The organism is Klebsiella sp. Q11, from assembly GCF_964241505.1.
Taxonomy (GTDB): Bacteria; Pseudomonadota; Gammaproteobacteria; order Enterobacterales; family Enterobacteriaceae; genus Klebsiella; species Klebsiella michiganensis.
In genome coordinates this window covers 255,369-313,039 of record NZ_CAXSXW010000005.1, presented here as the reverse complement: position 1 = coordinate 313,039, position 57,671 = coordinate 255,369, and the positions used below count along the sequence as shown (strand labels likewise).

Annotated in this window: 51 protein-coding genes and 3 pseudogenes (2 of these 54 cut by a window edge); 22 read left to right on the top strand and 32 right to left on the bottom strand. The window is 57.2% G+C overall.

Translation table 11 applies throughout. The features are described from left to right. Positions 1–457, top strand: partial view of a LysR substrate-binding domain-containing protein gene (locus ACESQ2_RS10490; RefSeq protein WP_373170372.1) — the 3' portion only. 476 nt of this gene lie to the left of the window's left edge; the window shows 457 of its 933 coding nt (coding positions 477–933); the start codon falls outside the window, past its left edge; it ends in the stop codon at positions 455–457. Positions 458–722: 265 nt separating this feature from the next. After that, on the top strand, positions 723–2,906 hold the full coding sequence (gene katG / locus ACESQ2_RS10485) for a catalase/peroxidase HPI (protein ID WP_014838449.1): 2,184 nt from the start codon (positions 723–725) through the stop codon (positions 2,904–2,906). 50 nt (positions 2,907–2,956) lie between these two features. Here katG and mgtU read toward each other — a convergent pair whose 3' ends face one another. The 5 genes from mgtU to ACESQ2_RS10460 all read right to left on the bottom strand — a co-directional run bounded on the left by mgtU (position 2,957) and on the right by ACESQ2_RS10460 (position 7,676). Next, a complete protein-coding gene (mgtU, locus tag ACESQ2_RS10480) occupies positions 2,957–3,043 on the bottom strand; it encodes a magnesium transporter protection protein MgtU (protein ID WP_251009858.1) in 87 nt (28 codons plus the stop codon). 13 nt (positions 3,044–3,056) lie between these two features. After that, a complete protein-coding gene (mgtR, locus tag ACESQ2_RS10475; protein ID WP_014229313.1) occupies positions 3,057–3,149 on the bottom strand; it encodes a protein MgtR in 93 nt (30 codons plus the stop codon). A gap of 18 nt (positions 3,150–3,167) precedes the next feature. Further along, positions 3,168–5,900, bottom strand: a complete 2,733-nt coding sequence (mgtA, locus tag ACESQ2_RS10470) for a magnesium-translocating P-type ATPase (RefSeq protein ID WP_025108278.1) — start codon at positions 5,898–5,900, stop codon at positions 3,168–3,170. Positions 5,901–6,055: 155 nt separating this feature from the next. Beyond that, positions 6,056–6,751: an MgtC family protein gene (locus tag ACESQ2_RS10465; protein WP_025108277.1), complete on the bottom strand. Its 696-nt coding sequence runs from the start codon at positions 6,749–6,751 to the stop codon at positions 6,056–6,058. Between the two features lie 412 nt (positions 6,752–7,163). Continuing rightward, positions 7,164–7,676, bottom strand: coding sequence for an anti-virulence regulator CigR family protein (locus ACESQ2_RS10460; protein ID WP_046878360.1), 513 nt, complete (start codon positions 7,674–7,676; stop codon positions 7,164–7,166). Between the two features lie 287 nt (positions 7,677–7,963). On the opposite strand from ACESQ2_RS10460, the gene ACESQ2_RS10455 reads away from it, so the two are divergent. Next, positions 7,964–9,373, top strand: coding sequence for an MFS transporter (locus tag ACESQ2_RS10455; protein ID WP_042945145.1), 1,410 nt, complete (start codon positions 7,964–7,966; stop codon positions 9,371–9,373). Between the two features lie 17 nt (positions 9,374–9,390). Here the strand turns inward: ACESQ2_RS10455 and ACESQ2_RS10450 are convergent, their stop codons facing one another. Next, positions 9,391–10,287: a LysR family transcriptional regulator gene (locus ACESQ2_RS10450; protein WP_046878361.1), complete on the bottom strand. Its 897-nt coding sequence runs from the start codon at positions 10,285–10,287 to the stop codon at positions 9,391–9,393. A 156-nt stretch (positions 10,288–10,443) separates the two neighbouring features. On the opposite strand from ACESQ2_RS10450, the gene ACESQ2_RS10445 reads away from it, so the two are divergent. Together ACESQ2_RS10445 and ACESQ2_RS10440 are read left to right on the top strand one after the other, a co-directional pair. After that, positions 10,444–11,244 (top strand): AraC family transcriptional regulator, encoded by an 801-nt coding sequence (locus ACESQ2_RS10445; protein ID WP_046878362.1) that lies wholly within the window; start codon positions 10,444–10,446, stop codon positions 11,242–11,244. Positions 11,245–11,329: 85 nt separating this feature from the next. After that, the gene (locus ACESQ2_RS10440) at positions 11,330–11,947 is read left to right on the top strand and encodes a LysE family translocator (protein WP_077255408.1); all 618 of its coding nucleotides are present in this window, start codon (positions 11,330–11,332) and stop codon (positions 11,945–11,947) included. 44 nt (positions 11,948–11,991) lie between these two features. On the opposite strand, the gene ACESQ2_RS10435 is transcribed toward ACESQ2_RS10440, so the two are convergent. The 7 genes from ACESQ2_RS10435 to ACESQ2_RS10405 form a co-directional block, all read right to left on the bottom strand. Beyond that, positions 11,992–14,292 (bottom strand): FdhF/YdeP family oxidoreductase, encoded by a 2,301-nt coding sequence (locus tag ACESQ2_RS10435; protein WP_373170368.1) that lies wholly within the window; start codon positions 14,290–14,292, stop codon positions 11,992–11,994. Positions 14,293–14,484: 192 nt separating this feature from the next. Beyond that, on the bottom strand, positions 14,485–15,402 hold the full coding sequence (locus ACESQ2_RS10430) for a bestrophin family protein (protein WP_014229301.1): 918 nt from the start codon (positions 15,400–15,402) through the stop codon (positions 14,485–14,487). Between the two features lie 203 nt (positions 15,403–15,605). After that, on the bottom strand, positions 15,606–16,514 hold the full coding sequence (locus ACESQ2_RS10425) for a cation diffusion facilitator family transporter (RefSeq protein WP_373170367.1): 909 nt from the start codon (positions 16,512–16,514) through the stop codon (positions 15,606–15,608). Between the two features lie 199 nt (positions 16,515–16,713). After that, on the bottom strand, positions 16,714–17,583 hold the full coding sequence (locus ACESQ2_RS10420; RefSeq protein ID WP_049070701.1) for an oxygenase MpaB family protein: 870 nt from the start codon (positions 17,581–17,583) through the stop codon (positions 16,714–16,716). Positions 17,584–17,697: 114 nt separating this feature from the next. Further along, positions 17,698–18,129: an OsmC family protein gene (locus ACESQ2_RS10415; RefSeq protein WP_004138064.1), complete on the bottom strand. Its 432-nt coding sequence runs from the start codon at positions 18,127–18,129 to the stop codon at positions 17,698–17,700. Between the two features lie 80 nt (positions 18,130–18,209). Next, a complete protein-coding gene (locus tag ACESQ2_RS10410; RefSeq protein WP_046878365.1) occupies positions 18,210–18,689 on the bottom strand; it encodes a GNAT family N-acetyltransferase in 480 nt (159 codons plus the stop codon). After that, positions 18,689–19,591: a LysR family transcriptional regulator gene (locus tag ACESQ2_RS10405; protein WP_373170365.1), complete on the bottom strand. Its 903-nt coding sequence runs from the start codon at positions 19,589–19,591 to the stop codon at positions 18,689–18,691. The genes ACESQ2_RS10410 and ACESQ2_RS10405 overlap by 1 nt, the downstream gene beginning before the upstream one ends. Positions 19,592–19,705: 114 nt before the next feature. On the opposite strand from ACESQ2_RS10405, the gene ACESQ2_RS10400 reads away from it, so the two are divergent. From ACESQ2_RS10400 to ACESQ2_RS10385, 4 genes are all read left to right on the top strand, one after another. After that, positions 19,706–20,557 carry a Vmh family MBL fold metallo-hydrolase gene (locus tag ACESQ2_RS10400; protein ID WP_032695033.1) on the top strand — a complete coding sequence of 284 codons (852 nt, stop codon included), beginning with the start codon at positions 19,706–19,708 and terminating at the stop codon, positions 20,555–20,557. A 236-nt stretch (positions 20,558–20,793) separates the two neighbouring features. Further along, the gene (sra, locus tag ACESQ2_RS10395; RefSeq protein ID WP_004101955.1) at positions 20,794–20,934 is read left to right on the top strand and encodes a stationary-phase-induced ribosome-associated protein; all 141 of its coding nucleotides are present in this window, start codon (positions 20,794–20,796) and stop codon (positions 20,932–20,934) included. A 184-nt stretch (positions 20,935–21,118) separates the two neighbouring features. Continuing rightward, a complete protein-coding gene (locus ACESQ2_RS10390; protein WP_014229295.1) occupies positions 21,119–22,816 on the top strand; it encodes an NAD-dependent malic enzyme in 1,698 nt (565 codons plus the stop codon). Between the two features lie 321 nt (positions 22,817–23,137). Then, positions 23,138–24,598 carry an ATP-binding cassette domain-containing protein gene (locus tag ACESQ2_RS10385; RefSeq protein ID WP_373170363.1) on the top strand — a complete coding sequence of 487 codons (1,461 nt, stop codon included), beginning with the start codon at positions 23,138–23,140 and terminating at the stop codon, positions 24,596–24,598. 37 nt (positions 24,599–24,635) lie between these two features. Here ACESQ2_RS10385 and ACESQ2_RS10380 read toward each other — a convergent pair. From ACESQ2_RS10380 to ACESQ2_RS10355, 6 genes and pseudogenes are all read right to left on the bottom strand, one after another. Continuing rightward, positions 24,636–25,142, bottom strand: a pseudogene (locus tag ACESQ2_RS10380) (GNAT family N-acetyltransferase); the annotation flags it as partial. Between the two features lie 77 nt (positions 25,143–25,219). Then, the gene (locus ACESQ2_RS10375) at positions 25,220–25,699 is read right to left on the bottom strand and encodes a type VI secretion system tube protein TssD (RefSeq protein WP_042934095.1); all 480 of its coding nucleotides are present in this window, start codon (positions 25,697–25,699) and stop codon (positions 25,220–25,222) included. Positions 25,700–25,753: 54 nt separating this feature from the next. Beyond that, on the bottom strand, positions 25,754–25,942 hold the full coding sequence (locus ACESQ2_RS10370; protein WP_042927132.1) for a hypothetical protein: 189 nt from the start codon (positions 25,940–25,942) through the stop codon (positions 25,754–25,756). A gap of 2 nt (positions 25,943–25,944) precedes the next feature. Then, positions 25,945–26,637 carry a hypothetical protein gene (locus ACESQ2_RS10365; protein ID WP_286114201.1) on the bottom strand — a complete coding sequence of 231 codons (693 nt, stop codon included), beginning with the start codon at positions 26,635–26,637 and terminating at the stop codon, positions 25,945–25,947. Between the two features lie 38 nt (positions 26,638–26,675). Beyond that, on the bottom strand, positions 26,676–27,131 hold the full coding sequence (locus ACESQ2_RS10360; protein ID WP_046878369.1) for a recombinase family protein: 456 nt from the start codon (positions 27,129–27,131) through the stop codon (positions 26,676–26,678). Positions 27,132–27,391: 260 nt separating this feature from the next. After that, positions 27,392–27,991 (bottom strand): inorganic diphosphatase, encoded by a 600-nt coding sequence (locus ACESQ2_RS10355; RefSeq protein WP_373170361.1) that lies wholly within the window; start codon positions 27,989–27,991, stop codon positions 27,392–27,394. A 256-nt stretch (positions 27,992–28,247) separates the two neighbouring features. On the opposite strand from ACESQ2_RS10355, the gene adhP reads away from it, so the two are divergent. Then, positions 28,248–29,258, top strand: coding sequence for an alcohol dehydrogenase AdhP (adhP, locus tag ACESQ2_RS10350; protein WP_046878370.1), 1,011 nt, complete (start codon positions 28,248–28,250; stop codon positions 29,256–29,258). A gap of 42 nt (positions 29,259–29,300) precedes the next feature. On the opposite strand, the gene ACESQ2_RS10345 is transcribed toward adhP, so the two are convergent. Further along, on the bottom strand, positions 29,301–29,870 hold the full coding sequence (locus ACESQ2_RS10345) for a hypothetical protein (protein WP_014229290.1): 570 nt from the start codon (positions 29,868–29,870) through the stop codon (positions 29,301–29,303). Positions 29,871–30,077: 207 nt separating this feature from the next. Between ACESQ2_RS10345 and ACESQ2_RS10340 the strand changes: the two genes are divergently transcribed. From ACESQ2_RS10340 to ACESQ2_RS10315, 6 genes are read left to right on the top strand one after another with little or no spacing between them, the layout of a single operon-like run. After that, positions 30,078–31,700 (top strand): TIGR04028 family ABC transporter substrate-binding protein, encoded by a 1,623-nt coding sequence (locus tag ACESQ2_RS10340; protein ID WP_049070707.1) that lies wholly within the window; start codon positions 30,078–30,080, stop codon positions 31,698–31,700. Between the two features lie 10 nt (positions 31,701–31,710). Then, complete coding sequence (locus ACESQ2_RS10335) at positions 31,711–32,655, top strand: ABC transporter permease (protein WP_038424479.1); 945 nt, start codon at positions 31,711–31,713, stop codon at positions 32,653–32,655. Beyond that, entirely contained in the window at positions 32,652–33,503 is an 852-nt protein-coding gene (locus ACESQ2_RS10330; RefSeq protein WP_014229287.1) for an ABC transporter permease, read from the top strand. Before ACESQ2_RS10335 ends, ACESQ2_RS10330 begins: the two co-directional genes overlap by 4 nt. Further along, complete coding sequence (locus ACESQ2_RS10325; protein WP_038424476.1) at positions 33,500–35,104, top strand: ABC transporter ATP-binding protein; 1,605 nt, start codon at positions 33,500–33,502, stop codon at positions 35,102–35,104. Before ACESQ2_RS10330 ends, ACESQ2_RS10325 begins: the two co-directional genes overlap by 4 nt. After that, positions 35,101–36,090, top strand: a complete 990-nt coding sequence (locus ACESQ2_RS10320) for a putative FMN-dependent luciferase-like monooxygenase (protein WP_373170359.1) — start codon at positions 35,101–35,103, stop codon at positions 36,088–36,090. The genes ACESQ2_RS10325 and ACESQ2_RS10320 overlap by 4 nt, the downstream gene beginning before the upstream one ends. A gap of 9 nt (positions 36,091–36,099) precedes the next feature. Then, the gene (locus tag ACESQ2_RS10315; protein WP_373170357.1) at positions 36,100–37,191 is read left to right on the top strand and encodes an alkylhydroperoxidase domain protein; all 1,092 of its coding nucleotides are present in this window, start codon (positions 36,100–36,102) and stop codon (positions 37,189–37,191) included. Between the two features lie 16 nt (positions 37,192–37,207). Here ACESQ2_RS10315 and araJ read toward each other — a convergent pair whose 3' ends face one another. Then, the gene (araJ, locus tag ACESQ2_RS10310; protein WP_032749167.1) at positions 37,208–38,359 is read right to left on the bottom strand and encodes an MFS transporter AraJ; all 1,152 of its coding nucleotides are present in this window, start codon (positions 38,357–38,359) and stop codon (positions 37,208–37,210) included. Between the two features lie 543 nt (positions 38,360–38,902). Here araJ and ACESQ2_RS10305 point away from each other — a divergent pair. Further along, entirely contained in the window at positions 38,903–39,226 is a 324-nt protein-coding gene (locus ACESQ2_RS10305) for a CcdB family protein (protein ID WP_046878377.1), read from the top strand. Between the two features lie 40 nt (positions 39,227–39,266). Here ACESQ2_RS10305 and fdnI read toward each other — a convergent pair whose 3' ends face one another. Genes fdnI through fdnG form a run of 3 tightly spaced genes read right to left on the bottom strand, consistent with a single transcriptional unit; the run spans position 39,267 to position 43,859 of the window. Next, complete coding sequence (gene fdnI, locus ACESQ2_RS10300) at positions 39,267–39,923, bottom strand: formate dehydrogenase-N subunit gamma (protein WP_004120645.1); 657 nt, start codon at positions 39,921–39,923, stop codon at positions 39,267–39,269. Further along, on the bottom strand, positions 39,916–40,800 hold the full coding sequence (gene fdxH / locus ACESQ2_RS10295; protein ID WP_014838425.1) for a formate dehydrogenase subunit beta: 885 nt from the start codon (positions 40,798–40,800) through the stop codon (positions 39,916–39,918). Before fdxH ends, fdnI begins: the two co-directional genes overlap by 8 nt. Before the next feature lie 11 nt (positions 40,801–40,811). Next, a complete protein-coding gene (gene fdnG / locus ACESQ2_RS10290) occupies positions 40,812–43,859 on the bottom strand; it encodes a formate dehydrogenase-N subunit alpha (protein WP_142291627.1) in 3,048 nt (1,015 codons plus the stop codon). Positions 43,860–44,085: 226 nt separating this feature from the next. Between fdnG and yddG the strand changes: the two genes are divergently transcribed. Next, positions 44,086–44,964: an aromatic amino acid DMT transporter YddG gene (gene yddG, locus ACESQ2_RS10285; protein ID WP_004850709.1), complete on the top strand. Its 879-nt coding sequence runs from the start codon at positions 44,086–44,088 to the stop codon at positions 44,962–44,964. Here the strand turns inward: yddG and benD are convergent. The 7 genes and pseudogenes from benD to ACESQ2_RS10250 all read right to left on the bottom strand — a co-directional run bounded on the left by benD (position 44,961) and on the right by ACESQ2_RS10250 (position 51,208). Further along, a complete protein-coding gene (benD, locus tag ACESQ2_RS10280; RefSeq protein ID WP_373170355.1) occupies positions 44,961–45,734 on the bottom strand; it encodes a benzoate diol dehydrogenase BenD in 774 nt (257 codons plus the stop codon). The two genes, yddG and benD, sit on opposite strands and share 4 nt — an antisense overlap. A 9-nt stretch (positions 45,735–45,743) precedes the next feature. Further along, positions 45,744–46,760, bottom strand: coding sequence for a benzoate 1,2-dioxygenase electron transfer component BenC (gene benC / locus ACESQ2_RS10275; RefSeq protein WP_373170353.1), 1,017 nt, complete (start codon positions 46,758–46,760; stop codon positions 45,744–45,746). A 9-nt stretch (positions 46,761–46,769) separates the two neighbouring features. Next, on the bottom strand, positions 46,770–47,255 hold the full coding sequence (locus ACESQ2_RS10270) for an aromatic-ring-hydroxylating dioxygenase subunit beta (protein WP_025108250.1): 486 nt from the start codon (positions 47,253–47,255) through the stop codon (positions 46,770–46,772). After that, positions 47,255–48,637, bottom strand: a complete 1,383-nt coding sequence (locus tag ACESQ2_RS10265) for a Rieske 2Fe-2S domain-containing protein (RefSeq protein WP_046878380.1) — start codon at positions 48,635–48,637, stop codon at positions 47,255–47,257. Before ACESQ2_RS10265 ends, ACESQ2_RS10270 begins: the two co-directional genes overlap by 1 nt. Positions 48,638–48,742: 105 nt before the next feature. Beyond that, entirely contained in the window at positions 48,743–49,669 is a 927-nt protein-coding gene (gene catA / locus ACESQ2_RS10260; RefSeq protein ID WP_046878381.1) for a catechol 1,2-dioxygenase, read from the bottom strand. Between the two features lie 70 nt (positions 49,670–49,739). Continuing rightward, positions 49,740–50,030 (bottom strand): muconolactone Delta-isomerase, encoded by a 291-nt coding sequence (gene catC / locus ACESQ2_RS10255; RefSeq protein ID WP_004101911.1) that lies wholly within the window; start codon positions 50,028–50,030, stop codon positions 49,740–49,742. Between the two features lie 12 nt (positions 50,031–50,042). Then, a pseudogene (locus ACESQ2_RS10250) lies at positions 50,043–51,208 on the bottom strand (muconate cycloisomerase family protein). A gap of 172 nt (positions 51,209–51,380) precedes the next feature. Between ACESQ2_RS10250 and ACESQ2_RS10245 the strand changes: the two are divergent. Beyond that, positions 51,381–52,218: pseudogene (locus ACESQ2_RS10245) on the top strand (IclR family transcriptional regulator C-terminal domain-containing protein). Between the two features lie 3 nt (positions 52,219–52,221). Here ACESQ2_RS10245 and ACESQ2_RS10240 read toward each other — a convergent pair. Next, entirely contained in the window at positions 52,222–53,712 is a 1,491-nt protein-coding gene (locus ACESQ2_RS10240; RefSeq protein WP_004850706.1) for an MFS transporter, read from the bottom strand. A gap of 118 nt (positions 53,713–53,830) precedes the next feature. Here ACESQ2_RS10240 and ACESQ2_RS10235 point away from each other — a divergent pair, with 118 nt between their 5' ends. The 3 genes from ACESQ2_RS10235 to ACESQ2_RS10225 form a co-directional block, all read left to right on the top strand. After that, entirely contained in the window at positions 53,831–54,406 is a 576-nt protein-coding gene (locus tag ACESQ2_RS10235) for a TetR family transcriptional regulator (protein WP_049069852.1), read from the top strand. A gap of 189 nt (positions 54,407–54,595) precedes the next feature. Beyond that, positions 54,596–55,984, top strand: a complete 1,389-nt coding sequence (locus ACESQ2_RS10230; protein WP_373170350.1) for a NarK family nitrate/nitrite MFS transporter — start codon at positions 54,596–54,598, stop codon at positions 55,982–55,984. 93 nt (positions 55,985–56,077) lie between these two features. After that, a protein-coding gene (locus tag ACESQ2_RS10225) for a nitrate reductase subunit alpha (RefSeq protein WP_373170348.1) crosses the window boundary here: on the top strand, positions 56,078–57,671 show its start. Its footprint extends 2,147 nt past the window's final position; the window shows 1,594 of its 3,741 coding nt (coding positions 1–1,594); the start codon lies at positions 56,078–56,080; its stop codon lies off the right edge, out of view.

The following is a 57,671-nucleotide window of genomic DNA, read 5'->3' as shown; positions in this document are numbered from 1 at the left end:
TGCCAGAGTACTGGGTATGCAGCATCACTATCTGGTTGCGGCTCCGGACTATCTGCAGCGCTGCGGCACGCCGGAGAAACCGGAAGATCTTCGCCATCACAGCACGCTGGTCTACAGCGGTTCAAATGGACCTAACCGCTGGCTGTTCCGCCTCGCGGAGGGAGAATGGGTTCACTATCCGCAAACGTCGCGGCTGGCATCAAATAACGCCGATGCTCTGCTGACCGCTGCGCTGGGAGGCATGGGGGTGGTGCTCTTTCCCGATTGGATGGTCAATGAAGCCATGGGGGCTGGAAGGCTGGTTCAGCTGATGCCTCACTACAGCGCGGCGATCGGCAGCAGCCCCTCGCCGGTGTCGGCGATCTACCCTCACGCCCGTCATCCTTCGTTAAACGTACGTGCGGTAATAGACTATTTTATCGACGTTTTTGGTACGCCTTTATACTGGCAGCGCTAAGCCGTTTTACGCACTAAAATTGTCGTAACTCAAACAATCGGTCTTCGCTGGCGGGGATGATGTCTTAACGATTCCTTTACGCGTATGTTACGACTATTGTGGTTGAGTCAATACTGAACAATCAATCATTGAACAATGATATATGTTCGGTTTTTACAAAGGCATTGAACGGAAATAACTATTAAATCCGTAGACTCATTCAAATATCGCTTATTGGTAGCAGTGTATATCGTAATGGCATTCACAAAAGCAAACGGAGCCTGATATGAGCACGTCAAACGATCCTTCTAATACCCCGTCGGCAGGGAAATGCCCTTTCCACGCCGAGACGGCGACGCCCACCCAGAGCGCTGGCGGTGGCACCGGCAACCGCGACTGGTGGCCAAATCAACTACGGGTGGATCTGCTGAATCAGCACTCCAATCGTTCAAACCCGCTGGGCGAACACTTTAACTACCGCGAAGAGTTTAAGAAGCTCGACTACTCGGCCCTGAAGGCCGATCTGCGCGCCCTGCTCACCGATTCTCAGGAGTGGTGGCCAGCGGACTGGGGTAGCTATATCGGGCTGTTTATTCGTATGGCGTGGCACGGCGCCGGTACCTATCGTACCGTTGACGGGCGCGGCGGCGCGGGCCGCGGCCAGCAGCGTTTCGCACCGCTCAACTCCTGGCCGGATAACGTCAGCCTCGACAAAGCCCGTCGCCTGCTGTGGCCGGTAAAACAAAAATACGGGCAAAAAATCTCCTGGGCCGACCTCTATATGCTGGCAGGCAACGTGGCGCTGGAAAATGCCGGTTTCCGTACGTTTGGCTTCGGTGCCGGTCGTGAAGACGTCTGGGAACCGGATCTGGACGTCGACTGGGGTAACGAAACCGAATGGCTTGCCCATCGTCATCCGGAAAGCCTGAATCAGCAGGCCATTGGCGCGACCGAAATGGGGCTGATTTACGTCAACCCTGAAGGCCCCAACGCCAGCGGCGACCCGCTCTCCGCCGCCTCCGCGATTCGCGCGACCTTCGGCAATATGGCAATGAATGATGAAGAGATCGTCGCGCTGATCGCCGGCGGTCATACGCTGGGCAAAACCCACGGTTCCGCGGTGACCAGCCACGTTGGCGCAGAGCCGGAAGCGGCGCCGATTGAAGCGCAGGGACTCGGCTGGGCGAACAGCTACGGCAGCGGCGCGGGCGCCGACGCGATCACCTCCGGCCTGGAAGTGGTCTGGACGCAAACGCCGACCCAGTGGAGCAACTACTTCTTCGAAAACCTGTACAAATATGAGTGGGTGCAAACCCGCAGCCCGGCAGGCGCGATTCAGTTCGAAGCGAAAGACGGCCCGGAAATTATTCCAGACCCGTTTAATCCGGAGAAAAAACGCAAGCCGACCATGCTGGTCACCGACCTGACGCTGCGCTTCGACCCGGAGTTCGACAAGATTTCCCGCCGCTTCCTTAACGACCCGCAGGCCTTTAACGAAGCCTTTGCCCGCGCGTGGTTTAAACTTATCCACCGCGATATGGGGCCGAAGTCCCGCTACATGGGCCCGGAAGTGCCGAAAGAAGATCTGATCTGGCAAGATCCGCTACCGGCGGCGGTCCACACCCCAACCGCAGAGGATATCGCGACGCTGAAAACCGCCATTGCCGACGCCGGCCTCTCGGTCAGCGAGCTGGTTTCCGTTGCCTGGGCATCGGCCTCCACCTTCCGCGGCGGCGATAAACGCGGCGGCGCCAACGGCGCGCGTCTGGCGCTGGAACCGCAGAAATCCTGGCCGGTAAACGCCATCGCGTCCCGCGTGCTGCCGACCCTGCAGGGGATTCAGCAGGCATCCGGTAAAGCGTCGCTGGCCGATATTATCGTTCTGGCCGGCGTGGTGGGCATTGAGCAGGCTGCCGCGGCGGCGGGCGTTCAGGTTAGCGTTCCCTTCGCCCCTGGCCGCGTCGATGCGCGTCAGGATCAGACCGATGTGGAAGCGATGGATCTGCTGCAGCCGCTGGCCGATGGTTTCCGCAACTATCGTCGCGTTGGCGGCGGCATCTCCACCGAAACGCTGCTGATTGATAAAGCGCAGCAGTTAACGCTGACGGCGCCGGAAATGACGGTACTGGTGGGCGGTCTGCGCGTGCTGGGCGCGAACTTCGACGGCAGCCGACACGGCGTGTTTACCGACCGCGTGGGCGTGTTGAGCAATGATTTCTTCGCTAACCTGCTCGATATGGGCACCGTCTGGAAAGCCGCTGACGAGCACGCTGAGCTGTTTATCGGCCGCGACCGTAAGAGCGGCGAAGAGAAATATACCGCGACCCGCGTTGACCTGGTATTTGGCTCCAACTCCGTCCTGCGCGCCCTGGCTGAAGTGTATGCCTGCAGCGATGCGCGGCAGAAGTTCGTGAATGACTTCGTTGCCGCATGGACCAAGGTGATGAACCTCGACCGCTTCGATCTGTAATCCTTTCCCCAGCAGAAATGCTAAACCCGGGCCAATGGCCCGGGCTCCTCTTATCTAATCCAGATTGTCAGCAGAATAATGATGGCCGCAATAATCGCCACCTGAATAAAGACTTTATCCAGCGATCCTCTGCGCATCGCGCCCCCTTTTTCAGAACAGGATTTGCCAGATAGCCAGCAACAGCACCAGCAGACCCACCAGGAAAAATATCAGCGCGATGAGGGTGTCCGGAGAACGATTCATCTCTGCGCCTCCTTATCATCAGAACCACTGACCAAAGCGTTTGATATAGAAACGCTTCATGCCCTGCGCGACCAGGCAGTAGCTGAGCAGCGTCGCGATCAGCCACGGGAAGTAGCTCAGCGGCAGCGGCTCCAGCCCGACCATCGCCCCCAGCGGCGAGAATGGAATGTAGATGCCCATCGCCATAATGACCGCGGTGGTGAGCAGCACCGGCAACGTCGCCCGACTCTGGATAAACGGAATTTTCTGCGTTCTCAGCATATGCACCACCAGCGTTTGCGACAGCAGCCCTTCAATAAACCACCCGGACTGGAACAGCGCCTGGGCTTCGACGTGATTCGCCGCAAACACGTACCACATCAGCGCGAAGGTGGTGATATCAAAAATGGACGACGTCGGGCCAATCCACAGCATAAAGCGGCCGATATTTTTCGCATCCCACTTGCGCGGCTTACGCAAGAATTCCTTATCCATCTTGTCCCACGGCAGCGAGAGCTGAGAGAGATCGTACATCAGGTTCTGGATCAGCAGATGAATCGCCAGCATCGGCAGAAACGGAATAAACGCGCTGGCCACCAGTACCGAGAAGACGTTGCCGAAGTTAGAGCTGGCGGTCATATTCAGATACTTAATGATATTGCCAAAGGTCTCACGCCCTTTGATCACCCCTTCTTCCAGCACCATCAAATCCTTTTCCAGCAGGATGATATCGGATGCCTCTTTGGCGATATCCGCCGCGCTGTCGACGGAAATACCGACGTCCGCATCGCGCAGCGCCGGCGCATCGTTGATGCCATCGCCGAGGAAGCCGACGGTGTGGCCGTTTTTCTGCAGCGTTTTCAGGATGCGCGACTTCTGCAGCGGCGTCAGTTTGGCGAATACCGAACGCGTTTCCACTTCGCGCTCCAGTTCGTTATCCGTCATCGCTTCAATCTGCGCGCCGGTCAGGATACCGTGGGCATCAATCCCCACTTCCAGGCAAATACGCGCCGTGACCACCGGGTTATCGCCGGTCAATACTTTGACCGCCACGCCGTTATCGCGCAGCGCGGTAATCGCTTTTCCCGCGCTCTCCTTCGGCGGATCGAGGAAGGTCAGCATCCCTTCGACCGTCAGCCCCTGCTCATCCGCGGCGCACAGCGGGGTTGTCAGGGCGGAGTCATCCAGCTTGCGGGTCGCGACCAGCAGCACGCGGAAACCCTGGGCGTTGTAATCCTGCGTTTTGGCTAACAGCAGATCGCGGCGGGTTTCATCCAGCGCAACCACGCGGTCGCCTTCGCGCAGATGCGTGGCCACCATCAGCATCTCTTCGACCGCGCCTTTGCAGATCAGGCTTTTATCGCCGTGGCGGACATCTTCCACCGACACCGAGACCCGACGGCGGACAAAATCAAACGGCAGTTCATCAAGCTTTACGAAGCGCTCTTTGGTCGCTGGCGCAATCCGCCCCTCGCCAAAGCGCAGCACCGCCCGGTCCATCAGGTTGCGCGCCCCGCTCTGGCTGCTGCTGTTGAGCCACGCCAGCGTCAGCACCCGGTCGCTCTCGCTGCCGCTGACGTCAAGATGATGCTCAAGAATGATATTGTCCTGTGTCAGCGTGCCGGTTTTATCGGTGCACAGCACGTCCATGGCGCCAAAGTTCTGAATAGCGTTCAGCCGCTTGACGATCACTTTGCGCCGCGACATGGCGATAGCGCCTTTCGCCAGGTTTGAGCTGACGATCATCGGCAGCATTTCCGGCGTCAGGCCCACCGCGACCGCCAGGGCAAACAGCGATGCCTCAACCCAGTCTCCTTTGCTGAAGCCGTTAATCAGCAGCACAATCGGCACCATCACCAGCATAAAACGGATCAGCAGCCAGCTGACGCTGTTTACCCCACGGTCGAACGCCGTCTGGGTGCGCGTACCGACAATGGACTTCGCCAGCGAACCAAACCAGGTGCGGTTTCCGGTAGCCACCACCACCGCCTGCGCCCTGCCGCTGGTCACGTTGGTGCCCATCAGACAGATATTGCCCATCTCCAGCAGGCTTTTATCTTTGTTCGGCTCGGGAAGCCTGTCGCACCCTTTGCCGGACACGCTGGCCAGAACATCATACTTTTCCACCGGTAGCGATTCGCCGCTAAGTATCGACTGGCTGACGAACAGGTCCCGGGACTCCAGCAGGCGGACATCCGCCGGAACCAGATCCCCCGCCGCCAGGAAGATGATGTCACCGGGCACCAGTTCCTCAATGGCAATCTCCTCCTGCGCCGGCCCCATGTTACCAGGACCGCGACGCAGCACCGTCGCCGTGGTGCGAACCATGGATTTCAGCGCCTGCGCCGCTTTGTTGGTGCGAAACTCCTGCCAGAAACGCAATAACCCGCTCAGGCTGACCATCGTGACGATAATAATAATCCCGGTCAGATCGGTCTCTTCGCCGTTACGCAGCGGTAGCCAGTAATCGGTCACGAAGCTGACGGCGGCCAGCGCCATCAGGACATAGATAAACGGGTTATTGAATGCCTGCAAAAGCTGGATTAGCGCCGGCGGCGCCTGCTCGTGCGCGACTTCATTGCGGCCATATTCATTCAGCCGTTCAAGGGCATCTTCGGTGGTGAGCCCCTGACGGCTGCTGTTGAGCCGCGCCAGCGTATGATCCGGGCTGTTAAATGCCTCGGTTTCAATGGCGAAGCTTTTTTTATGCTGCTTATCATTTTCTGACGCAGACCGGTTTATTTTCCGGTTTTCTATTTTCATGTCAGTCATGATTATTCCTCAAATTTAAGACGTCGTTATCCCTGCATAATTGACTTATGCATAATTCATTTTTACGTTATTAAACGCTTATTACTTTAATTGCCTGGGAATATCCATCATTCCCTCCTTAGACAAATCATTGCCAGAGTAGAATATCAGGGAGGCTAACTCCCCTCGACGCACCAGCGCACTGACGTAATGTTTTCGTCACCGCCAATTCTTGACATAATAAGATCTCGCGCTTTGCGGGAGTCGGTATTACCAACCAGTTCGATGCGGATTTCTTTATGTCCTTGTTCTTTTGCTGCTATCGACACCAGCCCCTGCAAGCTGAGCGTCATCTCTTTACTGATATTAAGCAATAGCTGACGAATCGCGTTTTCATGTTCGCTATGACAGATAATATTCAGGACGTAGCATTTTTCTTCTTCTGTCGCGCCGGGGATCTGATTAATTCTCTGCGCCGCTTCGCGGAGTAGAATATTGGCGCACAGGATGATCAGCGTTGCCGCCGCCGCTTGCCAGAACTGGCCTAAGCCACACAGGACGCCAATCGCCGCAGAGCACCACAGGGTTGCCGCGGTGTTCAGGCCGCGCACGTTCATGCCTTCCCGCATGATGACCCCGGCGCCGAGAAAACCAATTCCGGAAACCACCTGCGCGGCAATACGTCCCGGACTATCCGGCGATGTGGAGATCGAGCTCAGAATAAAAACCGCCGCGCCGGTGGCGACCAGCGCATTGGTGCGCAGGCCAGCCATCCGCTGACGCCACTGTCTTTCGGCGCCAATCAGCGCGCCCAACAGCATCGCGGCGAGTAAATTTGCGATATAAGGAAACATCAACATAGCTTCCTCCATTTTTGCTGGAAGAATTAACTACGTGCTTTATTAAGCACACGACAAATTGTCGCCAGAGAGGCGATTAACGTCGCGTTGACGGTGGAGGGAATAATGTATTTTTAAACATGAACATGACGATTATCCTCGCAGCCATGCTGCGTTATTTTTTATGGGATGCAATCGTCTGGATGAGGAGATTGCTGCCCGCCGGTTGGCAAGCAGCGCAGAAAAAATAGCGTCAGCTTGCCTTGATGTTTAAGTAAGGGTGACTGTCCAACATATTTCTCCTGTGTGAATTTGTGCTCATTATAGTCATTCAATTATTTGAGTAAAGTTAAAATCTCGCTTTAGTGACGATTTGTTTAGAATGACCTTAATGCGCTAAGCCTGCCCGTCAGGATTAACCCCGGCGCGAACCGGGGTTAATTCACTAGTCAAAGACGCCATTAATTATCGACGTCACGATCGCCGTACTCAGCGCGATCAGCACTAAATCCTGGCCCACCACGCGCCATTCATAGCCAGGATAGTAAGGCAGTTCGTTGAGCATCGATGCCGGAACCGCTTTTTTTGCAATACCCGGAGGTAAGGGTTTACCGCGAGCCAGATTTTTGGCGATTCCCGGCGGCAGCGACTGATAGCCGGTTAAACCGTAGTTTACCGCCAGCGATCGCGCTCTGGAGAAGCTGATATCGTCAGAGACATGATCGGGTTTGCCGTAGTTTTTTCTCTGCCCCGGGCTTCCTTCTTTATGACCCTGGTTGCCCTTATCAACGTTGTTTTTACCGCTATTGCCGTTGTTACCGTTATTGCCATGGTTACCGCTATTACCATGATTACCGCCGCCGTTGCCATTACCCGGGTTGGCGAAAACTGGCGTGGCCATCATTGACAGCGAAAGCGCCGCCGCCAGCGCTGCCTGTAGGACTTTCTTACTGGACATGATTTTTTCCTGAGTGGGAGTACTCGCTTTGAATGTAGGTGAATAACCTGAGCGCAACAATCTCTCGTTATCTTAAATTTATTTCAGGTCAAACTTTGCGGCCCGATGGTGAATTCCTTCACTCCGCGGCCGGGCCACAGGCGAAAACCAGCATACAACGCCAGCCAAACCACATTGGCATTATTTTATTCTGCAAATCTCTCTCCCCCGATGCGATTAAAAATTTAAAACCATTAACAATCAAATAACATTAGCAGGCAAACATTTTATCTGAGGAAAATAATAATATGTCTACCACCCAGGTTCTGGGCGACGCCGCGTTCGCCGCCCCAGGACATCCCCACTCCAGCCTGACCGCTCGCATCGATGCGCTGCCCGCCTCCGTTGGCCTGTGGTCTTTTATCACCCTCCTGGCGCTGGGCGGCTTCTTCGAGCTGTACGATCTTTTTCAGACCGGCTATATCAGCACCGGGCTGCTGGCAGAGGATATTTTCCATACCGGCGAGCAGGGTATCTTCGGTATCTCCGACCAAGCCGCCTTCGCGTCGTCCACCTTTATGGGGCTGTTTATTGGCGCCAGCCTGCTTGCGCCGCTGGCGGATAAACTGGGCCGCCGCCTGACGTTTATGTTTGCCCTCGCCTGGTACGGCGTATTTTCGCTGATGATGGCCCTGCAAAGCAGCGCCGAAGGGGTTATCTTCTGCCGCTTTCTGGTCGGCGTCGGTCTCGGCATTGAGCTGGTGACCATCGACACCTATTTAAGCGAATGGGTGCCGACGCATCTGCGCAATAAAGCCTTCGCTTTCGCCTTCTTTATTCAGTTTTTATCGGTCCCCGCCGTGGCGCTGATGTCGTGGCTGCTGGTGCCGATTACCCTTTTCGGCCTGACCGGCTGGCGCTGGGTGATCATCTTCGGCGCGCTCTGTTCGCTGATTATCTGGGTTATCCGCAAGAAGCTGCCGGAGTCGGCGCGCTGGCTGGATGAAAAAGGCCGCCACGAGGAAGCCCATAAGGTGATGTGCGAAATGGAACAGCGCTGCGGCGTTTCTCCCTCGCCGCGCCACCAGGTTGAGACGCAGGATAACCCGCGCAGGCTGGGAAGCTTTAAAGCGATCTGGGCGCCGCAGTACCGCAAACGTACGATCATGCTGATGGTAATGAACTTCTTCCAGGCCATCGGCTTCTTTGGCTTCGGCAACTGGCTACCGGCCCTGCTTTCCGGTCAGGGGGCGAGCATCACCCACAGCCTGCTGTACGCGTTCTTTATTACCCTCGCCTATCCGATTGGCTGTCTGTTCTGCACCCGCTTCGTTCATCGTTTTGAAAACAAATGGCAAATTGTGCTTTCCGCGCTGATGACGGTGGTGTTTGGCACCCTGTTTGCCCTGCAGAACAGCCCGGTGCTGCTGGTGATTTGCGGGTTTATGATCACCTGGTCAAACGCCTGGCTGACCATTAGCTATCACGCCTACCAGGCCGAAGTTTTCCCGACCCACATTCGCGCGCGGGCGGTCGGCTTCTGCTACTCCTTTAGCCGGCTGTCGACGGCGATCACCAGCATTTTGATCGGCATTATTTTGCAATACGCCGGTACCCCAGGCGTGATTAGCTTTATCGTCGCCAGCATGCTGATGGTGATGCTGTCGGTGGGCATCTTTGGTCCAAAAACTCGCGGGATCAGTCTGGAGAATATTTGACGGTAGCTGCCGCCGGGCTAGCCGGCGGCGGCTTCGCTAAAAATCACCTGCGCATCGGCAAAGCATTTTTCCGCCAGCGACGACACCGGCTCTTTGTTGCGCATGATCAGCGCCAGCATCGAGTCGACCTCCGTCTCGGGGATCGGCCTGATTTCCAGATTATCGCTTAGCGCTTCGAGGCCGTTGTTCAGCGGCATAATCGCGCAGCAGATCCCGGCCTGCACCGCCTGGATGATCTGAAACGTGGAGTCGCTTTCAAAAACGTATTTTGGCGCCAGCCCCTTGGCCTTAAAGCTCATCTCAATCGATTCACGGTAGTACATGCCCTTGGTCAGAAAGCCCAGCGGCAGCGCGGCCAGGGTATCCCACTCAGGCGTCGCGTCGGCAAACTGATAATGACGCCTATCGTGCAGCAGCCCCATGCGGGTATTCGGCAGCCAGACCACGTTGAACAGTTGGCTATCGACGTGGTGCAGATAGCAGATCCCCAGATCCAGCTGGTTGCGGCTAACGCCGTCGATAATCTGTTCCGAGGTCATGGACAGCAGACTGAACTGCAGTTCCGGGTATTTATCCGCCAGCGGCTTGATCAGCTGCATCGGATTCAGGCTGGCTAAAGGCACCATCCCGACTCTTAGCTGGCCGACCATCTGCCCGCGACAGATAGCCGCCTCCGCCTCCAGCCCGTCGTGCGCCGCCAGCAGCGCTCGCGCCCAGGCCAGAATACGCTCGCCCTCTGGGGTAAACCCTTCAAACCGCTGCCCGCGCTGAATCAGCGTCAGATTAAGTTCTTCTTCAAGATTGCGGATACGCATCGATAGCGTGGGCTGGGTGATATGGCAGGCCGCCGCGGCCTGGCCGAAATGTCGTGTTCTGTCGAGCGCAATCAGGTACTTAAGCTGTTTAATATCCATTATCATCCACTGTTTGCGCAATCTGCTGGCAGCGCAGCAGACAAAATGTTAGCTAAATGTTATGTTCTGCGTTGATGAAATTCAAGCGCCGGTGGACCGTTGCTCGTCCCGCGTGCCTGAGGCTACACTCATGCTATGCCCCGGCAGGAGAAACCGTTGAAAACTCGCCTTCATCACGTTCAGCAGCACCGGCTCACCATGCCGGGACTAGAAGCCATGTCGTTAGTCACGGAACAGAGTTTTCCGCGCCATGCCCACGACCAGTTCGGCATCGGGATTTTCACTCAGGGCGCGCAGCGTTCGTGGAGCCATCTGGGCAAAATTGAGGCCGCCGCCGGAAATATCATTATGGTTAATCCGGGGGAGATGCACGACGGTATCCCGCTGAATGGCCCGCGCAGCTGGCAGATGATCTATCTCGATCCCGAGCGGGTTGCCGCTGAATTTCAGGGGGCGATAAAGGCCGAAGATATTCTCCTGCGCCCGGTGGTCGAGGACCCGCAGCTGCGCGGACTGATGCAGCGGCTGTTTAGCGAGATTGTCACCAGCGCCCCCGAAGATACCGCCGTAGAAGAGGCGCTACTGCTCTGCCTGATGCGGGTAAGCCGATACCATCTCTGCGCACGGCGGCCTGATAAACGCGGTACCCCCTCCATCGCGCTGGCCAGGCAATATCTCGATGATGCCCCCGAAGAGAAAATCTCTCTCGAGGTGCTTGCTACCCTCTGCGGCCTCAGCCGCTTTCAGCTGATCCGCGGCTTCGCTCGCGAAACCGGCATCACGCCGCACGCTTATCTGGTACAGGCCCGCCTGCGTCTGGCGCGCCGCCTGCTCGCCGAAGGTCACTCCCCCGCCGATACCGCCTTCATGGCCGGCTTTGCCGATCAAAGCCATCTGACCCGCGCGTTTCAAAGGCAGTTCGCCATGACCCCAGGCAGCTATCAGGCGAGTCGCTAGCCGACGTTGTGCAATTTTGTTCAATACCGGCGCGCGGCTTTGCGAAATACTCAGGGCCTCGATTCTCTGCAACAGGAATGACATCATGGCGTTCATCACCCCTGAGTTTCTTTTGACTTCGCTGATTGTGGTCATCGCCCCCGGCACCGGGACGCTTTACACCATTGCCACCGGCCTGGCGGCGGGCAGAGGCATGAGTTTTGCCGCGGCCTTCGGCTGCACGCTGGGCATTATTCCGCATATGCTGGCGGCGATAACCGGGCTGGCGGCCATCCTCCACAGCACCCCCGGCGCCTTCGAGCTGGTGAAGTACGCCGGCGTCGCCTGGCTGCTGTACCTCGCATGGGCCACCCTGACCCAGCGCGGCAGCCTGAACGTGGAGGGCATCGAGCAACGCAACCCGCGCCAGGTCATCAGCCACGCGATTCTGATTAATTTGCTTAACCCCAAGCTGCCGCTCTTCTTTCTCGCCTTTCTGCCGCAGTTTATCCAGCGCGGCTCGGCTTCGCCGATCGGAGAAATGCTGATCCTGAGCGCCGTTTTTATGCTGATGACGCTGCTGGTTTTTATGCTCTATGGCGCCTTTTCGGCGGCGATGCGCGGATACGTGCTGTCGCGTCCGCGGGTGTTACAGGGGCTGAGAGCCTGCTTTGCCGCCGGTTTTGTCGGGCTGGGGATTAAGCTGATTCTGGCGCAGAGGTAGCGATTTTGCCCACGACGCGACGATCGCCGCGGGCAAACGGCGCTTTAGCGAAGCCCCGCCAGCGCGCGGATCTCTTTCGAGCGCAGCGTTAAACGGACGGGCGCCGATTTATACGACGGCGTGCCGCTCTCTTTATCGAGATAATCCAGAGGGACCAGCACGTTGGCTTCGGGGTAATAGGCGGCAACGGTGCCCGGCGCGATGCTGTAGGCGACCAGGGTGATATCTTCCAACCGCTGATGGTGGCCCGGCAGCGCGGAGCTGATATCTACCCGATCGCCGTGTTCGAATCCCTGCTCAGCCATATCCTGCTCGTTCATAAACAACACGTCGCGACGGCCAAACACGCCGCGGTAGCGATCGTCCATGGCGTAAATGGTGGTGTTGTACTGATCGTGGCTGCGCAGCGTCACCAGGCGCATCACGTCATGCCCTGCTACCTGCTGGTTCTCGTGCACCCCGTGAAAAACGGAAAACATCGCTTTGCCGGTCGGCGTCGGCCAGATACGCTCCGTCGGCGGCAGCGGCATGCGAAAACCGCCGGGATGGCGAATACGCTGGTTGTACTGGTCAAAGCCGGGAATGGTCTGCTCGATCAGATCGCGAATGCGATCGTAGTCGGCAACCAGCGACAGCCAGTCAACATTGCTTTCCGGCAGCGTCGCCATGGCCATCGCCGCGACAATCGCCGGCTCCGATCGCAGCTCTGGCGAACCGGGTTTCAGCTTGCCCGACGACGCGTGCACCATCGACATCGAATCTTCCACGGTGATTGACTGGCGTCCCGTCTCCTGAATATCGAGTTCGGTTCGGCCAAGGCACGGCAGGATAAAGGTCTCATTGGCCACCAGAAGATGCGAGCGATTCAGCTTGGTGCCAATATGCACGCTCAGATCCAGCCCCCGCATCGCCGGAAAAGCCCGTTCGCTATCCGGCATAGCCACCGCGAAGTTCCCGCCAAGGCAGAGCAGCGCTTTCGATTCGCCGTCGATCATCGCCTGTAGCGCTTTTACCGCATCGTGACCATGTTCCTGCGGCGGCGTAAAACCAAACACCCGCTGCAGGTTGGCGAGAAACTGGGGGCTCGGCTTTTCAGTGATGCCGACGGTACGGTTGCCCTGTACGTTGGAGTGTCCGCGCAGCGGGCAGATCCCGGCCCCCGGCTTGCCGATATTCCCGCGCATCAGCAGCAGGTCGGCTATCAGGCGTACATTAGAGGTGCCCTTATTGTGCTGGGTGATGCCCATACCGTAGGTGATAATCGTGGCGTTAGATTTAGCGTAAGCCGCCGCTACCCGTTCAAGATCGCCGCGCGTCAGGCCGGACTCGCGTTCAATATCCGGCCACGGCGTCGCGTCCACATCCTGCGCAAATTCGGTAAAGCCCAGCGTATGCTCATCGATAAACGCCCGATCCAGCACCTCGCCCTGCTCTGCTTCCAGCCGGAGCAGCGCCTTCGCGATACCCTTAAGCGCCGCCGCGTCGCCGCCCGCTTTGACCTGGAAATAGGTCGACGCGATGTTGGTTGAGCCGTAGGTCGCCATCTCAATGACGTTCTGCGGATCGGCGAAACGCTCCAGCGCCCGCTCTTTTAGCGGGTTGAAAACGATAATTGGTACCCCCCGGCGCGCCAGTTCGTGCAGCGTGCCCATCATGCGCGGATGGTTGGTTCCGGGATTGTGGCCGATAGAGATAACCAGCTCGGCCTTATCAAAGTCATCGAGGGAGACCGTCCCTTTACCGATGCCGATGGACTGCGGCAGGCCGACGCTGGTCGACTCGTGGCACATATTGGAGCAGTCCGGAAAGTTGTTGGTGCCATATTCGCGGGCAAACAGCTGGAACAGGAAGGCCACTTCGTTAGAGGCGCGCCCGGAGGTATAAAACTCGACTTCATTGGGCTGCAGCGTACGAAGAATGGCGCCGATGCGGGTAAACGCCGCGTCCCATGAGACCGGACGCAGGGTATCGCTGGCCTTATCGTAGGCCAGGGGCTGGGTTAAGCGCCCGTAGCCTTCCAGCTCAAAATCGCTGCGCGCCAGCAGCGACGTCACGGTGTTAGCCGCGAGAAACTCAGCCGTGACCCGTTTACTGGTGGCTTCCCAGGTCACCGCTTTGGCGCCGTTTTCGCAGAACTGAAACGTCGATTTATGCTCTTTGTCGGGCCAGGCGCAGCCGGGACAATCAAAGCCATCCGGCTGATTGGTCCGCAGCAGCGTGGCGGGGGCATCGAGCGCATCCATTTGCGTACGAACGGCGATAGCGGTGGCTTTTAAGGCACCCCAGCCGCCCGCCGGACCATCATAGGGATGGACGCCGGGAACGACGCGTCTTCTGTTACTCATGTTCACTCCTGATGCGCTTTCGGCGGCGTATGGCAGGTGAAACGCCGCACGATCTCTTATCACCCGTTACCAGCCAGGATAACGGGTGTTTTTGTTAACGAAAGCATAACAATCAGGGCGGTGACTGTATAATCAATGTTATCTATCACACGTTAGATTTAACTTATTTAACGAATAATAAACATACAAAAATCAGGTCAGATTGTAGTGGCGATCCGGCGCCAGTTTCTCCGGTAAGGGATGCTGGCCGGTCATATCCAGCAGGTTGCGCTCAATGGTGTTACACATCGCGTTCAGCGGCAAATCGTTGGCTGCGGTACCGAACGGGTCCTCCAGCTCTTCCGCCAGCGAATCCCACGACAGAAAGGTGTAGGAGATAAACACCGACACGAACGGCGTCATATAGTGAAGATCGCCGACCAGCGCAAACGGCAGCAGCGTACAGAACAGATACACGGTGCGCTGCAAAATGAGCGTGTAGGCAAAGGGCACCGGGGTGCTGGCGAGGCGCTCACAGCCGCCCAGCGCGTGCCCCAGCTCATCAAGCTTATTGTCCATCAGGCTGAAGGTGACATCGCCGATCTTCCCTTCTGCGCGCAGGCGCCCAAGCTCATCGCCTGCCAGCAGCAGAATGCGGTTGGTTGGCATCGAACTGGCGAGAATTTCCGCCACGCTTTGCGCCGGCAGCAGACGCGCTAAATCGGCGCTCGGATCCGTCTTGCGCAGCTGATGCTTCAGGCTCCAGCTAAACGCCACCAGGTAGCTCACCAGGCGTTGATGGGCTGCGCTTTCGGCCGGCAGGATATTCTTCAGCTGGCGCACCAGCGTTCTCTGGGCAATCAGCACCGTTCCCCACAAATTGCGCGCTTCAACAAAGCGGTTGTATCCGGCGCTATTGCGAAAGCCAAGAAAAATGGCAATGGCGATCCCCAGCAGGCTAAACGGCGCGACGGTAAGATGGATACCCAGCTGTTCGTACCATTGATAGCTGATGATCGCGATAATCGACATCATCAGGTTAAGCAGCAGGCGAAAGACGATTTTTGACAGCACGGAGCCGTGCCAGTCAAACAAGCGAAGGAACCAGTGTTGTTCTGGCCGGATAATCATTGTTTTACTTCCTGAAGTTTCGAACGAATAATAGATACTTTCTATTATGCGATTGCCTTTTTATATTGTTTAAAAACACGACACGGCGTCAGCCGGCTATTTATCAGCGATGAAAGAATAGCCGCTGGATTATGGTCCTTTTTTATTTCACAGGCAATATTATCCGCAGGCTGACAAAGCCCTTAAGTGTTCAGGGGAATAACCTAAGCGATAATCGCGTCGCTATCCGAGCGGCAAGGGTCAATATGAATCATCATATGCAGCACGTTTTGGCTGTTTAGCACCCGCGCGCGGGCCAACAGCGCAATATCGTGCCCTTCCGCCACCGATAAATCTCCCGGCACCTCGATATGTACATCGACCAGGATCCCATCGCCGGCGCGTCGGGTTTTCAGGTCATGCAGCGCCACGACGCCGGGCGTTGCCAGAATAGTGGTGATTATCTGCTGCTCGCTGTCGCTATCCACTGACCGATCCATCAAGTCATGGAGGGCGTCATACGAAAAGGTATAGCCCATGCGGGTGACCAGCGCGCCGACGGCCAGCGCGGCCACCGGATCGAGCCAGGCGAAGCCGGCCAGGTTACCGATGATGCCGACCGCGACCACCACCGACGAAGCGGCATCCGAGCGGGCGTGCCAGGCGTTGGCAATCAGCATGGACGACTGAATTTGTTTAGCCGCCCTGAGCATGTAGCGGAATAACATCTCTTTGGCGGTCAGCGCGGCGAGCGCCACCCACAGAGCGGTAATATGCACGCTCGGGATAGACGCCGGATGCAGCAGTTTGCCGCAGGCGGACCACAGCATACCCGCGCCAACCAGTAACAGCAGCGCGCTAATCACCAGTGAAGCGCCGTTTTCATAGCGCCGGTGTCCGTAGTGATGATCGCTATCCGAGGGTTTGCCGCTTTTTTTATTGGCCAACAGCACGACGAAATCAGCGACTAAATCGGAAAGAGAATGAATACCATCGGCAATTAATCCCTGCGAACCGGAAAAAACGCCCGCCAGAACCTGGGCGCTGGATAAAAAAAGATTGACCACCACGCTGACCAGCGTCGTTTTACGCGCAACCTGGGCGCGCTGACCATCGTCAGTCATTTTCGCCATGATGACTTCCCCGTAAAAAAAGAAATAACGTACGCGATTTGGCTTAATTTTTCCTGAATAATCCGCCGCCGTTAAGAGAATATTTACTTATTTTTATTGCTGTCAAATATATAAATGAGAATAGTTTGTTTTTAAAAAATATAGCCATGACAATAATAGCCATGGCTATATTTTTGGCGTAAAAACGCAGCCTGAATAATTAAAACTGATTCATCCGGCGCATTGCGCAATGATACGCGCCGTTACGCACCGACGCGCGCAGTACGCGGGCGACGCCGTGTACCGCAATTCGTGCGCTGTGCCGCTGCAGCGCGCTCATCGGCAAATTGAGCATCGCCTGCGCCCACGGCGGCAGCAGGTCAATCCCGGCGCACATCATCATTCGCCCGACGGGCTGACTCAGGCGCCCCGGCAGGCGGGTCGATAGCAGGACGTCGGCAACTTCCTGCGTTCGCTCATCGCAGCGCAGCGTTGGGCGCATATCCTGCAGGTAGTCGGCAACCTGTCGCGGCGTTACCGGGATATCCCGAGCGCCAAGGCGGCGGGCAATTTCGGCGGCCTCCTGATAATACTGCTCCTGGCGGGCGGCGCTGACCACGGTCCGCTTGTAGCGCAGGTGCGAGGCCATAAAGCTGCTGCATTCGGCGACATGAACCCAGGTGAGCAGCGCCGGGTCGCTGGCCTGATAGGGCGTGCCGTCTTTATCCTTGCCGCTCACCCGCAGGTGGATCCCCTGCACTTTTGCGATCAGCCGTTCGGCGTCGGCGGTGGTACCAAAGGTGGTGGCGGAAATAAACTGGCTGGTACGGCGCAGGCGGCCAAAGATATCTTCGCGGAAATTTGAGTGATCCCAGACGCCCGCCAGTGCCAGAGGATGCAGCATCTGTAACAGCAGCGCGCTGACGCCGCCGCAGAGCATGGAGGTAAAATCGCCATGAACCTGCCAGATGGCCGACTGCGGACCAAATAGCCCCGGTTCGCCTTTGGGGTGTTCAAAATCGATCTCTTTTAGCGCCATGCCGGTTAAGCCCAGAACCTGAGCTTCAATCATTCCGCGTATGCTGGTCATTACCCACCTGCTCTGATCCGTGAGCGAGAAAGATAGCATTTATTAACGCCGGGGGCATTTGCCAACGATGGCTTTTAGGGCAGGAGCGCCCGCCGATAGCGGGCGCCAGTGAGCTTATGGATTGAGCTGGTAGTCGAGGCTTATCTCCGCGTTCAGCACCTGCGACACCGGGCAACCGGCTTTGGCTTTTTGAATGATGCCGTCAAACGCATCGGCCTCAATGCCTGGCAGCACAATTTTACTCTGCAGCGCGATTTGGGTGATGGCAAAGCCGCCGCCGGACTTATCCAGCGTCACCACCGCCACGGTATCAATGGAGGTGGCGGTGTAGCCCTCTTCGCTCAGCATCAGCGAGAGCGCCATGGAGAAACAGGCGGCATGGGCGGCCCCGATAAGCTCTTCCGGGTTGGTGCCCTTGACGCCTTCGAAACGGGTGTTAAAACCATAAGGCTGCTGGTTCAGCGCGCCGCTCTCGGTCGAGACGGTTCCTTTTCCGCTTTTCAGATCCCCTTCCCAATGCGCCTGACCTTTCTTATGGATTGCCATAATATCGCTCCTTTTTTGATATGAAAGGGTTAAGTATAGAACCCCCTAAGGCATTTGGGCGGCGCGCGGCGTTTTTCAGATCAATCCGTCGGGATATTTTTACTCATATTAACGCCGGTAACGCGGAAACCCGCGGCGTCGTAGAGATGGCGCGCGCGCTGATTATCCCCGGCCACGCGCAGTTTAATTTGGCCGATCCCCTGGCTTTTCAGCGCATGCTCAAAAGCCGCCATCGCTTGTTTACCCAGGCCCTGTCCCTGAAACGCCGGATAAATATAAAAATCGCAGATAAAGGCGGAGCGCATTTCTTCGTCAGGCTTGTACCAGAGATAGCCGACCCGCTTTTCTGCGCCGTCACTGTCATCGAATAAGCAGCATAAAACCTGGCCGCGAGTATTGACGCCGTCGGGCAGATCCGCGGCGATTTCGCGCTGCGCCTGGGCTAACGCGGCCGCCGGCGAGAGCGCGTAATTGGCGGAGATTTCCGCCGCGTAGTCGGGGATAAAGTAGTCGAGATACGCGGGGTATTCCATATCGCGCATTGGGCGAAGCACTATCATTAAAGGGTTCCTTTTATATCGTGAGTTTGCGCCAGTTTCTGCTGAATATCACCGAGAAACAGCGGCAGCGCGGTTGGCTGATAGTCCCGAGAAAGGTAAATACCATATACGCTTAGCGCTTTTGGCCGCCAGGCCGGTAAAACCTGTTTCAGCGCCCCGCTGTTGAGCGCCCGCTGCGCCTCCAGCTCCGGCAGCATCGCGATGCCGCAGCCGGCGACCGCCGCCTCCATCAGCAGCGAGGAGATCCCGGCGCTAAGGTTGCCGGAAACCGCCACCGCCACGCTTTCGCCGCTGGCGTCGCTAAACTGCCAGGTCTGGCTGGCAAAATGGCTGTAATGCAGGCAGTTGTGACGAGCGAGATCTTCCGGCGTTTGCAGCGGACCGTTCTGCTGAAGCCAGCGCGGCGACGCGCACAGCACCGAACGACACACGCCAAGGCGGCGGGCGATAGCCCCGGGCTCCGGATTGTCGGTGATCCGAATCGCCACGTCGATCCGTTCGCCGATCAGGCTGACCGGGTGATTATTGATATCCAGCTCAAGGCGCAGCTGCGGATAACGGGCGAGAAAATCGGGTAGCAGCGGCGAAATCAGCTGCATCGCCGTAAAGTGAGCGCAGGCGACGCGCAGCGTCCCGCTGGGGATCGCACGCTCGCTTTGCCCGGCGATCTCATCCGACAGCTGCGTCAGGGTGCGCGTTTTTTGCAGCACTTTTTCCCCCGCAGCCGTGAGCGTCAGTTTGCGAGTTGAGCGATGGACCAGCCGGGTTCCCGCCCACTGCTCCATCTGTTCCAGATAGCGGCTGACCATCGGACGCGACATCCCCAGCGCGCGGGCGGCGGCGCTTAAGCTCCCCAGTTCACAAATGCGCATATACACCTGCGCGGCAATTACCCGATCCATAACTGATTTCCATCTGCACGTTTTATGAAACTCAGCATCTCTTTTTTCAGGAATTTTCGCAAATCATGAAATCCGTACAATAGCGCTCATTCACCTGACCAAGAGAAAACGAATATGAAATTATCTGCCCTTGCTATCGCGACCACGCTGTTCAGCACGTCAGTTCTGGCCGCGCCCCTAACGCTGCAAACCTACAACCCGCAGGAGAACGGCATTTTCGCGGTTAACTCCACCCTCGCCTCCGGCCCGCATGAAGCGGTGCTGTTTGACGCTCAATTCAGCGTCAAAGATGGCGAGAAGCTGGTTGAAATGATTAAGAAAAGCGGTAAAAAACTGACCCGCATCGTGATTACCTCCGGCGATCCGGACTTCTATTTCGGCCTCGAGCCGCTGGTGAAGGCTTTCCCGGATGTCAACGTGGTGGCGACCGCGGAAGTGGTTAAACACATTAACGCCACCAAAGCGGCCAAACTGGCCTACTGGGGCCCGCAGATGAAGGACGGCGCGCCGAAGCAGGTTTACGTCCCGCAAGCGCTGACGGCAAACACCTTCACCATCGACGGCGAAAAGGTTGAGATCCGCCAGCCGCAAAATTATGCCGCCTATGTCTGGATCCCGGCGAATAAAGCCATTCTTGGCGGGACCGGCGTGGCGTGGGGCATGCACGTCTGGACGGCGGATACCCAGAGCGTCGAAAGCCGCCAGCAGTGGATAAGTACGCTCGACGAGATGGCCGCGTTGCATCCGCAGCAGGTGATCCCCGGCCATTACCTGGGGACTCCGCCCGCAGGCGACCGCGCAATTACCTTTACCCGCGATTATCTGACCCAGTTCGAGCAGGCGCTCAACGCGCACAAAGATTCCGCCGGCGTTATCAAGGCGATGAAACAGCGCTGGCCGGGACTCGCGGAAGAGAGTTCGCTGGATCTGAGCGCCAAAGTGAATACCGGCGAAATGAAGTGGTAAGACTGGCTAACGTGCGGGTCTTTCTGCCGGATGGCGGGTGACCTCCTGTCCGGCCGACGAACCGGGGTTCGCTAAAAAGACTGTTCTTAATCTGCCGACTCAACGTTGCTAAACCCGGCAAAATGGGCCACGATGATTATCGCCGCGCTAAAAATGCGCGGCGTACTTAAGGGTTAAATTTCGTCCGACACCCGTCGGGCTTGTCCTTGAAACCGACACAGGATAAAGGAGTAAGAATGAAATCGAACCAACAGGCACGTCATCTTCTTGGTCTGAACTACAAGCTTTCTCAGCAGAAAAAAGTGCTGCTGGAAGGCGATGCGGAAACCACGGTTAACCATGTTCGCGCCACCGGCCGCAAGCGCCGCGGTGGCTAACTTTTCAGCTAAATGATGATAAAAACACCGTCCTCTCCCCGGGATGGTGTTTTTTTAAGACTATCGGCCTCATGTTTACCCTCCTTTGATGCCTTCTGCTTTATACTCTGCCCGCTGCCATTCCCTGCCAGCCCCCCGCCTGTCGCCGCGCCCGGGCTGAAGCGATTATCAAGGAGTTAGTGCGATGCAATTCACTCATAAGAAAAACCGCTCTCTATACATCCCTTACGCCGGCCCCGTGCTGCTTGAATTTCCGCTGCTCAATAAAGGCAGCGCCTTCAGCATGGAAGAGCGCAGCAGCTTCAACCTGCTGGGCCTGCTGCCAGAAGTGGTCGAAACCATCGAAGAACAGGCTGAACGCGCGTGGATCCAGTACCAGGGATTTAAAACCGAGATCGACAAGCACATCTACCTGCGCAATATCCAGGATACCAACGAAACGCTGTTCTACCGCCTGGTCGGCAACCACCTCGACGAAATGATGCCGGTTATCTATACCCCGACCGTCGGCGCCGCCTGTGAACGCTTCTCTGAGATCTATCGTCGCGCCCGGGGCGTGTTTATCTCTTATCAGAACCGCAATAACCTCGACGATATTCTGCAAAACGTACCGAACCACAACGTTAAGGTTATCGTGATGACCGACGGCGAACGTATTCTCGGCCTCGGTGACCAGGGTATCGGCGGGATGGGCATTCCTATCGGCAAACTGTCGCTGTATACCACCTGCGGCGGTATCAGCCCGGCCTACACGCTGCCGGTGGTGCTGGACGTCGGTACTAACAACCAGCAGCTGCTGGACGATCCGCTGTATATGGGCTGGCGCCACCCGCGCATCACCGACGACGAGTACTATCAGTTTGTCGACGACGTTATCCAGGCGATTAAAGCCCGCTGGCCGGACGTACTGCTGCAGTTCGAAGACTTCGCGCAGAAAAACGCCATGCCCCTGCTCAACCGCTATCGCCACGAAGTGTGCTCCTTTAACGATGATATCCAGGGAACCGCTTCGGTCACCGTCGGTACGCTGATCGCCGCCAGCCGCGGCGCGGGCAGCCAGCTGAGCGAGCAGAAAATTGTCTTCCTCGGCGCCGGCTCCGCGGGCTGCGGTATCGCAGAGCAGATCGTCGCGCAAATCCAGCGCGAAGGGTTAAGCGAAGAGGAAGCCCGTAAACGCGTCTTTATGGTTGACCGTTTCGGTCTGCTGACCGACGCCATGCCGAACCTGCTGCCGTTCCAGAGCAAACTGGTGCAAAAGCGTGAGCACCTGCAAGCGTGGGACACCACGAATGATGTGCTGTCGCTGCTCGACGTGGTGCGCAACGTCAAACCGGATATCCTGATCGGCGTTTCCGGGCAGCCGGGGCTGTTCACCGAAGAGATTATCCGCGAGATGCACAAGCACTGCCCGCGGCCAATCGTGATGCCGCTCTCCAACCCGACCTCCCGGGTGGAGGCCACGCCGCAGAATATCCTCAGCTGGACCGACGGCGCGGCGCTGGTCGCCACCGGCAGCCCGTTTGCCCCGGTCACCCTCAAAGGCAAACAGTACGTTATCGCCCAGTGCAATAACTCCTATATCTTCCCGGGAATTGGCCTCGGCGTTATCGCTTCGGGCGCATCGCGCGTGACCGATGAGATGCTGATGGCCGCCAGCGAAACCCTGGCGAAACATTCGCCGCTGGTGAATAACGGTGAAGGCCCGGTTCTGCCGGAGCTGAAGGATATTCAGAGCGTTTCACGCGCTATCGCGTTTGCGGTAGGCAAAATCGCCCAGGAACAGGGCGTGGCGGTGAAAACCTCCGCCGAAGCGTTGCTGCAGGCGATCGCCGATAACTTCTGGCAGCCGGAGTACCGGAACTACCGGCGCACGTCGATTTAACCGGAAGATGAGTCATACAGGGGGCCTGCTTTGCAGGCCTTTTTTTATTCTCATCTGGTCAAAACCACTTTCTCCCTCTACACTGCCAGCACCCATCAACTCACTGAATAAAAAAGGAGGATCCCATGTCGTACTGTGAAATGTTTTTTTCACGTGCATTTGGCGATCGCACCTGCTCAAGCGTTATCGGTATCGTGCTGCGATAACTTCAGCTTGAGCGAAGAAACCATAGACTAACTCCCTTCCCTCGGGCTTACCGGGTTATCGTCAGCGATGTTTGACGAGGCATTCACATGCCTGTAACTCTTGAGTAAGTTCACAATGAGCACATTACTAACTGCACAATCTCTTCATGTTGATACGGCGTTTGGCCCGCTGTTCACAAACCTCTCCTTTACCCTGAAAAAAGGCGACCGTATTGGCCTGATTGGCTATAACGGCTGCGGAAAAAGTACCCTGCTACAGGTGCTGGACGGCACGATCGTGCCCAGTTCGGGCTGCGTGGCGTTGGCCAGTCACTGTCTGATGGCGCGTGTGGAACAGCATCTACCCGATGCGCTGTTAGCGCAGCCCCTGCTGCAGGTAGTACTGGCGAAACTTCCCGCCCCTGAGCGTGAGAGTCAGCGCTGGCAAGCGGAGAGGCTATTGGCAGAGATGGGCTTTACGCCAGATGAGGCCGCGCAGCGGGCGTCAACCCTGAGCGGCGGTCAGCATACCCGGCTGCTGCTTGCCAGGGCGCTGATTCAGCAGCCGGATCTCCTGCTGCTGGATGAGCCGGGAAACCATCTCGACCTGCCGACCCTCCTGTGGCTGGAAAGCTTCCTGCAAACCTGGCAGGGGAGCTTCGTTCTGGTGTCGCATGATAATATCTTATTGGATGCTGTAACTAATTCCAGTTGGATCCTGCGCGACAGAACGCTGCACGCCTTCTCCCTGCCCTGCAGCGCCGCCCGCCGGGCGCTGGAAGAGCAGGACGCCAGCGATGCGCAGCGCCATAAAGCCGAGCAAAAGGAGATCGACCGGGTCGCCGCCAGCGCCAAACGGCTGGCTATCTGGGGTCGGACCTATGACAACGAAGATCTCTCCCGCAAAGCCAAGCAGATGGAGAAGCAGGTTCAACGCCTGAAGGAGAGCCAAACCGAGCTGACCATGGGCACCCCCTGGCGGCTGGCGCTCCACGGCGACATGCTGCGGGCTGACCGACTGCTGGAGATGGAACAGCTCCCCGTTCCCCCCGCGCCCGGTCTACCGGCCCTGTTTACCGCGGGCCTGGCTCGCCTGAAAAGCGGCGATCGGGTGGCGGTGATGGGCCGTAACGGCGGCGAGCGTTCGCGCCTGCTGTTCGTCGGCCTCTCTCTGGCGCGCTATAGCCTGCTGCTGCTGGATGAGCCCACCAACCATTTAGATATGGATGGCAAAACGGCGTTGGCGGCTACGCTGCGCGACTATCCCGGCGGCCTGCTGCTGGTGAGCCACGATCGCGAGCTCATTAACCGCAGCTGCAATCGCTTCTGGCTTATCGACGAGCGCGGGCTGAGCGAATGGCACAGCAGCGAAGAGGTGTATGAGATTTTGCGCACCGCCGTTCGTCGTCCGGCGACGCAGGCCGTGACGGTGAACAGTAGCGAACCGGAGGAGGACCAGGATGCGCTGCTGGAGCGGTTAGTCACGCTTGAGCAGCTGCTGGCCGACGATCTGGCGCGCAAACCAAAACATCAAAAACCGCAGTTGCAGGCGCAGTGGCGCAAGGAGATAACAACGATTGCGACGTTATTAGGCTAACAGGCGCTCTCCCGGCGCGGCGATCCGCGCCGGGAGATTATTCCGCGCCGGCAGGCGAAGCCGGTTTGACCCGACTAAACTGCTGCTCGGTCATCATCCGCCCCCACTGATCCCCCTGCCACGCTTTATCCAGCGTAAAGCCAAAGGATTCATACAGCCTGCGGGCGGCGTTCAGCCCGCTGAAGGTCCACAGCCGCACCGCGGCGAAGTTCTGGCTATCGCAAAAGGCCATCGCTTCATTCAGCAGACGTCGGCCAACGCCGCTTCCCCGGCAGCTATCGTCAAGGATAAACCAGCGCAGATGCGCTTCATTATTACCAAGATCCTCGCCGTCAATCGCCACCGATCCGACAATCTGCTCACCCTGAACGGCAAGCCAAACCCGGTTGCACGGTTTCTCAAGACGACCGGAAAACTCCGCTAGCCCGCTGGCCACTTTGCTCTCGAAAAAGTGACCAAATTCATAATGCTTCGCATAGTACTCGCCGTGCATCTGCGTAATGCGGCCAATCATTCCCGGACGATAGCCGGTAACGATATCAATCCTGGCGGTTAAGTCGATCATTTTATCTCCTCGTCAGAGCCAAGTGAGGCAATGGCCTCCCTTGGTACCCCTTGTCATCAGGCACAACAACGATCGTTCCATGAATCACGATAGACAATATTACCCTCCGTATACTTCCATGTAATTGCTTCATAACGCAATTCAAGCGTTTCAAGGTGAGTACTACTCATACCGTTAGGAGACAGGAATGGTGCGACCGTTGTGAATTTGACGTTTTCAAGAATGATATTGAAATACTCGGCCTCGATGCCCGATTCCAGAATGCGGTACATCTTAATTGTAGCCTTTTTCATGGTCCGGCCTTCACAGACCGCGCGGTATAGAAGTGGTGTTGTCTGATCAAATTCTTTCACTATCGTTATAGGGCGGTGAACGCGTGTACCTGTAAGTTTTCCCCAGCTCGGGTCAACCGGAATAGTGACACCGTGAGAGAATGATTTTAATTCGATTGAACCCAGGCGAAGTGGCATTAGGCAACTGCCAACAATCGGCGAACCATTTTCATCTTCGAGCCATAAATGTGCGGGTGTAGACATAGCATTTCCTTATAAATAAATGTCAAACAATGCTAAATTTTGATGTTTTGATGATTACCATTTCACGTATCGATAAAAAACAACGATCACAAAAATGCAGAATATGGGGACAGGCCATATTGGTCCATCAGGGAAAATTTGAAAAAGGACAATTGCAAATAAAAGTGTCAATAAGGCAGGACCGTACATCGATATCAATGACCTGAATATCCGTCTGAAAAACCTTTTAATAAGACTCATCATGATTATCGAATCATCCTGGTGATGATGTCTGCAATCTCACCATCCGATACCCATTGTGCATTAAACGCCTCAGCTCGTTCAAACAATGGCTCTATCAGGAAGTACATCATTTCCAGCTCTTGTGCATATAGCGCCGAGTAGTACGCTGGACAAGTAATATGAAGACGACGCGCACTATCTGCCGCTTTCTGCACAACGCCATATAAACCAATAACCCCAACAACACCTCCCGCTCTTCTCCCTGCCAGTGCACTGAGTTCAAGGCTTAAATTCATGCCTGCAGCGACAAATGATGCTGTTGCTAAAGCAAATCCTGTATTTGTGAGTGAACTTGCGGCAATATGAATATTTACTGCCATTAACAGTTGTTTGATGTGCTCTAGTTGATCGGACGTTTTGTATCGGAATACTTCTTCAAAGTAAATCCTAAGCATTTCATACACAACATCTCCATGTCTTATAATATGATAAACGCCTTTAGTAAATCGGATATCTTCGGACTTTTGTTTCTGGCATACGTCCTGATATTCATCAGTAAAGCAGGATGTATAATACAGCACACGCATTGCGCCTGCACCGATCCTTTCAATCTGATTTGATACGTCTTTTCCTACATCCTTTAATGCGTGGTCGAGTTTTAACGCAAGAATTTTATTAGCCTGCAAATAACTTATAACTTCATTTCTGTAGTACATAGCCGCTCCTTGCTTATTTCATTAAATCCGGTTAACCATTATTTCCCACGAGAAAGCGTCCGATAGACCGTGGGGCGGGAGACGGAGAATAATTCAGCCAAGTACTCGCCGCTTCCGCGCATCATGCAAAGCTCTTTCTGCTGTTTATCTGACAGCTTCGGCTGCTTCCCCCGCAGTTTTCCTTTAGCCCGGGCGATGGCCATCCCTTCGCGCGTGCGAAGACGTATCAGGTCGCCTTCAAACTCGGCAAACGTCGCCAGCACATTAAAGAACATCTTACCCATCGGATCTGCAGGGTCGTAGAGGCTGTTGCCCAGCGCCAGCTTCACGCCACGGGCCTGAAGGGCATCAGCAATATCTCTTGCATCCGGAACTGAACGGGCCAGCCTGTCCAGTTTCGGTACGACCAGCGTGTCTCCCTGGCGAACTGCCGCCTGAGCCAGATCCTGGCGGTCAGTTGAACATCGGGCATAGCCAATGCGTATTTCTGTCATAAATATGTACGTATAAGGGCCGTGAAAGAGATTTATATCGTACCAGTGATATGAGACAACGTCAGCAGTGAGATTGACCTGGACTTATTACCCGTGAAAAAAGCAATTTCGAGCGCATCGTCGCCACGCTGGGGCTGAAGAAAAGGACGCAGGGTAACGGAAATTTCGGCGGTTCCGGCGTAGTCCCCCGTATTACCTCACTCTGCGGAGAATAAAGCGAAGAAAAAGCGACAGGCACCGGGCGATGCCTGTTTTTCCGCTTATTGCGGATTTTTCTCTTTCCAGGCATCCCATGCCGCTTTAATTTCTTGCTTCGCGGCGGCGGCATCGTTAAAGCCGTACAGCTCCACTTTTTTACGCCCTTCCGGCAGCTGTTTGTAAACGCGGAAGAAAGCCTGCAAACGCTCCTGCTCGATTTTCGGCAGATCGCCGATGGTGTTGATGTCATCGTAGGTTGGGTCGATTTTGCTTGCCGGAACGGCAATGATTTTGTCGTCCTTCTCGCCGCCATCAATCATCTTGAGCACGCCAATCGCGCGCAGCTTAATCAGCGTTCCCGGCGCCATCGGCGCGCGGGTATAAAACACCACGTCCAGCGGATCGCCATCCCCTGCCAGGGATTGCGTCAGCGAACCGTAGTTAGCCGGATAGGCCACCGGCATTGACTGGAAACGATCGGCGATTAGAAAGCCGGTTTTGGCGTCGGTTTCATATTTGATAATGCCGCCCGCGGGAATTTCAGTCACGGCATAAAACTCTTCAGGATTGTTTTTCGGCTGCGGGAAATCCAGTACGTTCTGCGCCTGAACGGTAGCTGAAAGCAGAAGGCCTGAGGCAAGGAGTGTTTTTACCAGATGCATTGTCGTGTCGCTCTATCGTAATAAGAAATTGAAAAGCAGAACGATAGAGGCCGCAAATGAAGCGTGTATGACGTAACGATGACAGTGATGTGACGCGAATTTCATTAATAATTCTGATTAAAAAATCGGCGCACCAAGCTCACCCCGGCAAGGAATATCTATTATTCCCTTGATTTAATGAAGATTTAAGCTAAACCTTAGCATGCGTAAAAAACAAAATTGTGTTAATACGCTTATGTTCAATAAGGAGAACAGAATGAAAGCTGCTGTCGTCACGCAAGATCATCAGGTCAATGTTACGGAAAAAACGCTTCGTCCCCTGCAACATGGCGAAGCCCTTTTAAAAATGGATTGCTGCGGCGTATGTCACACCGACCTGCACGTTAAGAACGGCGACTTTGGCGATAAAACCGGGGTCATTCTGGGCCATGAAGGCGTGGGCGTTGTGCAGCAGGTCGGCCCCGGCGTTCATTCTCTGAAGCCGGGCGATCGCGCCAGCGTGGCGTGGTTCTTCGAAGGCTGCGGGCATTGTGAATATTGTAACAGCGGCAACGAAACGCTGTGTCGCTCGGTGAAAAATGCCGGTTACACCGTGGATGGCGGTATGGCGGAAGAGTGTATCGTCATGGCCGATTATGCGGTCAAAGTGCCGGACGGGCTCGATTCTGCGGCGGCCAGCAGCATCACCTGTGCGGGCGTCACCACCTATAAAGCGGTCAAAGTCTCACATATCAAACCCGGCCAGTGGATTGCCATTTATGGCCTCGGCGGCCTCGGCAATCTGGCGCTGCAGTATGCCAAAAACGTGTTTAACGCCAAAGTCATCGCCCTTGACGTTAATGATGAACAGTTGAAGCTGGCCGCGGAAATGGGCGCGGACCTGACCATCAACTCCCGCAGCGAAGACGCAGCCAAAATTATTCATGAGAAAACCGGCGGCGCGCATGCCGCGGTGGTAACCGCCGTCGCCAAAGCGGCGTTTAACTCAGCGGTGGATGCGGTTCGCGCGGGTGGACGCGTGGTGGCGGTAGGCCTGCCTCCGGAAGCGATGAGCCTGGACATTCCGCGTCTGGTCCTCGACGGTATCGAAGTGGTGGGTTCGCTGGTCGGTACCCGTCAGGACCTGACCGAAGCCTTCCAGTTTGCCGCGGAAGGGAAAGTCGTACCGAAAGTGACCCTGCGTCCGCTGGACGATATCAACGCCATCTTCAAAGAGATGGAACAGGGACAGATTCGCGGCCGTATGGTCATTGATTTCCGCCGCTAATCTTCGGACCTCTCCCGCTACGGGAGAGGTTTAATTGTCCCTTTACACGCACGGCCCCGTTGCGCAACCGTACATCATCACCAGCGGAAATAGCGGCACCAGCGGAATCAGGGCAATCTCTCCCAGAGGGCTAATGGTCTGCGTTTTATCGTTAATTGACACGACGACGGGTCTGGCAAGCCGATAAGCGTCATCCAGCTCATTGGGATCAACGGTTGACCAGAAACCGGTCGCTTTAAACAGTACGCCAAGATGGTCGTTGTCCAGCGCGGTCGCGTGATACTGGCTGGTTAACAGACTTAGCTGACTGGCATCCAGCCTTCGCTTGTCGAGCACCACCAGATATTCCGCAACAACCTCATGCTGTTTCACGACAAAATTCACCCGTACGCCGGATGCGACCTTATTGAAGCGTTCGTAGAAAGTATTATAACGCTGGTACTCCTGCGGCACCCCTTTACGGAAGAATCGATAGCTGTATTTGTTTGAATTGGCAATAATGCCCGACTCAATAGGTTTAACCTTAATAATGGTATCGGTAGAGGGCAAATTGGGTGCGCTGGTACAGCCTGCCAGCACCGTCATCGCCAACATCAGTAAATACTTCAGCATCGTCGCTATCCCTTTATTACGCTGACTATCTCTCAGTCATTAAATTATCCAGCACGAGTTTCAGCTGAAAGGCATGTAAATACCAGCCCCTAAAAATCGAGCCGGGTATAAATGCTTTTTATGCAAATGCTTAGCGCAAATCCTTACTTCCTTTGTTAAAACGCGCGCCCGATGATGGCCAAACAAGAGATAACAAAGGAATTCACCATGCACACCCGTTTTCGCCTGCCCGCGCTGGCGGCATTGTTTTTGAGCGGCGCGTTTTCCGCGTGGGCCGCCGACGCGCCGGTTAAAGGCGGCACGTTAATTTATCTGGAGCAGCAGCCGCATACCAATCTTTATCCCCCGGCCGGAGGCTTTTACCCTAACGGCGGTATTCTTAATCAAATAACCGATAAGCTGACCTGGCAAAATCCAAAAACCTTACAAGTCGAACCGTGGATAGCCGAAAGCTGGAGCGCCAACGCGGATAAAACCGAATATACCTTTAAGATTCGCCCTGGCGTCACCTTTTCTGATGGCACCCCGCTTGACGCCAATGCGGTTGCCAAAAACTTTGATACCTACGGTCTCGGTAATAAAGCGCACCGCCTGCCGGTGTCCGAGGTGATTAATAACTACGATCGCAGCGAAGTCATCGATCCGCTGACGGTTAAGTTCTACTTTAAAAAGCCCTCGCCGGGATTTCTGCAGGGCACCGCGACCATCGGCTCCGGGCTGGTTTCCCTGAGCACCCTGGCGCGAAATTTTGAAGAGCTGGGCGACGCCCGCCATATTATTGGCTCCGGGCCTTTTACGGTTAAAGATGAAAAGCCGGGACGTGAACTCGCTCTGGTCGCACGTCAGGATTATCAATGGGGGCCGAAAAGCCTCGCCCAGCAGGGGCCAGCGAATCTCGACGGCATAACCTATATCGTCACCCCGGAAGATGGCGTACGCGTTGGCGCGCTGCTGGCAGGCCAGGCCGATTTTATTCGCCAGGTGCAGGCCTATGATGAAAAGCAGGCAACCGATCGGGGCTTTAAAATCTATGCCGCCCCGACGCGCGGCGTTAACGACAGCCTGAGCTTCCGCCCGGATAATCCGCTGGTTGCCGACCTGCGCGTTCGTCAGGCGCTGCTGCACGCCACCGACGCCAGACAGGTGGTTGAAACCCTGTTCTCCGCCAACTATCCGCAGGCGACCTCCGTCGTCGCCAGCACCGCGGCCGGATACGTTAACCTCAGCGATAAGCTGGTTTTCGATCCGGCCAAAGCGAAACAGCTGCTTGATGAGGCGGGCTGGAAACCGGCCGCCGACGGTATACGGGTCAAAGATGGCCAGCGCCTGGCATTAACCGTCTATGAATCCCTGCCCCAGCCGCAAAACAAAGAGGTACTCCAGCTTGTCGCCCAGCAGTGGCGCCAGGTCGGCGTTGCGCTGGCGGTCAAAGCCGGTGATGCCGGCAGCCGTACGCTGGACAGCCTCGACCCGTTGAAAACGCCGCTTACCGTGTCGGAAGTGGGCCGCGCCGACCCTGACGTGGTGAAAAGCATGTTCTTCCCCGCTAACCGCGACGCGCTGCTGCAAAAAGGCGGCTCCAGCGACAAAGTCCAACGCTTCCGCGACGATAAGCTCAACGCGCTGCTGACCGCGATCTCAGCCGAAGTCGAGCCGCAAAAACGCCTCCAGCTCACCGGCGACGCCCAGCGCTACCTGCTGGACAACGCCTACGTGATCCCGATATTTGAAGAGCCGCAGGTCTTTGCCGGCGCGCCGTGGGTGAAAGGCGTCAGTTTTGAAGCGGTAGGCCGCCCGTCGTTCTACGGCGCGTGGCTGGAAAAGCACTAAGGAGCCCGCGATGAGCCACTATCTTCTGCGGCGGTCCGGTCAGGGTTTACTGGTGCTGTGGGCCGCGTTTACCCTCTCCTTCGTCCTGTTACAGGTGCTGCCCGGCGATGCGGTACTGATCAAGTTTCAGAATCCGGATCTGGGGCTCAGCCCTGAGCAGATCGCCGAAATGCGCCTCGCCTACGGGGCCGATAGCCCGCTGTGGAGACAGTACTTCCACACGCTGATGGCCATGCTGCGTGGCGATTTTGGCTATTCGCTGCAGGCCGGGCTGCCGGTCAGCGCGCTTATCGCCAGCAACCTGCCGGAAACATTAAGCCTGGCGCTGCCCGCCTTTGCTCTGGCGGTGGCGCTGGCCTTCGCCCTCGCCTTCGCCTCACGGCTGCCGGGCCTGCGCTGGCTCAGCAACGCGCTGCAATCCCTGCCGGCGCTGTTTATCTCGCTGCCGACGTTCTGGCTCGGCATCGCCCTGATTCAGATTTTCTCCTTTCAGCTGCGCTGGATCCCGGTGATCAATCCCGGGCCGATTGAGGGGCTGATTTTGCCCATTATTGCCGTCGCGGTGCCGATTTCCGCTCCGCTGGCGCAAATCCTGATGCGCAGTCTGGATCAGGTCGCCGCGCAGCCGTTTGTCGCCGTTGCCCGTGCCAAAGGCCTGAGCGAAACCGGCGCCCTGTGGCGGCACGTTACCGGCAACGCCCTGCTGCCGGTGCTCAATATCGCCGGTCTGCTGCTGGGGGAACTGATCGCCGGCGCGCTGATTACCGAAACCGTGTTTGGCCGCGGCGGTCTGGGGCTGCTGACGCAGCAGGCCGTCAATAATCAGGATATCGCGGTACTGCAGGCGGTGGTGATGATCTCTGCCCTCGGTTTCGTGCTGATTAACCTGCTGGTCGACCTGCTGATGCCGCTGTTCGACCCGCGCCTGAAAACCGTTATCGGAGGTGCCGTATGAGCCTGGTGGATTACGCAACCGCCGCGCGCCGCCGCACGTCAAACTGGCGTACACGGCGCGTCCAGCCCGGTCTGCTGCTGGCCTGGGCGGTGATGATCGTTGCCGCGCTGATGGCTATCGCTCCGCAGCTGTTTACCGACTATAGCCCGCTGGAAGGGTTCCCCGGCGCCCAGCGGCTGGCCCCGCAGGCCGGCCACTGGCTGGGAACCGACCAGCTGGGCCGCGATCTGTGGAGCCGCATCGTCTTCGGCGCCGTTCATTCGCTTTCCGCCGCGCTGGCGGCGGTGGCGATCGGCCTGTTTATCGGTACCGCGCTGGGCACGCTGGCCGGCGCGCTGGCGGGACGCGTGGAGTCGGCAATCATGCGCCTGGTCGACGTGCTGCTGGCGATCCCCTCTTTATTGCTGTCGCTGACGGTCATCATTCTACTCGGTTTCGGCACGCTCAACGCCGCCGTCGCGGTAGGCGCGGCGGCCGTCGCCAGCTTTGCCCGCCTGGCGCGAGCGGAGGTGGTCCGCGTACGCCACAGCGACTTCGTCGAAGCGGCCTACGGCAGCGGCGGCACCTTTTTCGCCGTTTTCTGGCGGCATATTCTGCCCAACTCGCTCACCGCGGTGCTGGCCTTTGCCACCCTCCAGTTCGGCCAGGCCATTCTGGCGCTCTCGACCCTGAGTTTTCTCGGCTACGGCACGCCGCCGCCGGTCCCGGAGTGGGGTCTGCTGATCGCCGAAGGCCGCAACTATCTCTCCACCGCCTGGTGGCTGACCACCCTGCCCGGTATTGCGGTGATTGCGGTCGTGCTCGCCGCCAACCGTATTAGCCGTCAATTTAGCGGAGAACGCCGATGAATGTTTTAAGCGTAGAGCATCTGCGCATCAGCTATCGTTCACAGCGTGAATGGCGCGAGGTCGTGCACGACGTGAGTTTTCAGGTCAAACGCGGCGAAATGCTGGCGTTTGTCGGTGAATCCGGCTCGGGTAAAACCACCACCGCGCAGGCGATTATTGGCCTGCTGGCGGATAACGCGCGCCGGGACAGCGGGCGTATCTTGATTAATGGCGAAGATATCAGCGGCTGGTCCGCTAAACGCCTCGACGGCCTGCGCGGCGCGCGGATTAGCCTGGTGCCTCAGGATCCGGGCAACTCCCTGAATCCGGTAAAAACCATCGGCGCGCAGGTGGGGGAAATCCTGCGTCTGCATCAAAAAAGCAGCGCCGCGGCGCGTAAAGCGCAGGTGCTGGCGCTGCTGACCAAAGTTGGGCTGAGCCACCCGGAACAGCGCCTCGATCAATATCCCCACCAGCTTTCAGGCGGTATGAAGCAGCGGGTGCTGATTGCGATCGCGATCGCCCTGAAACCCGACTTAATCATTGCCGATGAGCCCACCAGCGCCCTCGACGTGACGGTACAGAAGCGGATCCTCGACCTGCTGGATACGCTGCGCCGGGAGTCCGGCACGGCGGTACTGTTCGTCACCCACGATCTGGCGCTGGCGGCGGAACGCGCCGACCGTCTGCTGGTCTTTCGCCACGGCGAGATTCAGGAACAGGGTGCGACCGGCGACGTCATACGTACGCCGCAGCATACCTATACCCGCCAGCTGCTGAGCGATCTCCAGGGTTCGACGCTGACCATTGCCCCGGCCAGCGGGCGCGTACTGGCGACCCCGGCGATCCGCGTGGAGGGCATCAGCAAGCGCTTCTCATTAGGCCGCGCGCATTTGCAGGCGCTGGACGCCGTGAGCTTCGAGGTGAAGCGCGGCAGCACCCACGCGCTGGTCGGCGAGTCCGGCTCCGGCAAAACGACGCTTGCGCGGATCCTGCTGGGATTCGAAAAGGCCGATAGCGGCCATATCGCTATCGACGGTATCGATGCCGGGCATCTCAGCCGCGAGGCGCTCCGCCAGCTGCGGCGTAAAATTCAGTTCGTTTACCAGAATCCTTTTGCCTCGCTGGACCCGCGGCAAACGCTGTTTGAGATTATCGAAGAGCCGTTAAAAAACTTCGACCGCCTCAACGCCGAAGTGCGGCGCCAGCGCGTCGAAACGGTCGCCGCCCGCGTGGCGCTCGCTCCGGAGCTGCTGTCGCGAACCGCCCGTGAGCTTTCCGGCGGCCAGCGGCAGCGGGTGGCCATCGCCCGCGCCTTAATCCTTGAACCGACGATCCTTGTCCTCGATGAAGCGACTTCGGCGCTGGACGTCACGGTGCAGGCGCAAATTCTCGCGCTGCTGCAGCAACTTCAGCAGCAGCTGGGGCTGAGCTATCTGTTTATCACTCACGATTTGGCGACGGTGCGCCGTATCGCCCACAGCGTGACGGTGCTGCGGGCGGGCCAGGTGGTTGAACACGGCGACGTCAGCCGACTTTTCAGCGCCCCGCAGCATGACTATACCCGCGAGCTTATCGCCGCGATTCCCCATTTTTCATCCCCGAGCAAGGAGGTTGCATGACGCGTAAACGACTGGGCTTTTTCACCCGTCTGCTGGACCACGCCACGCCTAAAGAGCGCTACCGGCTGGCCACCGAGCAAATTCGCCACGCGGAACGCCTGGGATTCGACAGCGCGTGGATCGCTCAGCACCATTTTCATGAGCACGAAGGCGGCCTGCCGTCGCCGCTGGTCTTTCTCGCCCACGCCGCGGCGCACACCGAGCGCATTCGTCTTGGCACCGCCATTATCACCCTGCCCATGGAAAACCCGCTGCGGGTGGCGGAGGATGCGGCGGTGCTGGATCTGCTCGCCGATGGACGGCTGGAAGTGGGCTTCGGCTCCGGCGGCACCCCCACTTCGTTTTTACCCTTCGGGCTGACGATGGATCAGCGCAGCGCGGTGTTTGCTGAACACCTGCATCTGATTCAAAGCGCCTGGCGCGGGGATTCGCTCTCGCACCCGGATAATCATCTGTACCCTCAGGCGCCGCAGCTGGCGGAGCGCATCTGGATTGCCACTTTTTCCATTGAGGGGGCGGTTCGCGCGGCTCAGGTCGGGCACGGGCTGATGCTCTCGCGCACGCAGCCGCGTCCGGCCGGACAGCCCACGCTGCCGCTGGACGCTATCCAGAATCCGATTATTGACGCCTATCTCGCCGCGCTGCCGGCGGGCGTCGAGCCAAGAATCCTCGCCTCGCGGACGGCCTTTGTCGCCGATAGCCAGCAGTATGCGCTGCAGGTCGCTGAACCCGGCCTGCGCCAGCAGGCTGCCCAGCATCGCGCCGCAGGTCATGATATTATTGGTGACACTGTCACTGATTTTTTGCCGCAGCTTGACGCGCACGTTGGCGACCCGCAGCACGTCGCCGCTTCGCTGGCCCGCGATAGCGTCCTGCGGCGGGTAACCGATATTTCGTTTCAGGTGCACTCCGTTGAACCCTCGCACCGCGACACGCTTCGTTCCATTGAGCTGATCGCTCAGCATATTGCCCCGCAGATACGATAAGGAGTCACCATGACGCTCAGTCAGGATATATTGGCCGAACTGGCAGAAATTGCCCCCGATTCCGCCTTAGCGGCGGCGCGAGCCGTGCGCGAGGCGGCCACCCACCATGCTCAGGGAAGTTATGAAACGCTGTTTGGTCAGCAGGATAACGACTTTCCGCTCGACGAGCGTTTTGCCGTGGCCGCGCGGGTGGCGAAGCTGCATGAGAGCGATGCGCTGGCCGCCCACTACGCCGGCTTTGGCATTGCCGACCCCACATCGCCGCGGCTGGCGCCGGCGCTGGCCTTTGCCCGGCTGTTGACCTTTACGCCCGTGGAGGCCACGCCGTCGGCGCTTGAGGCCTTAATCCGCGCCGGATGGAGCCTGCGCGGCATCGTCACCCTCGCCCAGCTTATCGCGTTTGTCAGCTTCCAGAGCCGGCTGGTCGTCGGGCTGCGCCTGCTTAACGGCAAAAATATCCACGTCGCACAAACCCCGACGGTGGCGGGATTCTGGCATACCTCGCCGCAAACCATCAGCGGTAAGAAGGCGCCGGTGCACTTCACCCGCGATGAACTGCACTGGGAGCCCTGGCTGACGGCTAAACCACTGGCGGAATTCACCCCCGACGAGCAGGCGCTGCTGGCGAAATTTGGCCACAGCGATTCGCCCTACTTCCGCCTGCTGGCGCGCAACCTGCCGGTGCTGGAGCAGCGTACGTTAACCGACAAAGGGATCTTTTATACTCCCGGCGGCCTGCCGCGCGCTGAGCGCGAGCTGGCGGCAACGGTGGCGAGCAAAATCAACGGCTGTATTTATTGCGCCTCGGTGCATGCGCGCAAAGCGGCACAGCTGGCTAAAGATGAAACGGCGATAGAGACGCTGCTGGCGGTGACGCCGGGAGAGCAGTTAAGCGACGGGCAGACGCCGGGATGGCAGGCGCAGATCGATTTCGCCGCCGCGATTTCCGTTACCCCTCCCGCTCTGTCCGTTGACCACCTTGCCGCCGTCGAGCAACAGGGGCTGGATACCCTCGCCCGACTGGATTTACTGCAATCGGCGGCTTTCTTTGCCTGGGCCAACCGGTTAATGCTGACCCTCGGCGAGCCGTGGCAGGAATAGCTGCCAGCGGGCTTAATCAGGCCAGACGCCGCTGATGGCGGGCATAAATCAGCAGCGAACTGAGCGCAAGAAACGAAAGCAGCGCGGCCGGTAAGGCAACGAAACGCCAGCCAGGACCGGCCGTAATCATCATCCCGCCGAATAGCGCCCCAATGGCGCTGCCGAGATTAAAGGCGATCTGGCCGCCCGCCGCGCCCAGCATCTCGCCGCCCTTCGCATTTTGCAGCAGCAGAATTTGCAGCGGTGCCGACAGGGCAAACAGGGCCGCGCAGCAAATAAACGCGAGGGTTAATGCGGCGGCTTTATTCTCACCCAGCAGGAACAGAAGTAATAAGGTCACGACAATCACGCCATTCGTCACGGCGGCAATACGTAACGGGCTATAACGGACGGAGACTTTACCGCTAAATAAATTCCCCAGAACCATCCCCAGCCCCGCCAGCAGCATAATGGCTATGATGGCGCTCTCACCAAAACCAGAGACGTTAATCATAAACGGCTTAATATAGCTAAACCACGCGAATACGCCGGCATTGCCGAACATCGTCGCGGCAAAAATTAACCACGGTGCGGGCGATGTTAAAAAATGAAACTGCGAGCGCAATCGCGTCGTCGGTTTATCAAACAGCGTGGGCACCCACCAGGCGATGGCGACCAGTACGGCGATGTCAAACACCGCAATCGCCAGAAAGGTATAGCGCCAGCTAAACTGATGGCCGAGCCAGGTTCCGGCGGGAACCCCCAGCAAATTAGCGACCGTCATTCCGGCAATCATTCCCGCCACCGCGGCGGTGACCTTCCCCGGCGGCGCAATTTTCGACAGAACGATCGCCCCCACGCCAAAGAAGGCACCGTGCGGGAAACCGGAGATCAGGCGCCCCAGCGCCAGCATCGAATAGCTGGAAGATAACGTAAAGATGGCATTGCCGATAACGCACAGCGCCACGAGGAACAGCATCACCGATTTTAACGAAAAGCGGCTGGAGAACAGCGCCATCACCGGCGCGCCGATGACGACGCCAAGCGCATACCAGGAGATCATATTGCCCGCGGCGGGAATAGATATCCCGACGTCACGGGCAATTTCAGGTAATACGCCCATGATGCCAAATTCCGCCATTCCGAGACCAAAAGTGCCAAGCGCTAACGAAAAAATAGTCTTTTTCATACAACTAATCACTTGTTATAAAACATACCGCCGGCATTATTGTGCATTATTAAACGGCAGACCAGATAAAAACGCCGGGTGGCATATTTATCCATAAAACGGCGTGATTATTTCATAGGCTTATTTGCAGATTAAAAAAACCAATAAAGTCATTTCGTGCCCCGCCGCTGCCCGATCGCCAGCAAAGGCATAGCGATAACAATTCACAACCACGGTTCCATAAAAACTTCATCATTTCATGCCGTTGCTTTTCAATGGAACCTGTCTCGCAAATGCGACTTAACCAGGACAATCTGTATTGTTTTTTTAGGTAGTAGGTTGATAATGGCGACATTAACCACACGGAGGCAGGATAATGAAAGAGTACACAGCGGATGATAGCTTCCAGCAGGCGATATCAACGAGCAAAAAGCACCGTTTATGCTCGATACCCACAGCTGAAAGTCAGTCAATTCATCCCAGTAACGAGTTGATCCGGTTAATGAATGAATTCGTCGACGAGCATGGGTCCATCACCGAAGATGAATACTTCAGGGTGCTCTGATGCTTAAACAATTCGACGTGTATCGGAATCCTTCTTCGCAAACGAAGCACTCTCTACCCTATTTTATGATTGTGCAAAATGATTTTTATGAAGACCTACCCACCAAGGTAATTATTCCCCTGATGCGTAATGCTCATCTGCCACTATGGCAGCATCCTTTAGTTCCTGAGGTAAATATTGAATTTGAAACGTTTATGCTTTGTTCGCCGATGATGACAAACCTTAATAATAAGCCGATCAAGCGCGAAGATTTTATCTGTAACTTAAAAAGCGCCAGAGGCGAAGTTATTTCCGCCATTGACGCCCTTGTCACCAATACCTGATCCGCTCCGGCTTCAGCCAGAGCGGGTTGCTCAGTTACGCTTACTTCAGCCCTTCACAGCTCTCTTTCTTCGCTTCCTGACGCTCCACCTCGCGATACCAGCGCGGATGATGCTTCTTCGCCCAGCGGCGACTCACCTTCCCTTCGATCATGCCTTTAATCGATCCCTTCACCCAAAACGCCATATACATGTGGATCAGAATCGCATGAATAAGAATAATCGCCGAGGTCGCGTGAATCAGCAGGCTATAGCGAATAACCTGAATCGGGAAATAGTGGGCAAACCAGGGCCGCCAGATAATCACGCCGGTCACCAGCAGCACAAAAATCATGCTCATGATGGTCCAGAACATCATTTTCTGCCCCGCGTTATATTTCCCTACCCGCGCCACTTTATGCTCGTTGCCTTTCAGTACCTCAATAATGCCCTTTAGCCAGGGAATATCCTGCTTGTCGGGGATATTGTGATGGACAAAGCGCACAAACATAAACATCAGAGCCACGAAAATCAGTACCCCAAAAAACGGATGCAGAATACGCCCCATCTGCGGCGTACCGAAGGTTTCGGTCAGCCACTGCAGCGTCGGGAAGAAAAACGAGATCCCCGATAGCGCCACCAGGAAAAAGCAGATGACCACCGTCCAGTGACAGGCGCGGTCAATAAACTTCGTGCGCACAATCATTTTCGATTTACTCATCATGCTCCTCCTCATCGTCATCCGCTTCTTTATTCGGCCCAATCCCGATGTAGTGATAAATCAGCCCGGCAAAGGTGGCGATAAACCCGACCGCCGAGAGCGGCTTCAGCGCGCCTTTCCACAGGTTGATCGACGTATCGATCTGCGGCTCTTTCGGCAGGTTGTGGTACAGCTCCGGCTGGTCCGCATGATGCAGCACGTACATCACGTGGGTGCCGCCGACGCCCGGCGGGTTATACACCCCGGCATGGGGATAGCCGCGTTTCTTCAGCTTTTCCACGCGCTCGTTGGCCACTTCCAGCATCTCTTTCTTGCTGCCGAAGTGAATCGCGCCGGTTGGGCAGGTTTTCACGCAGGCCGGTTCCTGGCCGACGCTGACCCGGTCAACGCACAGGGTGCACTTATAGACCCGGTTATCCTCTTTATTGAGGCGCGGGACGTTAAAGGGGCACCCGGCGATGCAGTAGCCGCAGCCGATGCAGTTCTCCTGCTGAAAGTCGACGATGCCGTTAGCGTACTGAATAATCGCCCCGGCGGACGGGCACGCCTTCAGGCAGCCCGGGTCCTCGCAGTGCATGCAGCCGTCTTTGCGTATCAGCCACTCCAGCTTGCCGTTCTGTTCGGTTTCGCTAAAGCGCATTACCGTCCAGGATTTGGCGCTCAGATCGGCGGGGTTGTCGTACACCCCGACGCAGTGCCCAACCTCATCGCGGATATCGTTCCACTCGGAACAGGCCACCTGGCAGGCTTTACAGCCTACGCAGGAGGAGACATCGATCAGCTTCGCCACTTCCGCCTTAAAATCCCGCGCGCGCGGCGCGGGAGTGATCGGGTTGGTGGCGGAGCGTTTGATAATGTCCTGGGTTTCCATCGCCATGCATTCGCTCCTTACGCTTTCTCGATGTTGACCAGAAACGCCTTGTACTCCGGCGTTTGCGAGTTGGAATCCCCGACGTTTGGCGTCAGGGTATTGGCGATGTAACCTTTGCGGGCTACCCCTTCAAAACCCCAGTGCAGCGGGATCCCGACGGTTTCAACCTGCTGGCCGTTAACGTTGAGCGTTTGCAGACGACGCGTCACCACCGCTACCGCGCGAATAAAGCCGCGCTTGCTGCTGACCGTCACCCGATCGCCGTTGGCAATCCCCTTCGCTTTCGCCAGTCCCTCGCTGATTTCGACAAACTGTTCCGGCTGCGCAATCGCATTAAGTAGCGCATGCTTGGTCCAGGTATGAAAATGCTCGGTCAGGCGATAGGTGGTGCCGACGTACGGGAATTTATCCTTCTTACCTAAACGAAGGGCATCCTCTTCATACAGGCGCACCACCGGGCTGGAGACCACGTTCGGGTGCAGCGGGTTGGTGCCAAGCGGCGTTTCCATCGGCTCGTAGTGTTCCGGGAACGGACCTTCCGCCAGCTTATTCAGGGCAAACAGGCGCCCCAGTCCTTCCGGCTGCATAATAAACGGCCCGGTTTTGCTGCCCGGCGGCGCGGTATTGAAGTCCGGAATATCGTTGCCAACCCACTTGCTGCCGTTCCACTGGATCAGCATCCGCTTCGCATCCCACGGCTTGCCGTTAATATCCGCCGACGCGCGGTTGTACAGCACGCGCCGGTTGAGCGGCCACGCCCATGCCCAGCCGAGCGTGTTGCCAAGGCCTGACGGATCGGCGTTATCGCGGTTGGCCATCTGGTTGCCCTGCTCGGTCCAGCTGCCGGTATAGATCCAGCAGGACGACGCGGTGGTACCGTCATCGCGCAGCAGCGCGAAGCTGTTCAACAGCTGGCCCTTCTTCGCCAGCGGCGCGCCGTTAGCGTCGAAGAGATCCGCCAGCGCGTAGCCGTTGTTCTCTTTCGCGACCTCTTCTGATTCCGGACGATCCGGCTGCTTGTAGTGCCATCCCATCTTCAGCAGCGGCTCGACGCCTTTGCCGCCCTCGCTGCGATACATCTCGCGCAGGCGGTGATAAATCCCGGCCAGAATTTCACCGTCGTTGCGCGCTTCGCCCGGCGCGTCCTGGCCTTTCCAGTGCCACTGCAGCCAGCGCCCGGAGTTAGCGATGGAACCATCCTCTTCGGCGAAGCAGGTGGACGGCAGGCGGAACACTTCGGTCTGAATCGCTGCCGGGTCAACATCGTTCGACTCGCCGTGGTTTTGCCAGAAGGTCGACGTTTCGGTCACCAGCGGGTCGATAACCACCATGTACTTCAGCTTGCTCAGGCTGCGGACCACCTTGTTTTTGTCCGGGAACGAAGCCACCGGATTGAAGCCCTGGCAGATATAGCCCGTGACGTTACCGTTATCCATCATATTGAAATATTTGATAACGTCGTAAGCCTGGTCCCATTTCGGCAGCCAGTGGAAGCCCCAGTCGTTCTCTTTTTGCGCCGCGTCGCCGTAGAACGATTTCATCAGGCTGACGAAGAACTTCGGATAGTTGCTCCAGTAGTTCACCTGTTCGGCCAGCGTCGCCTTCGGCGTATTGGCGGCGAGATAGCTTTGCAGATCCGTCTGCTGTTCCGACGGCAGCGTCAGGTAGCCCGGCAGGCTGGTCGAGAGCAGGCCTAAATCGGTTAGCCCCTGAATATTGGAGTGCCCGCGCAGCGCGTTGACGCCGCCGCCCGCCATCCCCATATTGCCGAGCAGCAGCTGAATCATCGCCATGGTACGGATGTTCTGCGCCCCGACGGTATGCTGCGTCCAGCCCAGCGCGTAAAGGAAGGTGGTGGTTCGGTCCGCCGCGCTGGTTGACGCCAGCACTTCGCACACTTTGAGGAAGTCCGCCTTTGGCGTACCGCAGATATTCTCCACCACCTCCGGCGTATAGCGCGAAACGTGCTGCTTCAGCAGGTTCCAGACGCAGCGCGGATGCTGCAGCGTCTCGTCGCGCATGGCGTAGCCGTTTTCGTCGAACTGATAGTTCCACGACGATTTATCGTACTGACGCTTTTCGGCATCGTAGCCGCTGAACAGGCCATCTTCGAAGGCAAAATCGTCGCGCACCAGCAGGTTAGCGTTGGTGTAGTGTTTAACGTACTCGGCATTGATTTTGTTATTTTCGATCAGGTACAGCAGCACGCCCGACAGGAAGGTAATGTCGGTACCGGAACGGATCGGCGCATAAATATCGGCCACCGACGCCGTGCGCGTAAAGCGCGGGTCGACGACAATCAGCGTCGCATCGTTGTTGTTTTTCGCCTCCATCGCCCAGCGGAATCCCACCGGATGGGCTTCGGCGGCGTTACCGCCCATCACCACCACGACGTTAGCGTTTTTGATATCAACCCAGTGGTTGGTCATCGCACCGCGACCAAATGTTGGAGCAAGACTTGCTACCGTTGGTCCGTGTCAGACGCGCGCCTGGTTGTCTACCGCCAGCATGCCGAGGGAGCGCACAAATTTTTGCGTCAGCATGCCGGTTTCATTACTGGCCGCAGAGGCACATAACATCCCGGTGGACAGCCAGCGGTTAACCGTCACGCCCTGTTCGTTCTTTTCAATAAAATTGGCGTCGCGGTCGGCTTTCATCAGTTTGGCGATGCGGGTAAACGCGTCATCCCAGGAGATGCGCTGCCATGTATCCGAACCCGGCGCGCGGTACTGCGGATAGCGCAGGCGGTTGTCGCTATGAACATAGTCAAGCAGCCCCGCGCCTTTCGGGCACAGCGCGCCGCGGCTCACCGGATGATCCGGGTCGCCTTCAATGTGGTAAATCGCTTCTTTCGCGTTTTTCGCGCCGTCGCCCAGGCTATACATTAATAGCCCGCAGCCCACGGAGCAGTATGTGCAGGTGTTGCGGATCTCTTTGGCGCGCAGCAATTTGTAATTACGCGCCTGAGCCAGGGCCATTTTGGGCGCAAAACCCAATGCAGCGGCTGTTGTTCCGGCCATACCGCCTGCGCAGATTTTAAAAAACTTTCTGCGGCTGACGTCCATTGTTCCCCTCCATGCGGGATGTTTATTCATTGCGGGAGTGGAAATTAACAGCAATAACCCTGTTTTATTTGCGTCAAATCAATGTCCTGAACCCATGACCCCTTAATAGTCAGCCGCGTTAAATTTCGTTACTCCATTAGGATTAAGCGCGGAGGAAAATATCCCCCGAAAGCGAAAAAAAAGTGTTATAAAACCCGACTGCGTTTGAACCAACATCAGGTTAAATATGGAGAAGAAGAGAGCCACGCTCATTGGATTGGCCGCTATCGTCTTGTGGAGCACCATGGTCGGGCTGATTCGTGGCGTAAGCGAAGGGCTTGGTCCGGTGGGCGGCGCGGCGATGATCTACAGCCTGAGCGGCCTTTTGCTGATCTTTACCGTCGGCTTCCCGCAAATACGCCAGATCCCTCGCCCCTATTTACTGGCAGGAAGCCTGCTGTTCGTCAGCTATGAAATTTGCCTGGCGCTGTCGGTCGGATTAGCCGGTAGCCGCCAGCAGGCTATTGAAGTGGGCATGGTTAATTATCTGTGGCCCAGCCTGACGATTTTATTCGCCATTCTGTTTAACGGCCAAAAAAGCAGCTGGTTGGTTATCCCGGGGTTATTTCTCGCTTTATTCGGCGTCACCTGGGTATTAGGCGGTGAGCATGGTCTGAATGTAGATGAAATTACCCGCAACGTGGTTTCCAGCCCGCTGAGCTATATTCTGGCGTTCATCGGCGCGTTTATCTGGGCGGCCTACTGCACGGTCACCGCTAAATACGCGAAGGGCAAAAACGGGATTACCCTTTTTGTTCTGCTTACCGCCCTGACCCTGTGGCTGAAGTTCCTGTTCAGCGAACAGCCGCCCATGGTCTTTAGCTGGCCGGTGATAGCCAAACTGATCGCGCTGTCCGTTGCCCTGGGATTAGGCTACGCGGCGTGGAACGTCGGTATCCTGCACGGCAACGTCAGCCTGCTGGCCGCCGCTTCCTACTTTACGCCAGTGCTCTCCTCGGCGCTGGCGGCGGCACTGCTCAGCGCCGCGCTGTCGTGGTCGTTCTGGCAGGGCGCCGGAATGGTGTGCGCCGGCTCCCTGCTTTGCTGGCAGGCGACCCGGCGCTAACCGAGATCGCCGCCGGCGACCGGCAGCGTCACGCCGGTGATATAGCTGGCCTCATCGCTGGCGAGAAACAGGATGGCATTGGCCTGCTCCGCCAGCGTACCGTAGCGATGCATCAGGCTGCTGGCCACCGTCTGATCGACCACCTGCTGATACCACGCCTGCTCCTGCGCCGACGGCAGCTCCTCATTCCGCGGCGTCCGGCGCGCAGGCGCCTCGGTGCCCCCCGGCGCCACGGCGTTAATGCGGATCCCGTTTGCGCTATATTCAAGGGCTAGCGAACGGGTCAGCGCATTAACGCCGCCTTTCGCTGCGGAATAAGGCACCCGATTCACGCCCGCCGTCGCCACCGACGAAATATTAACGATACTGCCTTTGCCCTGCTTCAGCATCCACGGTAGCGCAGCCCGACAGCCCCACAGGGTCGGAAACAGCGAGCGGCGAATCTCCTTCTCTATCTGCTCCGGCTGATATTCCGCGAACGGCCGCGCCCAGATGGTGCCGCCGACGTTGTTAATCAATACATCCAGGTGGCCAAAATGGGCCACGCCGTCGGCAAAAGCCCGCTCGGTGCTTTCCCATTGTTCAAGATCGGCTTCCAGCGCCAGCGCCTGGCTACCGGCGTCGTTCAGCGCCACCGCCAGTTCATGAACATAGCGAGAGCGGTCAATCAACAGCAGCCGCGCGCCCTCACGCGCCGCTTGCTCTGCGGTCTGTCGGCCAATCCCCTGCGCGGCGCCGGTAATGGCCACAACTTTATGGTTAAATCGCATCGTTGCTCCTTATGCCGCCGCGCTCTGGCTGGCGATAAATTTTTCATACCAGAACCCCGACGGCGAAATTCCTCTCTCACGCAGCGCCGTGGCTACCGCATTGACCATCGGCGGGGGCCCGCACAGATAGATATCCACATCCCCGTCGTTGAGTATTGCGTCATTAAGATGTTCGGTAACAAAGCCGCGCTGCGGGCATTGGCTTTGCGCATCGGCAACCACCGGCAGCCAGCGATACGCGGGAAGCTGACCGGTAAATGCCTCAAGCTCGTCAGTTTTCACCAGATCGCCGTCGCGGGTCACGCCATAGAGCAAGGTGATGGGTCGGGTGCTGCGCTGGCTGGCCAGCGTTTGCAGCATTGATAGCAGCGGCGCTAAGCCGGTGCCCCCCGCCAGCAGTAGCAGCGGGCGCTCGCCGCCGCGCAGGTAAAAGCTGCCCATCGGGCCGCTTAGCGTCAGACGATCGCCAGGAATGGCCCGCTGCGTCAGCCACTGGCTCATCAATCCGCCGGGCACGTTACGGATCAGGAAGCGCCCCTCACGCCCACCCGGCAGGGAGCTAAACGAATAGGCGCGAACCTGCGGCGTTCCGGGAACCTGAATATTGATGTACTGACCCGCCAGGAAGTCCAGCGGTTCATCCAGCACGATCGCCAGCTCAATGGCGGTGTCAGACAGGAGATTGACCGCTTTCACCGTCGCGCCCACGCTCGCCAGCGCGGTCTTGCAGCGGGCTGCCGCCGCCGGTACATCAATGACGCAATCGCTGGTTGGCACCATCTGGCAGGTCAGCACCTGGCGCTCTGCGGCTTCCTCTTCGCTGAGCGCCTCTTTAAGAAACTCATTGCCCAGGCCATATTCGCCGCTGACGCAGCGGCACTTGCAGGTGCCGCAAACGCCGTCCGAACAATCCATCGGCAGATTGACCTGCTGACGATAGGCGGCATCGAGAACTTTCTCCCCGGCGTTACACTGAATAAAGCGGGTGATGCCGTCTTCAAAATTGAGAGCAATATTAAAGGTCATAAGTGCCTCTTAAATATGGTAAACGTCAATCACCTGACGGATGTAATCGTTATTCAGGCGCACGGTTTTACGGATGATTTGCGGTTTGCCGGAGTCCTCACTCAGCGTGCAGCAGGTCGAACCAAACCAGGTATCCGTCTGCTGATACCGGTGACAGTAGGTGACCCAGCTGTAGCGTACTTCCATGCCCTGTTCGGTTTCGCCAAGCAGTTCAACGTTGCCGATCATATGGGTGGTGCGCGGTTCCGGGGTGCTGGCCCCTGAGCGCTCGGTTTTGATGCGGTAAACCCGGTCTTCGAGGCCGTCGCGGCTCGGGTAATAGATCAGCGAAATTTCACGCTGAGGATCGCGGGTGAGCTTGTCGTCATCCCCCCAAGCGGGCATCCAGTACACCACCTGTGGACTGTAGCAGTTCAGCCACTCATCCCACAGGCGGTCGTCAAGCAGGCGGGCTTCGTAATAGAGAAACTGGCGAACCTGTTCGAGAGTGAGCATCAGACCACCTCCACGCGTTGTGTGATCGACTGCTCGTAACGCCGCTGCTCTGCTTCCAGCGCCGCCAGCATCACGTTTTGCCAGTGATGATGGTGGGCGATATACAAAGCTTCGTCTTCCGATTTCACGCCGCTCAGCAGCGGCCGCAAGCCGGCCTGCCGGGCGTGTTCGTCCGGACCATCGACCCAATGTAGCGCCCCGCGGCTGAGGTCGCTCCATGCGAGATTTTCCCCGAGATAGCCGCGCTGGCAGGCGCTGAACTCTTCCAGATCGTCAGGCGTTCCCATGCCGCTGACGTTAAAAAAGTCCTCATACTGGCGAATACGCAGCGCCCGCGCCTGGTCAGATTCGCCCTTCGGCGCAAAGCACCAGATGGTGACTTCGGTTTTATCCACCGCGATGGGGCGTATCACGCGGATCTGCGTCGAAAACTGATCCATCAGGTAGACGTTTGGATAGAGGCACAGGTTGCGCGTTTCGTTGACCATCTGCCCGGCGCGAGACTCGCCGAATTCCGCCTGCAGCCGTTCACGATGTTCGTAGACCGGCCGCACTTCCGGGTTCAGCACCCGGGTCCACAGCAGCATATGCCCATTATCAAAGCCGTAACCGCCGCCGACGCTTTTCGACCAGCCGTTTGCGTCTACCGCATGTGTCCCTTCCGCTTCGTAGTTGCGGCGCGACATGGTGGAAGCGTAGTTCCAGTGGACCACGCTAACGTGATAGCCGTCAGCACCGTTTTCCGCCCCCAGCTTCCAGTTGCCTTCGTATACATAGCTCGACGATCCGTTAAGCACCTCCAGCCCTTCCGGCGCCTGGTCCACGATCAGGTCGATAATTTTGCAGGTTTCGCCCAGGTACGCCTCCAGCGGCTGCACATCGGCATTCAGGCTGCCGAACAGGAAGCCGCGATAGGATTGAAACCTCGGTAGCTTCTTTAAGTCGTGGGAGCCTTCATGCTTGAAAGTCTCCGGGTAGCCGCCGGTACTTTCATCTTTGGCTTTTAAAAGCTTGCCGTTATTACTGAACGTCCAGCCGTGAAACGGACAGGTAAATGAACTTTTATTACCGGTTTTGCGACGACATAGCATCGCCCCGCGATGGGCGCAGCTGTTAATTAGCGCATGTAGTTCGTTCTTTTTATCGCGCGTTATTATTACCGGCTGGCGCCCAAGGGTCAGGGTGTAATAATCTCCAGGCTGCGCAATCTGGCTTTCATGAGCAAGGAACAGCCAATTCCCTTCAAAAATATGCTTCATTTCAAAATCAAATAGCTGCGGATCGGTAAATATTGAGCGATGGCAGCGATAAATATGTTTTTCACGATCAACAATTAATGCATTGTTGATTTTATCTTTTAATGTGGTGAACATTTTTTGCATGAGTCGGCCCTCCTGCATAATTCAGGAATAGAAAAACGGTGAAGTCGCAATTTCGCTTTATTCTCCGACCACGGCCTGGCCGGAGAAGAGAATTAACGCCGCGCGTTACTCCTGCGCGCGCAGGCGCGTACCGCGGTGTTCTTCATCGGCGTTAAGCGCTTTACACAGAGTAAAATCAAAGCGCACTTCGGTATGTTCACCTTCCAGCTCACGCCGCTGAATAAGCTCGCGGTCGCTGACTTTTACCGGATCGGCAATCAGGCCGTCGCGGGTGGCGAACGCGAAATCATCCCACAGGTATTTGTCGCCGTTGAGATTGATTTGGCTGGTCAAATGTTTATGACCCGGCGCGGAAACGAAGAAGTGGATATGCGCCGGACGATTACCGTGACGCCCCAGCTGGTCAAGGAGTTTTTGCGTTGGCCCATCCGGCGGGCAGCCGTAGCCGGATGGCAGAATGCTGCGCACGCTATAGCAGCCATCGGCGCCGGTACGAATGCGGCGACGCAGATTATATTCACTCTGGCTTTGATCGAAGAAAGAGTAGTTCCCGAGGGTATTGGCATGCCAGATATCAACGATAGCGTTAGCTACCGGGTGGCCCTGGGTGTCGCGAACCTGGCCATAAAGCCACATCACCTCCCCCGCATCTTTACCATCATCCATGCGGGTATGTCCGTCTGCCAGCGGCGCATTCGCCACGTACAGCGGGCCTTCAATGGTACGAGGGGTGCCGGTTTCCCGCTGCGCTGCGGCATCAATCGCGTCCTGGCGCAGGTCGAGGAAGTGTTCAAGGCCGAGGCCCGCCGCCAGCAGTGCCGCTTCCTGGCGGCCGCCTAATTCATGCAGATAATTCACCGCATGCCAGAACTCTTCTTCAGTGACGTTATAGTCATCAATCAGCGTGCAGAGGTTTTCCAGCAGACGATGAACAATCATTTTAAAACGCTCGTCACCGCCGGTTGCATTTAAACCCGCACTTTCACGCAATAAATGTTGCACAGCATCTTGTTGTACGAATGCATTACTCATAATATTTCTCACTTATCGTTGTAGGATATTCGCCGAATAGTTTCGGCGCGAGGTTAGTTATTATTTTTTATTAACGGTCGTCTTCGCGAATCGAGGAGGGATGACGACAGAGCGCCTCCACGCGAATTTGCATAAAGGGATATAATGGTAGAGCCATTAAAATTTGATGCAGCTCTTCAGCATCTTTCACATCGAAAATACTGACATTGGCGTAAAGGCCGGCGACGCGCCAGATATGTCGCCATTTACCTTCGCGCTGAAGTTGTTGTGAATACTTTTTTTCTCGCTGCTTAATTTCCTCAATTTCGTCGGCAGGAAATCCCAGCGGAATATTCACGGTCATATCGACTTTAAATAGCATAAAAATCCTCCATTATCCTTTGCGGCTATAGAAGCGCAGTTTGTCTTCATCCAGTTCAGCGCCAAGACCCGGCGCTTGCGGTAGCGTCACCTCGCCTTCGGCGAACATTAGCGGCACGCTGACAATATCGTCCTTCAGCAATAGCGGGCCAAACATCTCGCTGCCCCACTGTAGGGGTAGCGTCGACCAGGCGTGCAGCGAGGCCAGGGTGCCAACGGTCCCCTCAAGCATCGTGCCGCCGTAAAGCCCAATTCCCGCCGCTTGCGCCACCTTCGCCAGCGCCAGCACGCTGTTTGGCCCGCCCGCTTTGGCAATCTTCAGCGCATAGGCCCCGCTGAATCCCTGCTGCGCCAGGCGATAACCTTCGTAATGGGTCGCTACCGCTTCATCGGCCAGAATAGCCGCGTCGATGTGATGGCTGAGGCGCACCAGCGCAGCGTTGTCCTGAGAGCTGACCGGCTGTTCAATCAGATCGACACCCATCGCCGCCAGCTCGCGGCAGCCCTTTGCCGCGACGGTGGCTTCCCACGCCTGATTCACGTCGACGCGGATGCTGGCCCGATCGCCCGGGCTTCAACAATCGCGCGGGTGTGGCGCAGATCCGTCGCCAGTTCGCGCGCGCCGATTTTTAGCTTAAACGCGCGATGGCGACGCTCCGCCAGCAGCCTTTCCCCCTCGGCAATATCTTTCTCGGTATCGCCGCTCGCCAGCGTCCAGAGAACCGGCAGCGAGGTCGTAAGCGCGCCGCCAAGCAGCGCGGAAACCGGCAGGCCAAGCGCCTTACCCTGCGCATCCAGCAGCGCGGTTTCGATCGCTGATTTGGCAAAGGTATTGCCTTTAATCGCGCCGTTCATCCGCGCGGTCAGGACATTCAGATTATCGGCCGCCTGGCCCTTGAGCAGCGGCGTCAGGTAATGATTAATCGCCGACACGATGGCTTCCGGGCTCTCCACGCCGTAGCTCAATCCACCGATGGTAGTGGCTTCGCCAATACCGCAAATCCCGTCCGAACGGGTTATGCGGACGATCGCCAGCGTCTGACAGCCCATCGTGGTCATGGAGAGTTTGTGCGGTCGAATGGTCGGGATATCTACCAGCCAGCTTTCAATACGTTCAATGGTCGCGGTCATCTTTTTTTCCTGGTGATGAAATACATAACTTTTCATACCCCTGTTCATAACGCGGGGTAACGATTCTGTTGACAATAGGTCTGCCCAATCGTGACGGTCAACGGCGATAATCGAAATGTTGTGCGATTATCGACGCGGTTGTTAAATTGGGGTTAATAATGTGATCGACGTGGTAAAACCAGAACAAGGAATCACCGCGTTTTTCACCCGCGATATAGTGATGCCCCATGAACTTTTATCTTCAATAAAAGAGGGGTTGTATGAGCGAAAAAAAACCAGGTACTCTCAGCGCCCGCCAGTCTGAACACGACCCTAACTTTATGCTGTCCCTGGCGCGCGGGCTGGAAGTCCTTAACACGTTTACCCCGCAGCGGCAGCGCCTGACCATCTCCCAGCTTAGCCAGAAAACGCAGATCTCCCGCGCGGCTGTGCGCCGCTGCCTCTATACCCTCGCCGCGCTGGGTATGGTGCATAGCCCGGATGGCCGCAGCTATGAGCTGCTCCCCCGCGTGCTGGCGGTGGGCCACGCCTACCTGGCCGGAACGCCGCTGGCGAAAGTCGCGCAGAGCGCCCTGGATAATCTGGGCAAAAACCTCGGAGAATCCTGCTCCGCCGCCACGCTGGGCGGCGATAACGTCCTGTATATTGCCAGAGCGGCGGTGAATAACCTGCTCAGCGTGGATATCGGCCGCGGCAGCCGTCTGCCTGCGTGGGCCACGTCGATGGGACGCGTGCTGCTTAGCGCGTTGCCGGAAGAACAGCTTGAAGTGACACTGTCACGAGCCAATCTGATCCGCTATACTCCGTATACGCTATGCGATATGCCGGGTTTACGGCAGGAAATCGCCAGAGTGCGCATGCAGGGCTACGCGCTCGCTGACCGGCAAATTGAGGTGGGATTATGTTCGCTGGCGGTACCGCTGCTCTCCCGCAGCGGCCAGGTGGTGGCGGCGCTTAACGTTGGCGTTCCGGCAGGCTATACCAACGCCGCCGCGCTGAAAGAGAAAGCCCTCGCCCCGCTACGGCGGGCGGCGATGGCGCTTTCTCTTCAGCTGTAAGGGTTAATTCAGCTCAGGCGCTTTTGCCAGACTACGCCAGATGCCGGCCGCCAGCAGCAGAAGCAGGACGCCAGCCGTCGCCAGCACGATGCTGTGCGAATGAATAAACGCCGCCTTCGCCGCTTCAAGCAGGCTTTGCGCCGGTATGGCGGGCAGCGACTGCGCCAGCTTAATCGCCTCGCTGATGGAGGATGACGCCTGCTCCGCCGCCGCGCCCTCGATTCCACCCGGCAGAACAATTGACGAGGTGTAGCTGCGGGTCAGGATCAGGCCAAACAGGGCAATCCCCAGTCCCGCGCCCAGCTCATAGGCCATGGTTTCGATGGCCCCTGCCGCCGCCGCTTTTTCCTTCGGCGCGGCGGCCATGATCGCCGAGCTGGAGGCCAACAGCGCGCTGGCGACGCTAAAGCCCAGCAGCGTCATCAGTCCCCAGGCCTGCCACTGCTGGGTGCTGAAATCGGTCATCGACAGGCCGAGGAAGCTCAGGGCGCTGAGCAGCATTCCGCCGGTGGCGACCTCGCGCAGCCCCAGCCGCGATACCAGCATGCCGGCAATGGGCCCGCTGAAACCGCTCGCCACCATCACCGGCAGCATAAACAGCCCGGCTTCAAAAGGCGTTTTGCTGTGCACAAACTGCAGCTCCTGCGCCATCAGCAGTTCAAAACCCACCAGCGTAATCAGCGCGGTCATCGCCATCATCACGCCGCTTAAAATAATGCGATGGGTAAACAGGCGCATATCGACCATGGGACGAGATGCCGAGAGCTGTTTGCGCACGAACCAGAACAGCATCGCGGCGCCAGATAGTGCCACCAGCCCGGTTAACCACAGCGCCATTTGCCCTTTGAGCGCCGTTTTGGCGCTAAAGACCAGCATCAAAATGGCGGCGATCAGGATTAGCGCCTGGAAAAGATTCAGCGGCTGCTCGCGCCGCGCGGGCTGACGCGGCACCACTTTGGCATTAATCGCTATCACCAGCAGGACGATCGGCACGTTGATCAGGAAAACCGATCCCCAGTAAAAATGCTCCAGCAGCATGCCGCCAACCAGCGGACCGAACGCCGCGCCGCCAGAACCGACCGCTGCCCACAGACCAAGCGCCATATTACGCTGGTGCGCCTGCGAAAAGGTGCTGCGGATCCCGGCCAGGGTCGCAGGCACGATCATCGCCGCCCCCACCGCCAGCAGCGCGCGGGAGGCAATCAGCGTCTCTGCCGTGGGCGAAAACGCCGCCGCCAGCGACGCGGTGCCAAAAATACCGCTGCCGAGCAGCAGCAGCCGTTTAAAGCCGATTTTATCGCCCAATGCGCCCATAGGCAGCACCATACCGGCCATTACCAGCGAATAAATATCAATAATCCACAGCAGCTCGTTACCGCTGGTCCCCAGCGCTACGCTGAGCGTTGGCGCAGCCACGTGAAGAACAGTGGCGTCAATCGCCACCGGAATATAAACCAGCAAAATCGCCATCAGCGTCAGCCATTGCCGAGACATACTACTTTCCCTCAACGTTAAAACTGGACAAGCGTCCAGGAAACGGATCCTGCCGGATTGTTGAACGAGTGTCCAACTTTTTGTTACTATCGCCAAAAAAACCGGGGTCACTAACGTTATGGGCTACTTAAATCGCGATGCGCGTCGGGAAGTTATTGTGCTGGCAGCCATGCGCGTAGCGCTTCGGGGCGGGTTTAGCGCTATGACCGTCCGCCAGATTGCCGCCGAAGCCGGCGTCTCCGCTGGTCAGCTGCACCACCATTTCACCTCCGCGGGCGAGCTAAAAGCCCATGCCTTCATACGGTTGATCCGCGAAATGATGGATATGCCGCTGGTCGCCGACGACGCCACGTGGCGTGAACGCCTGTTTTCTATGGTGGGCAGCGACGACGGCAGGCTTGAGCCATACATTCGCCTGTGGCGCGAAGCGCAGCTGCTGGCCGATAGCGACAGCGATATCAAGGGGGCCTATCTGCTCACCATGAACATGTGGCATGAAGAGACCCTGAAGATCATCCGCCAGGGAACCGCTGCCGGTGAGTTTAAGCCAAGGGACGATATGGAAAGCATTGCCTGGCGGCTCATTGCTCTCGTCTGCGGCCTCGATGGTATTTATGCGCTAGGAATGCAGGAAATAGATGATGCCGCCTTCAATCGGCATATCAATTATTCTATCTCGATGGAACTTTTTTAATTTTAAGTTACATTTAGTAACAAATAATCCTGGACTAATATTCGTGCGTCTTCTTTCGGCGCGCTTTTCTTATCTATTCTTCATTTATTACAACAGATACATCCCCATCCCTGATTTTATTTCTTTTATTAATTTGCTGTTTTACCAGTTTATTCTTTTTTGACGGGTTACTGTTCATTCGAGGGCAATATGCTGAGCAAAAATGAGAAAAAGAATCATTATCTTTTAAAAGAGTGGAAACCAGAAAATGCGGCGTTTTGGGAGAATAAGGGAAAGCAAATAGCGCGCAGAAATCTTTGCATTTCCGTAGCTTGTTTGCTACTCGCCTTTTGCGTCTGGATGCTATTCAGCGCCGTCGCCGTCAATCTCAATAAAGTCGGATTTAATTTCACCACCGATCAGCTCTTTTTATTAACCGCTCTGCCTTCGCTTTCCGGTGCAATATTACGCGTCCCCTACTCCTTTATGGTACCTATATTTGGCGGGCGCTACTGGACTGTATTAAGTACGATTATTCTGGTGGTGCCCTGTATCTGGCTGGGTGTCGCCATTCAAAACCCCGCTACTCCATTCTGGGTATTTATCACCATTGCCCTGCTGTGCGGTTTTGCCGGCGCGAACTTTGCTTCCAGCATGGGAAATATCAGTTTTTTCTTTCCCAAAGCGAAACAGGGCAGCGCGCTGGGTATCAACGGCGGCCTCGGCAATCTCGGCGTCAGCGTGATGCAGATGATCGCGCCGGCGGCGATTTTTCTGCCCATCTTCGCTTTTCTTGGCATCCATGGCGTGCCTCAGGAGGATGGCTCTCTTCTCGCGCTGAGCAACGCCGCCCTCGTCTGGGTTCCGCTGCTGGTGATAGCCACCTTCGCCGCCTGGGTAGGAATGAACGACATCGCCAGCTCAAAGGCTTCGATTCGCGAGCAGCTGCCGGTGCTGAAACGCCCGCATATGTGGCTGCTGAGCCTGCTCTATCTGGCCACCTTTGGCTCGTTTATCGGCTTCTCCGCCGGTTTTGCCATGCTGGCGAAAACGCAGTTCCCCGACGTGAATATTCTGAAGCTGGCTTTCTTCGGGCCGTTTATCGGCGCGCTGGCGCGGTCATTTGGCGGCATTATTTCCGACCGTCTCGGCGGCGTGCGGGTCACGTTGATCAATTTTATCTTAATGGCGCTGTTTACCGGCCTGCTGTTCCTCACTCTGCCCGGCACCGGCTCCGGCAGCTTTCTCGCCTTTTACGTGGTGTTTATGGGACTGTTCCTTACCGCCGGTCTCGGCAGCGGTTCCACCTTCCAGATGATCGCCGTGATCTTTCGCCAAATCACCCTCGACAGCGTGAAGAAACGCGGCGGCAGCGACGAACAGGCCCAGCACGAAGCGGTGACCGACACCGCGGCGGCGCTCGGCTTTATCTCCGCCATCGGCGCGATTGGCGGCTTCTTTATCCCTAAAGCCTTCGGTACCTCGCTGGCGATGACCGGCTCCCCGGTCGGGGCGATGAAGGTCTTCCTGGTTTTCTACGTGGTTTGCGTGCTGGTGACCTGGCTGGTCTACGGCCGTCGCAAACCGGCAAAACAATAACGGCATATTCATCGGATGGCGGCTGACGCCCTATCCGGCCTGGGGATCGTACGGTCTTTTCAGGCCGGACATTATCGGAGCAGGAGGAAGGTCATGAGTAAACTACTGGATCGCTTTCGCTACTTTAAGCAGAAAGGCGAGAGCTTTGCCAACGGCCACGGTCAGGTGTACAACACCAACCGCGACTGGGAAGACAGCTACCGTCAGCGCTGGCAGTTCGACAAAATCGTCCGCTCAACGCACGGCGTGAACTGCACAGGCTCCTGCAGCTGGAAAATTTACGTCAAAAACGGGCTGGTCACCTGGGAAACTCAGCAAACGGACTACCCCCGTACCCGCCCGGACCTGCCCAACCACGAACCCCGCGGCTGCCCGCGCGGCGCAAGTTACTCCTGGTACCTCTACAGCGCTAACCGCCTGAAGTATCCGCTGGCGCGCAAGCGGCTGATTGCCCTATGGCGCGAAGCGCTGGCTCAGCACCAGGACCCGGTGCAGGCGTGGGACAGCATCATGCAGGACCCGGTCAAAACCCTCTGCTACAAGCAGGTACGCGGCAAAGGCGGGTTTATCCGTTCAAGCTGGAAGGAGCTGAACCAGCTGATTGCCGCCGCCAACGTCTGGACCATCAAAAACTACGGCCCGGACCGCGTGGCGGGCTTTTCGCCGATCCCGGCGATGTCGATGGTCTCTTACGCCGCCGGCACCCGGTATCTGTCGCTGCTCGGCGGCACCTGCCTGAGCTTCTACGACTGGTACTGCGACCTTCCCCCCGCCTCGCCAATGACCTGGGGCGAGCAGACCGACGTTCCCGAGTCCGCCGACTGGTACAACTCCAGCTATATTATCGCCTGGGGCTCCAACGTCCCGCAGACCCGAACCCCGGACGCCCACTTCTTTACGGAAGTGCGCTACAAGGGCACCAAAACCATCGCGATTACCCCGGACTTTTCGGAGGTAGCCAAGCTCAGCGACCAGTGGCTGGCGCCGAAACAGGGTACCGACAGCGCGCTGGCCATGGCGATGGGCCACGTGATCCTCAAAACCTTTCACCTTGATAACCCGAGCGATTATTTCCTCAACTACTGCCGCACCTACACCGATATGCCGATGCTGGTGATGCTTGAGCGTCGCGAGGAAGGTTTCTACGTTCCCGGCAGGATGGTCCGCGCCGCCGATCTGGTCGACGATTTGGGCGAAAGCAATAACCCGGAGTGGAAAACCGTCGCCTATAACAGCGCTGGTGAACTGGTGGCGCCCAACGGTTCGATTGGCTTCCGCTGGGGAGAGAAAGGCAAATGGAACCTTGAACAGCAGGCCGCCGGGCAAGCCATTGAACTCAAACTATCGCTGCTGGATAGCCGTGACGACGTGGTGAAGGTGGGCTTTCCCTACTTCGGCGGCAACGAAAACCCGCACTTTCGCAGCATCAAGCAGGATCCGGTGACGCTGCATCAGCTGCCGGTTAAGCAGCTCCCGCTGGCCAACGGTGAATCCGGCCTGGTGGTTAGCGTCTACGATCTGATTCTCGCCAACTACGGACTCGATCGCGGTTTAGACGATCCCAACGCCGCGCAGGACTTCAGCGAGATGAAAGCCTATACCCCGGCGTGGGCCGAACAGATTACCGGCGTCCCGCGCCAGCACATCGAGCAGATCGCCCGTGAATTTGCCGATACCGCGCATAAAA

Coding starts and splice junctions, on each gene's coding strand:
- ACESQ2_RS10230 (WP_373170350.1), top strand. CDS start 54,596: ATGCTGAGCAAAAATGAGAAAAAGAATCATTATCTTTTAAAAGAGTGG.
- ACESQ2_RS10425 (WP_373170367.1), bottom strand. CDS start 16,514: ATGGCGAAAATGACTGACGATGGTCAGCGCGCCCAGGTTGCGCGTAAA.
- sra (WP_004101955.1), top strand. CDS start 20,794: ATGAAATCGAACCAACAGGCACGTCATCTTCTTGGTCTGAACTACAAG.
- ACESQ2_RS10465 (WP_025108277.1), bottom strand. CDS start 6,751: ATGGAGGAAGCTATGTTGATGTTTCCTTATATCGCAAATTTACTCGCC.
- ACESQ2_RS10385 (WP_373170363.1), top strand. CDS start 23,138: ATGAGCACATTACTAACTGCACAATCTCTTCATGTTGATACGGCGTTT.
- ACESQ2_RS10345 (WP_014229290.1), bottom strand. CDS start 29,870: ATGCTGAAGTATTTACTGATGTTGGCGATGACGGTGCTGGCAGGCTGT.
- ACESQ2_RS10400 (WP_032695033.1), top strand. CDS start 19,706: ATGAAATTATCTGCCCTTGCTATCGCGACCACGCTGTTCAGCACGTCA.
- ACESQ2_RS10305 (WP_046878377.1), top strand. CDS start 38,903: ATGCTTAAACAATTCGACGTGTATCGGAATCCTTCTTCGCAAACGAAG.
- ACESQ2_RS10450 (WP_046878361.1), bottom strand. CDS start 10,287: ATGGATATTAAACAGCTTAAGTACCTGATTGCGCTCGACAGAACACGA.
- ACESQ2_RS10240 (WP_004850706.1), bottom strand. CDS start 53,712: ATGTCTCGGCAATGGCTGACGCTGATGGCGATTTTGCTGGTTTATATT.
- adhP (WP_046878370.1), top strand. CDS start 28,248: ATGAAAGCTGCTGTCGTCACGCAAGATCATCAGGTCAATGTTACGGAA.
- fdxH (WP_014838425.1), bottom strand. CDS start 40,800: ATGGCGATGGAAACCCAGGACATTATCAAACGCTCCGCCACCAACCCG.
- ACESQ2_RS10325 (WP_038424476.1), top strand. CDS start 33,500: ATGAATGTTTTAAGCGTAGAGCATCTGCGCATCAGCTATCGTTCACAG.
- yddG (WP_004850709.1), top strand. CDS start 44,086: ATGGAGAAGAAGAGAGCCACGCTCATTGGATTGGCCGCTATCGTCTTG.
- ACESQ2_RS10235 (WP_049069852.1), top strand. CDS start 53,831: ATGGGCTACTTAAATCGCGATGCGCGTCGGGAAGTTATTGTGCTGGCA.
- ACESQ2_RS10455 (WP_042945145.1), top strand. CDS start 7,964: ATGTCTACCACCCAGGTTCTGGGCGACGCCGCGTTCGCCGCCCCAGGA.
- ACESQ2_RS10320 (WP_373170359.1), top strand. CDS start 35,101: ATGACGCGTAAACGACTGGGCTTTTTCACCCGTCTGCTGGACCACGCC.
- ACESQ2_RS10405 (WP_373170365.1), bottom strand. CDS start 19,591: ATGGATCGGGTAATTGCCGCGCAGGTGTATATGCGCATTTGTGAACTG.
- ACESQ2_RS10390 (WP_014229295.1), top strand. CDS start 21,119: ATGCAATTCACTCATAAGAAAAACCGCTCTCTATACATCCCTTACGCC.
- ACESQ2_RS10440 (WP_077255408.1), top strand. CDS start 11,330: ATGGCGTTCATCACCCCTGAGTTTCTTTTGACTTCGCTGATTGTGGTC.
- ACESQ2_RS10370 (WP_042927132.1), bottom strand. CDS start 25,942: ATGATGAGTCTTATTAAAAGGTTTTTCAGACGGATATTCAGGTCATTG.
- ACESQ2_RS10420 (WP_049070701.1), bottom strand. CDS start 17,583: ATGACCAGCATACGCGGAATGATTGAAGCTCAGGTTCTGGGCTTAACC.
- catA (WP_046878381.1), bottom strand. CDS start 49,669: ATGAGTAATGCATTCGTACAACAAGATGCTGTGCAACATTTATTGCGT.
- benC (WP_373170353.1), bottom strand. CDS start 46,760: ATGACCTTTAATATTGCTCTCAATTTTGAAGACGGCATCACCCGCTTT.
- ACESQ2_RS10435 (WP_373170368.1), bottom strand. CDS start 14,292: ATGAGTAACAGAAGACGCGTCGTTCCCGGCGTCCATCCCTATGATGGT.
- fdnI (WP_004120645.1), bottom strand. CDS start 39,923: ATGAGTAAATCGAAAATGATTGTGCGCACGAAGTTTATTGACCGCGCC.
- ACESQ2_RS10375 (WP_042934095.1), bottom strand. CDS start 25,699: ATGTCTACACCCGCACATTTATGGCTCGAAGATGAAAATGGTTCGCCG.
- mgtU (WP_251009858.1), bottom strand. CDS start 3,043: ATGCGCAGAGGATCGCTGGATAAAGTCTTTATTCAGGTGGCGATTATT.
- ACESQ2_RS10460 (WP_046878360.1), bottom strand. CDS start 7,676: ATGTCCAGTAAGAAAGTCCTACAGGCAGCGCTGGCGGCGGCGCTTTCG.
- ACESQ2_RS10270 (WP_025108250.1), bottom strand. CDS start 47,255: ATGCTCACTCTCGAACAGGTTCGCCAGTTTCTCTATTACGAAGCCCGC.
- mgtR (WP_014229313.1), bottom strand. CDS start 3,149: ATGAATCGTTCTCCGGACACCCTCATCGCGCTGATATTTTTCCTGGTG.
- katG (WP_014838449.1), top strand. CDS start 723: ATGAGCACGTCAAACGATCCTTCTAATACCCCGTCGGCAGGGAAATGC.
- ACESQ2_RS10340 (WP_049070707.1), top strand. CDS start 30,078: ATGCACACCCGTTTTCGCCTGCCCGCGCTGGCGGCATTGTTTTTGAGC.
- ACESQ2_RS10335 (WP_038424479.1), top strand. CDS start 31,711: ATGAGCCACTATCTTCTGCGGCGGTCCGGTCAGGGTTTACTGGTGCTG.
- ACESQ2_RS10415 (WP_004138064.1), bottom strand. CDS start 18,129: ATGGCAATCCATAAGAAAGGTCAGGCGCATTGGGAAGGGGATCTGAAA.
- catC (WP_004101911.1), bottom strand. CDS start 50,030: ATGCTATTTAAAGTCGATATGACCGTGAATATTCCGCTGGGATTTCCT.
- ACESQ2_RS10330 (WP_014229287.1), top strand. CDS start 32,652: ATGAGCCTGGTGGATTACGCAACCGCCGCGCGCCGCCGCACGTCAAAC.
- ACESQ2_RS10365 (WP_286114201.1), bottom strand. CDS start 26,637: ATGTACTACAGAAATGAAGTTATAAGTTATTTGCAGGCTAATAAAATT.
- ACESQ2_RS10265 (WP_046878380.1), bottom strand. CDS start 48,637: ATGCAAAAAATGTTCACCACATTAAAAGATAAAATCAACAATGCATTA.
- ACESQ2_RS10410 (WP_046878365.1), bottom strand. CDS start 18,689: ATGATAGTGCTTCGCCCAATGCGCGATATGGAATACCCCGCGTATCTC.
- araJ (WP_032749167.1), bottom strand. CDS start 38,359: ATGAAAAAGACTATTTTTTCGTTAGCGCTTGGCACTTTTGGTCTCGGA.
- mgtA (WP_025108278.1), bottom strand. CDS start 5,900: ATGACTGACATGAAAATAGAAAACCGGAAAATAAACCGGTCTGCGTCA.
- ACESQ2_RS10360 (WP_046878369.1), bottom strand. CDS start 27,131: ATGACAGAAATACGCATTGGCTATGCCCGATGTTCAACTGACCGCCAG.
- ACESQ2_RS10315 (WP_373170357.1), top strand. CDS start 36,100: ATGACGCTCAGTCAGGATATATTGGCCGAACTGGCAGAAATTGCCCCC.
- benD (WP_373170355.1), bottom strand. CDS start 45,734: ATGCGATTTAACCATAAAGTTGTGGCCATTACCGGCGCCGCGCAGGGG.
- ACESQ2_RS10355 (WP_373170361.1), bottom strand. CDS start 27,991: ATGCATCTGGTAAAAACACTCCTTGCCTCAGGCCTTCTGCTTTCAGCT.
- ACESQ2_RS10430 (WP_014229301.1), bottom strand. CDS start 15,402: ATGATTATCCGGCCAGAACAACACTGGTTCCTTCGCTTGTTTGACTGG.